The sequence below is a fragment of the Thalassomonas sp. RHCl1 genome (assembly GCF_947387555.1).
Lineage (GTDB): Bacteria > Pseudomonadota > Gammaproteobacteria > Enterobacterales > Alteromonadaceae > Thalassomonas.
The window spans coordinates 1-57671 of sequence record NZ_CANDNZ010000017.1; the positions used below are offsets into that span (position 1 = coordinate 1).

At 49.6% G+C, this 57671-nt stretch carries 46 protein-coding genes (1 of these 46 running past the window's edge); 16 read left to right on the forward strand and 30 right to left on the reverse strand.

Annotation, left to right across the window (positions count from 1 at the left end; genetic code table 11):
* Positions 1-135: 135 nt before the first annotated feature.
* On the reverse strand, positions 136-2154 hold the full coding sequence (locus QL234_RS27835; protein ID WP_281561028.1) for a methyl-accepting chemotaxis protein: 2019 nt from the start codon (positions 2152-2154) through the stop codon (positions 136-138).
* Positions 2155-3124: 970 nt separating this feature from the next.
* Between QL234_RS27835 and QL234_RS27840 the strand changes: the two genes are divergently transcribed.
* The gene (locus QL234_RS27840) at positions 3125-3334 is read left to right on the forward strand and encodes a cold-shock protein (RefSeq protein ID WP_044836178.1); all 210 of its coding nucleotides are present in this window, start codon (positions 3125-3127) and stop codon (positions 3332-3334) included.
* A gap of 307 nt (positions 3335-3641) precedes the next feature.
* On the opposite strand, the gene QL234_RS27845 is transcribed toward QL234_RS27840, so the two are convergent.
* The 13 genes from QL234_RS27845 to QL234_RS27905 form a co-directional block, all read right to left on the reverse strand.
* Positions 3642-5480, reverse strand: coding sequence for a 2Fe-2S iron-sulfur cluster-binding protein (locus QL234_RS27845; protein ID WP_281561029.1), 1839 nt, complete (start codon positions 5478-5480; stop codon positions 3642-3644).
* Positions 5480-6220: a PepSY domain-containing protein gene (locus tag QL234_RS27850; RefSeq protein WP_281561030.1), complete on the reverse strand. Its 741-nt coding sequence runs from the start codon at positions 6218-6220 to the stop codon at positions 5480-5482. Before QL234_RS27850 ends, QL234_RS27845 begins: the two co-directional genes overlap by 1 nt.
* 105 nt (positions 6221-6325) lie before the next feature.
* Positions 6326-9463 carry an efflux RND transporter permease subunit gene (locus QL234_RS27855; RefSeq protein WP_281561031.1) on the reverse strand — a complete coding sequence of 1046 codons (3138 nt, stop codon included), beginning with the start codon at positions 9461-9463 and terminating at the stop codon, positions 6326-6328.
* Between the two features lie 3 nt (positions 9464-9466).
* Positions 9467-11464 (reverse strand): efflux RND transporter periplasmic adaptor subunit, encoded by a 1998-nt coding sequence (locus tag QL234_RS27860; RefSeq protein WP_281561032.1) that lies wholly within the window; start codon positions 11462-11464, stop codon positions 9467-9469.
* A gap of 2 nt (positions 11465-11466) precedes the next feature.
* Positions 11467-12963 (reverse strand): TolC family protein, encoded by a 1497-nt coding sequence (locus QL234_RS27865; protein WP_281561033.1) that lies wholly within the window; start codon positions 12961-12963, stop codon positions 11467-11469.
* A complete protein-coding gene (locus QL234_RS27870) occupies positions 12963-13520 on the reverse strand; it encodes a DUF411 domain-containing protein (RefSeq protein WP_281561034.1) in 558 nt (185 codons plus the stop codon). Before QL234_RS27870 ends, QL234_RS27865 begins: the two co-directional genes overlap by 1 nt.
* 196 nt (positions 13521-13716) lie before the next feature.
* Positions 13717-14070: a hypothetical protein gene (locus QL234_RS27875; RefSeq protein WP_281561035.1), complete on the reverse strand. Its 354-nt coding sequence runs from the start codon at positions 14068-14070 to the stop codon at positions 13717-13719.
* A 122-nt stretch (positions 14071-14192) separates the two neighbouring features.
* A complete protein-coding gene (hemH, locus tag QL234_RS27880; protein ID WP_281561036.1) occupies positions 14193-15212 on the reverse strand; it encodes a ferrochelatase in 1020 nt (339 codons plus the stop codon).
* A gap of 90 nt (positions 15213-15302) precedes the next feature.
* On the reverse strand, positions 15303-15890 hold the full coding sequence (locus QL234_RS27885) for a glutathione peroxidase (protein WP_281561037.1): 588 nt from the start codon (positions 15888-15890) through the stop codon (positions 15303-15305).
* Positions 15891-15973: 83 nt separating this feature from the next.
* Entirely contained in the window at positions 15974-17227 is a 1254-nt protein-coding gene (gene ccmI, locus QL234_RS27890; RefSeq protein WP_281561038.1) for a c-type cytochrome biogenesis protein CcmI, read from the reverse strand.
* A 5-nt stretch (positions 17228-17232) separates the two neighbouring features.
* Positions 17233-17715, reverse strand: coding sequence for a cytochrome c-type biogenesis protein (locus QL234_RS27895; RefSeq protein WP_281561039.1), 483 nt, complete (start codon positions 17713-17715; stop codon positions 17233-17235).
* 5 nt (positions 17716-17720) lie between these two features.
* Positions 17721-18266 carry a DsbE family thiol:disulfide interchange protein gene (locus QL234_RS27900; RefSeq protein WP_281561040.1) on the reverse strand — a complete coding sequence of 182 codons (546 nt, stop codon included), beginning with the start codon at positions 18264-18266 and terminating at the stop codon, positions 17721-17723.
* Between the two features lie 3 nt (positions 18267-18269).
* Entirely contained in the window at positions 18270-20309 is a 2040-nt protein-coding gene (locus QL234_RS27905) for a heme lyase CcmF/NrfE family subunit (RefSeq protein ID WP_281561041.1), read from the reverse strand.
* Between the two features lie 395 nt (positions 20310-20704).
* Between QL234_RS27905 and ccmA the strand changes: the two genes are divergently transcribed.
* From ccmA to ccmE, 5 genes are read left to right on the forward strand one after another with little or no spacing between them, the layout of a single operon-like run.
* On the forward strand, positions 20705-21340 hold the full coding sequence (ccmA, locus tag QL234_RS27910) for a cytochrome c biogenesis heme-transporting ATPase CcmA (protein WP_281561042.1): 636 nt from the start codon (positions 20705-20707) through the stop codon (positions 21338-21340).
* 22 nt (positions 21341-21362) lie between these two features.
* Positions 21363-22055, forward strand: a complete 693-nt coding sequence (gene ccmB, locus QL234_RS27915) for a heme exporter protein CcmB (RefSeq protein WP_044836188.1) — start codon at positions 21363-21365, stop codon at positions 22053-22055.
* Position 22056: 1 nt separating this feature from the next.
* Positions 22057-22803, forward strand: a complete 747-nt coding sequence (locus QL234_RS27920; protein ID WP_044836189.1) for a heme ABC transporter permease — start codon at positions 22057-22059, stop codon at positions 22801-22803.
* Positions 22803-23051, forward strand: coding sequence for a heme exporter protein CcmD (ccmD, locus tag QL234_RS27925; protein ID WP_281561043.1), 249 nt, complete (start codon positions 22803-22805; stop codon positions 23049-23051). The genes QL234_RS27920 and ccmD overlap by 1 nt, the downstream gene beginning before the upstream one ends.
* Positions 23048-23560: a cytochrome c maturation protein CcmE gene (gene ccmE / locus QL234_RS27930; protein WP_281561044.1), complete on the forward strand. Its 513-nt coding sequence runs from the start codon at positions 23048-23050 to the stop codon at positions 23558-23560. Before ccmD ends, ccmE begins: the two co-directional genes overlap by 4 nt.
* A gap of 94 nt (positions 23561-23654) precedes the next feature.
* Here the strand turns inward: ccmE and folD are convergent, their stop codons facing one another.
* Positions 23655-24515, reverse strand: a complete 861-nt coding sequence (folD, locus tag QL234_RS27935; RefSeq protein WP_281561045.1) for a bifunctional methylenetetrahydrofolate dehydrogenase/methenyltetrahydrofolate cyclohydrolase FolD — start codon at positions 24513-24515, stop codon at positions 23655-23657.
* 266 nt (positions 24516-24781) lie between these two features.
* Here folD and QL234_RS27940 point away from each other — a divergent pair, with 266 nt between their 5' ends.
* Together QL234_RS27940 and QL234_RS27945 are read left to right on the forward strand one after the other, a co-directional pair.
* Complete coding sequence (locus QL234_RS27940; protein WP_281561046.1) at positions 24782-25366, forward strand: TetR/AcrR family transcriptional regulator; 585 nt, start codon at positions 24782-24784, stop codon at positions 25364-25366.
* Between the two features lie 126 nt (positions 25367-25492).
* Complete coding sequence (locus tag QL234_RS27945; protein WP_281561047.1) at positions 25493-26089, forward strand: ABC transporter substrate-binding protein; 597 nt, start codon at positions 25493-25495, stop codon at positions 26087-26089.
* Between the two features lie 110 nt (positions 26090-26199).
* Here the strand turns inward: QL234_RS27945 and QL234_RS27950 are convergent, their stop codons facing one another.
* From QL234_RS27950 to QL234_RS27970, 5 genes are all read right to left on the reverse strand, one after another.
* Positions 26200-26457, reverse strand: a complete 258-nt coding sequence (locus QL234_RS27950; RefSeq protein ID WP_281561048.1) for a TIGR02922 family protein — start codon at positions 26455-26457, stop codon at positions 26200-26202.
* A 175-nt stretch (positions 26458-26632) separates the two neighbouring features.
* On the reverse strand, positions 26633-27775 hold the full coding sequence (gene nagA / locus QL234_RS27955; protein WP_281561049.1) for an N-acetylglucosamine-6-phosphate deacetylase: 1143 nt from the start codon (positions 27773-27775) through the stop codon (positions 26633-26635).
* Positions 27776-27824: 49 nt separating this feature from the next.
* Positions 27825-28733, reverse strand: a complete 909-nt coding sequence (locus QL234_RS27960; protein ID WP_281561050.1) for a BadF/BadG/BcrA/BcrD ATPase family protein — start codon at positions 28731-28733, stop codon at positions 27825-27827.
* 253 nt (positions 28734-28986) lie between these two features.
* A complete protein-coding gene (pgi, locus tag QL234_RS27965; protein ID WP_281561051.1) occupies positions 28987-30630 on the reverse strand; it encodes a glucose-6-phosphate isomerase in 1644 nt (547 codons plus the stop codon).
* Positions 30631-30966: 336 nt separating this feature from the next.
* Positions 30967-31578, reverse strand: coding sequence for a TetR/AcrR family transcriptional regulator (locus QL234_RS27970; protein ID WP_281561052.1), 612 nt, complete (start codon positions 31576-31578; stop codon positions 30967-30969).
* Positions 31579-31711: 133 nt separating this feature from the next.
* Between QL234_RS27970 and QL234_RS27975 the strand changes: the two genes are divergently transcribed.
* Positions 31712-32878, forward strand: coding sequence for an efflux RND transporter periplasmic adaptor subunit (locus tag QL234_RS27975; protein ID WP_281561053.1), 1167 nt, complete (start codon positions 31712-31714; stop codon positions 32876-32878).
* On the forward strand, positions 32875-35979 hold the full coding sequence (locus QL234_RS27980; protein WP_281561054.1) for an efflux RND transporter permease subunit: 3105 nt from the start codon (positions 32875-32877) through the stop codon (positions 35977-35979). The genes QL234_RS27975 and QL234_RS27980 overlap by 4 nt, the downstream gene beginning before the upstream one ends.
* Before the next feature lie 62 nt (positions 35980-36041).
* Here QL234_RS27980 and QL234_RS27985 read toward each other — a convergent pair whose 3' ends face one another.
* Both QL234_RS27985 and QL234_RS27990 read right to left on the reverse strand, forming a co-directional pair.
* Complete coding sequence (locus tag QL234_RS27985) at positions 36042-38090, reverse strand: hypothetical protein (protein WP_281561055.1); 2049 nt, start codon at positions 38088-38090, stop codon at positions 36042-36044.
* Between the two features lie 215 nt (positions 38091-38305).
* A complete protein-coding gene (locus QL234_RS27990) occupies positions 38306-40339 on the reverse strand; it encodes an NADPH-dependent 2,4-dienoyl-CoA reductase (RefSeq protein ID WP_281561056.1) in 2034 nt (677 codons plus the stop codon).
* Between the two features lie 253 nt (positions 40340-40592).
* Between QL234_RS27990 and QL234_RS27995 the strand changes: the two genes are divergently transcribed.
* Positions 40593-41075: a hypothetical protein gene (locus tag QL234_RS27995; RefSeq protein ID WP_281561057.1), complete on the forward strand. Its 483-nt coding sequence runs from the start codon at positions 40593-40595 to the stop codon at positions 41073-41075.
* A gap of 82 nt (positions 41076-41157) precedes the next feature.
* On the opposite strand, the gene QL234_RS28000 is transcribed toward QL234_RS27995, so the two are convergent.
* Entirely contained in the window at positions 41158-42537 is a 1380-nt protein-coding gene (locus tag QL234_RS28000; protein WP_281561058.1) for an MFS transporter, read from the reverse strand.
* A 382-nt stretch (positions 42538-42919) separates the two neighbouring features.
* On the opposite strand from QL234_RS28000, the gene uvrA reads away from it, so the two are divergent.
* From uvrA to QL234_RS28020, 4 genes are all read left to right on the forward strand, one after another.
* Entirely contained in the window at positions 42920-45745 is a 2826-nt protein-coding gene (gene uvrA, locus QL234_RS28005; RefSeq protein WP_281561059.1) for an excinuclease ABC subunit UvrA, read from the forward strand.
* Positions 45746-45925: 180 nt separating this feature from the next.
* A complete protein-coding gene (locus QL234_RS28010; protein ID WP_281561060.1) occupies positions 45926-46573 on the forward strand; it encodes a fused MFS/spermidine synthase in 648 nt (215 codons plus the stop codon).
* Positions 46566-47474, forward strand: coding sequence for a fused MFS/spermidine synthase (locus tag QL234_RS28015; RefSeq protein WP_281561061.1), 909 nt, complete (start codon positions 46566-46568; stop codon positions 47472-47474). The genes QL234_RS28010 and QL234_RS28015 overlap by 8 nt, the downstream gene beginning before the upstream one ends.
* A gap of 363 nt (positions 47475-47837) precedes the next feature.
* Positions 47838-50138: a hypothetical protein gene (locus QL234_RS28020; RefSeq protein WP_281561062.1), complete on the forward strand. Its 2301-nt coding sequence runs from the start codon at positions 47838-47840 to the stop codon at positions 50136-50138.
* A gap of 75 nt (positions 50139-50213) precedes the next feature.
* Here QL234_RS28020 and rluF read toward each other — a convergent pair whose 3' ends face one another.
* The 7 genes from rluF to QL234_RS28055 form a co-directional block, all read right to left on the reverse strand.
* A complete protein-coding gene (gene rluF, locus QL234_RS28025) occupies positions 50214-51194 on the reverse strand; it encodes a 23S rRNA pseudouridine(2604) synthase RluF (RefSeq protein WP_281561063.1) in 981 nt (326 codons plus the stop codon).
* A 203-nt stretch (positions 51195-51397) separates the two neighbouring features.
* A complete protein-coding gene (locus QL234_RS28030; protein WP_281561064.1) occupies positions 51398-51736 on the reverse strand; it encodes a plastocyanin/azurin family copper-binding protein in 339 nt (112 codons plus the stop codon).
* Positions 51737-51898: 162 nt separating this feature from the next.
* Complete coding sequence (locus tag QL234_RS28035) at positions 51899-54079, reverse strand: EAL domain-containing protein (RefSeq protein WP_281561065.1); 2181 nt, start codon at positions 54077-54079, stop codon at positions 51899-51901.
* Between the two features lie 10 nt (positions 54080-54089).
* A complete protein-coding gene (locus QL234_RS28040) occupies positions 54090-54710 on the reverse strand; it encodes a chemotaxis protein CheC (protein WP_281561066.1) in 621 nt (206 codons plus the stop codon).
* Positions 54711-54716: 6 nt separating this feature from the next.
* Complete coding sequence (locus tag QL234_RS28045; RefSeq protein ID WP_281561067.1) at positions 54717-55073, reverse strand: response regulator; 357 nt, start codon at positions 55071-55073, stop codon at positions 54717-54719.
* A 263-nt stretch (positions 55074-55336) separates the two neighbouring features.
* Positions 55337-56494, reverse strand: coding sequence for an iron-containing alcohol dehydrogenase (locus tag QL234_RS28050; protein WP_281561068.1), 1158 nt, complete (start codon positions 56492-56494; stop codon positions 55337-55339).
* Positions 56495-56602: 108 nt separating this feature from the next.
* Complete coding sequence (locus QL234_RS28055) at positions 56603-57292, reverse strand: type 1 glutamine amidotransferase domain-containing protein (protein ID WP_281561069.1); 690 nt, start codon at positions 57290-57292, stop codon at positions 56603-56605.
* 210 nt (positions 57293-57502) lie between these two features.
* Here QL234_RS28055 and QL234_RS28060 point away from each other — a divergent pair, with 210 nt between their 5' ends.
* Positions 57503-57671, forward strand: the start of a protein-coding gene (locus QL234_RS28060; protein ID WP_281561070.1) for a LysR family transcriptional regulator. It continues 743 nt past the right edge of the window; 169 of the gene's 912 nt are visible here — the first part of the coding sequence; it begins with the start codon at positions 57503-57505; the stop codon falls past the right edge of the window.

Sequence of the window (57671 nt, forward strand, 5' to 3'; positions counted from 1 at the left end):
AAGGTGGGTAAAAACAAAGCCTTCTAAGTATCCGAAGAATAAAAGAAATGCCAGTCAGCTTAACTGACTGGCATTACGCATAAAGCGGCTTTTTTTTATCTACTTTTCAGATGCCTAAAGCCTGTATATCTAGCTTCAAATCATGGCCAAGAGTTTAGCGGAACGATCGCTGGTATCCCGGGTAACTATCTCCGACAGTTCAACCACATTGCCAACCCCGGTTTGTACCTCTTGGGTGATGCTGGAAACCATGTCTGCATTTTGGGCAATCTCCGCAGTCGTCATGGTTTGCTGCTCGGCAGTCGCGGCAATTGCCTGTATCTTAGCCACCACCTCATCAACACTGACAATGATATCCCCTAAGGAGCCGGCAGCCTTATTAGACATCTCAACGCCATTGGCAATTTCTCCGCCGCTTTCATTGATCAAAACCACGGCATTATCGGTTTCCCTGCGCATGGTATCTATGGCGCTTTCTACTTCGACCGTTGCGCTCGTGGTGCGGCTGGCCAGTTGGCGCACTTCATCCGCCACCACGGCAAAGCCGCGCCCCTGCTCTCCCGCCCGGGCTGCTTCAATCGCGGCATTAAGGGCAAGTAAATTGGTTTGATCCGCAATTCCCTTGATAACACTCAGGATTTCTTCTATTTCCTTACTGTGGTTACTGACGGTGGCAATCGCACTGGCACTGTTATCAAAAGCAACTTTAATGGCTTCCATATGGGTTAAGGTCTGCTTGACAATATCTCCGCCAAATTGCGCTAATCTGGCGGCATCAGAAGCGCTTTGTGATGCATCATTACAGTTACCGGACACTTCCACCGATGAAGTGGAAAGTTCTTCTATGGCTGCGGCAATTTGTGCCATCTGCCCCACCTGGTTTTCAATACTTGACGCCATATCCCGGTTGGCACTGGAGATCTTATCGGTTCCCTTTGAAGCATCCACCATGGAATCCGCCGTTTGCTCCACCAGGGATTTTAACGAATCAGACATTTTATTTACCGCTATCGTTAAATTCGCCAGCTCATCATGCCCTTTAATAGCCAAATCTTTACCTGTCATATCACCATCGGCAATCTTGTCTGCACGGGCTAAGATCACCGCTAACCGCTGCAGTAAATCTTTACTAAACACCATCGCACTAATAATGCCTATGGCCAGCGAAATCAGGGTCAGAACAATTAAATTGATTTTTAATGCCTGTACCAGATCGGCAGCTTCTTCGGCATCCGTTTGTAACAGCCGCTCCTGGGAGGCTTTCATTTCATCCAGCAGGGCCAGGATTTTTTGCGCTGCCGGGGCGGCTTTGGTGCCCAGCCAGTAATTTGCCTGATTCCAGTCAGAGGCGCTGCGCAAGGCAAACATATTTTCAGGTAAAGGGGCAAACTGCTGGCGAGTCTGTAAAAAGGTCTGCCAGTGACCAGCTTGCGTCCCTGTGAACAACTCCAATTGACTGCTATTGATGGTATTCACCCTGGCTTCATTCACTTGCCACCTGGCATTAAAACTATCTTTGAACTTTTCGTCCCCGGATAATAAATAAGCCCGGATATTTGCCAGCCCTATGGCAAAAGATCCCCGGGTGTCCGCCAGGTTTTTCAACAGGTTCTTACGCGCCGTCGTCGCCTTTAAGCCGGACTCTTCATCTATAATTGCCGTAATACTGGTCAGCATAATTTCGGCTTTAGGAGCCGCCTGGCTTAACAGCAAGTCATAAGAAGGGATATTCTTACTGGTATGGGCGATATCTTCAATTTCCTGCTGGGCTTGTTTGAAAACATCCAGCTCTTGCCTGATGCCCTGTAAACGCTTTACATTCGCCGGTACGGTCCAGTTTTTGGATAGTTGTTGAAACTGCTTTATCGATGCTTCAATTGTTTGCCAGGCGTCAGCGCGGGCATTACGCATTAGCCCAGCCTTGGCCGGATCTTTACCCAGGATCATATAACCGCGTAATGCCGCCAGCGAAGTATTAATACCGTTAGTGACATCCTTACCCAATAAAACTGTTTTCATCCTTAAATCAACAACTTGATGCTGAACTTTTTCATTATCAAGTACCAAGGTATAGGTCACGCCACCAGAGATAATCATCAAAAACAATATTACACCAAAAGACAAACCTAACTTTTTACCTATTGTTAATTTCATATATTTCTCAACCTGTTATGTATGCCAACTTAAAAACCGGCAAATTTTATTATCAAATATACAACTCGGATTGATTCGATTATTAACTCGTTCCTTCAGCTTTACTTTCCTGCTCGAACCCATAAATTATAGCAAGCAAATTTTTGCCCACAGGAAAAAGCAAAAGAAAAAAGCTTAAATAACAATAGATTAGAAACGACATACGCTATGTGTTATAAAAAAACACACAGCAGACACCACATAAACACTTGAATAATATAAATAAAAAAAGAAAAGCCCTGGTTGACCAGTAAGCTTAAACAAGATGAAAATGAATAAATAAAAAATGACTTAAGCCTCTCCGACGACTCAAGCCATCAACAAAGATAACGATAAAAAGTAAAGCCCCCAGGAAAAGAAAACAATACCGATAGAAATGAACTCATTTTTCATCAATAAAGTCAGAATATCTGATTTTTTTACCGGCAATCTTACAGCCTAAAAATCAAGCAGAATTTCCAGCAAAATGATCAGCTAAAATCCTGCAAAAATCTTGACCGTTCGGTCAACATCCCCCCGTTTTTTCTGGCCTCCAGAGACTTTATTGTTAAAAAACATGACACTGTAATAGTCCGAAGATTGTCGTCAAAAAGTGATCAGACCAGAAAAAATCATTTAAGTTCCCCTCGCCAGCTAAGATAAATAAACAATTACAAAGCAAAACATTAATTAACTGCAGATAAATTATTGAATTTTTTTCTAAATTAGTAGGGATTATTTGAAACGGATATGCTAAGATTTTTCACGCGTTGAGTTCTTGCGTTGCGGATGAAGGTTTATACCAACTTTTGTTGTAGGTTTACCAAGCACTTCGGTGTGGGTTATCTGGTTCCTTCCTCTTTCTTTACTTTAAAGGTAGAGGGCATTTACTCCGTGGAAATGGCCTTCGGGCTAAAATATTTAATTAATTGACTTACGGGAAAATGTTGGTATGTCAGATACAGTTACTGGTAAAGTAAAATTTTTCAATGAAACTAAAGGTTTCGGTTTCATCGAGCAAGAAAATGGTCCAGACGTTTTTGTTCACTTTAGCGCTATCACAGGTAGTGGCTTCCGCACTTTAAGTGACGGTCAAGCTGTTTCCTTCAGCGTTAAGCAAGGACAAAAAGGTCCAGAAGCGGAAAACGTAACAGTTTTATAATCGCTTTTGCTAGGTGGAACAGCATCTAGCTGTTTCACCGATTATCTTTTCTTCCTCACTTTCTTCTACTTCCATTACTTTTTCCAAACCTCTTATTTCTAATAGAAATATTTATAGCTTGCTATTGCTTATCTGTTTCTTCGGGCAATATCTGTTCCATGACTTCCCTGTCAGCACAGCATCCCCTTCGTCCTGAAGATAAAAAGGGCCAGCACACAAGTACTAACCCTAACTGTTATTTAGCTATGTAACAGAAGCAAAGGCTTAATTTTATAACCTCTTCCCCCGTGCAGATAACATATCCAAGTCATCGGCTAAAGTCATCAAAAGCAATATTCGCCGGTTTCACCCCGGATGCTGTGAGCATGGCAATAGTATCCGACATCATATTGGCCGGACCGCACAGGTAAAACTCTATATTTTCCAGATTATTTAAACTTGCCAGCTTAGCTTTAACTCCCTCCTGCACATACCCCCTGGCTCCCTGCCAGCTGTCACTTGCCCGGGATAAGGTGGGCAGATAGTGAAAATGGTCATAGTGCTGAGCCAAATCGCTAAATTCCCGGTAATAGATCAAATCTTGCTCGCTGCGGGCACCGAAATAAAAATAAAGCGGCTGCTTGTTGTTAAACTTTTCCAGCTGCTCGTAAATCAAGGCTTTTAACGGCGCCATACCGGCACCTGCCCCTATCATCACCCGAGTTTTACCCTGTTGCCCTTCATCGACATTTTCAGCATAAAAATCCTCAAAAGGCCCGGCAGCCTCTATGTTTTGCCCCTCCTCAAGGTTACATAAATAGCTGGAGCCTACCCCGGGTAATACCCGGTTATTCGGTGCCGACTGATACTTGATGGTAAAAACCAGTTCTTGCTGACCACCATAATTGGCCAGCGAGTAACTACGGCTACAGGCCAAATGCTGGTATTCCAGCTGTTCAATATGGTGCCAGTGGGGCTGAAAGGCTTCCGGCAGCCTTAACGGCACCGAGCAGCCCTTGGCCGCGGGAATAAAGAAGCGCATATAGGCTCCCGCCCGGTATTCCAGTGGGCTAGCGTCACAGAGCTTAAAGCGCAACTCTTTTATGCTCGGGCTGATAAACTCGTTGCTGACTAACGTCAGCTGATGCTTACGGGCATTTACTGCATCAAGTAATTTCAAACGACTGACTTCAGTCCCCTTGTGCTGGCATGCCAGGCGGTAGCCAAGCGCCAGCTCCTGATCGGTAAAATAATGCTTATCTGCAGCGCCTGCGACTACGGCCGGGTCTGTCAATATTTTGCAGCGGCCGCAGGTGCCGCCGCCGCCACAACTGGACGGCAGGGCAATGTCGTGCTCGATCAAACCGTCCAGCAAGGTTTGCTGAGGCGAAAAGCTGCGTTCCCCAATACTGAGATCATTGTTATCGATAAGCTCGATAGCTTTCTTGCCGCCAACAAAGGGTAAAGCATAGCGACCATTCGCGATAAGGTTGATGGTCCAGATAAAGCCTGTCAGTGACAGGAAAAGGGTAACCACGGCAAAGAAAATGATTTGGATGTTGTTAAAGCCTTTAACCGAACCATAATCCATAAAGTGCAGCATAAAGAAAAAATCGGCAAAACGCTTATCGTCATTGCTGTGACCGATAACATGTCCCGAACCGGCATCCAGGTAAACACTGGTATTGATATCATCATCAAAATTCACCTGCCAAACGGTGTTTTTCTCCTTCGGTAAGTCCGCTACCGGCGGCTCCAGCTTTACCGCAGAGACAATAGTGCCCGGTCCGTTATAACTGGACAAGGCCACTGCCGATGCCAATTGCTTATTTATCCGGGTGAGCTCACCGGTATAGGCATTGACCAGGCTATAAACATTTTTAAAATGCCGGTATAACCCCTGCTCATGGGTTAACAGGTAATAAGGCACACCCAACAAGCTGATCTGCTGTAAAGCAACACTGCCTTGTTGCTGACTCAATATCAGGGCGGGTTCCACCAGGCGCTGATGATCAATTTCCTGCACCGGCGGCCGCACCCGGTATGCACTGCCCCGGGCACCTTGATGATCCATCACCACGAAATAAAAACCGCTGATCAGCCAAAGCAATAACTGGATACCGACAATCACAGAGCTCCATTTATGGAGTGCTTTCAAGTACTGCATTACACCGACTCCTTGCTAAGGTGAACTTGAGTTGCCATCAGCTTTTGGCTGTCGCCGCCTCTCCCCAGGGCCTTTTTACGAAAGACCTTGAAATACACCAACACCAGGCCAGTAAGCGCCGCCAACAGGCCAAGCAAGCTGCTCACTAACAGGAGTTTATTATCGGGATCTCCGTCCTGGTAATCCATCACATGCAGGATAAACATCACATCAAAGCCACGCCAAAACTCATGGCGCTTGCTCACCACCTTACCGCTTAATTGTGAGATATACAGGGACGGACTGGCAAAATCATCGAAGTTAACCCGGTAAACGGGTAAGTGGCGCTTACTGAGCTCTGACGGCGGATTGTCACTAATAAGCTCCACCTCGGCGATATCACCTGAGCCGCTGTAATAATAGCGGGCAGCGGTCTTTGCCTGGGCCTGAGTTATCGGCGAAAGCAAGTCGCCGTTAACTCCGCTGATCATATACTGCTGCCCGTCATGGCTAAAGCGGTAAACCGGCTGTTTGCCAAAGCTGCCCAGAGACAGCTTTTCAGAGCCAGGGTAGCGGTCAAGTACTTGTTTAAGGGAGAAGTTGATTTGCTTGTCATTGATAACATCCTGATGCTGCTGCACCAGGGAATCACCATGGATATAGTCGATATCAAAGATCACCATATAGGCGCCGCTGACCGACCAAATCACAAACTGGATACCGATAAACAGCATCAGCCATTTATGAAGTTTACGACTCATTTTTAACATCTTCATTTAACGACATCCATTAACATTTCCACTCCAATTAAGTTATTCACTTAAACAACAAGATTTATACCACTGGCTGTTTGCCAAGCCTACCCTTTAATGCGATAAACGCCGGGTTTTCACCGAATTCACCCGCCACAGATAATAAATGGCCGGCAACACCAGCAAGGTTAAGATCACGGCGCTGACCATACCTCCCACCATAGGGGCGGCAATACGGCTCATCACCTCTGAACCTGTGCCCGTGCCATATAAAATCGGCAACAGGCCGACAATAATTGCCGCCGCCGTCATCATCACCGGACGCACCCGTAAACCGGCGCCGTGCAATATCGCCTGTAAAATGCCTTCCCGGGTCACAGCAGTGCCTTTGGCATCACACTCCGCCAGCATTTCTTTGTAGGCCTGGTTCAGGTACACCAGCATGATCACGCCTATTTCCACCGCGACCCCCGCCAAAGCAATAAAGCCAACCCCTACTGCTACCGAGAAATTATATCCCTCTAAATACATCAGCCAGATGCTGCCCACCATCGCCAGCGGCAAGGTGCCCATAATAATCGCCACTTCAATGATATTGCGGAAATTCATATATAACAGCACGATAATAATGGCCAGGGTTAACGGCACGACATAGGTCAGTTTCGCTTTGGCCCTTTGCATATATTCGTATTGTCCCGACCAGGTAATGGAATAACCCGGTGGCAGCTTTAATTGCTCCCGCACCACCTGCTGGGCATCAACCACATAAGTGCCGATATCTATCCCTTCGATATCGATAAAGGCCCAGCCGTTTAACCTGGCATTTTCACTTTTAATGCCCGGCGGTCCGTCTTCGACAAAGACATTGGCGACATCGCTGAGGGAGATCCGCTGGCCGTTGGGTGTCACTATCGGCAATAATGCCAGCTGCTCCGGTGAATCACGATAATCCTGCGGATAACGCAGGCTGACAGGATAACGCTCCAGTCCTTCCACTGTATAAGTAACATTCATGCCGCCAATAGCGGTTGCCACCACCTGCTGGATTTCGGCGATATTCAAACCGTAACGCGCCGCTTTTTCCCGCTGAATATCCACCTTGATATAACGGCCGCCGGCTACCCGCTCAGAATAAACGGAGGCCGTGCCGGGTACATCTTTTAAGATGGTTTCCAGCTGCTGGCCGATAGCCTGGATTTCACTTAATTCCGGTCCGGCGATTTTGATACCCACCGGCGTCTTGATGCCGGTAGCCAGCATATCGATACGGGTTTTGATCGGCATTACCCAGGCATTGGTTACCCCGGGCAACTTCACCAGCGCATCCAGCTCCTGCTTCAGCGATTCGGTGGTAACCCCTTCACGCCACTCTTCCCTGGGTTTTAAGCGGATAAAAGTTTCTATCATGGTTAACGGCGCAGGATCTGTGGCGGTTTCTGCCCGGCCAACTTTGCCGAATACCGTTTCGACCTCAGGCACGGTCGCAATCAACTTATCGGTTTGCTGCAATAACTGCCTGGCTTTACCGATAGAGATACCCGGATAGGTGGTGGGCATATACATTAAATCCCCTTCGTCTAACGGCGGGATAAATTCACTGCCGATTTTCTCCAGCGGCCATACCCCCACAGCCAATACCAACAGGGAAGCCAGCAGAGTCACTTTAGGAAACTTCAATACGGTTTTTAACGCCGGTAAGTACAAAAAGGTCAATAGCCGGTTCACCGGGTTTTTATGCTCAGGCAAGACATGCCCGCGGATAAAATAGCCCATCAAGACCGGCACCAGGGTAACGGCCAGCGCCGCCGCTGCCGCCATGGCGTAGGTTTTGGTGAAAGCCAGCGGCGCAAACATACGCCCCTCCTGCGCTTCCAAGGTAAAAACAGGGACAAAACTGACGGTAATGATCAACAAACTAAAGAACAGCGCCGGACCGACTTCACTGGCAGAGTCCGCGACAATTTGCCAGCGGTTTTCTTTGGTGAGCGGCGTTTTCTCCATGTGCTTGTGCATGTTTTCTATCATCACGATAGCACCGTCTATCATGGCGCCGATGGCTATGGCGATGCCCCCGAGCGACATGATATTGGCATTAAGGCCCTGGAAATACATCACGGCAAAAGCGGTTAAAATTCCCACGGGCAGGCTGAAAATGGCCACCAGGGAAGAACGTACATGGAATAAAAACACGATACAGACCAGGGCCACCACGGCAAACTCTTCAACCAGCTTGTAGGCCAGGTTATTTACCGCCCGCTCGATCAGACCCGATCTGTCATAAACGGTAACCACTTCCACCCCTTCCGGCAGACCTTGCTTTAACTGCTCAAGCTTTTCTTTAACACCGTCGATCACCTGTTGGGCATTTTCACCAAAGCGCATCACAATAATGCCGCCGACGGTTTCACCTTCGCCGTTTAGCTCGGCAATACCCCGGCGCATTTGCGGCCCTATCACGATTTCCGCAACATCCTTAAGCAACAGCGGCGTACCGTTTTGATTGACCCCCAAAGGGATATTGCCAAGGTCCTGCTCATTTTTCAGGTAACCGCTGGCCCTGACCATATACTCGGCTTCCGCCATCTCCACCACGGAAGCGCCGATTTCCTGGTTACCCTGTTTGATCGCCGCTTGAATATGGGATAAGGGAATGCCAAAGGCACGCAATTTATCCGGGTTAACCTTCACCTGGTACTGCTTGACCATGCCCCCCAGGGCGGTGACTTCGGAAACCCCGGCAACCGTTTGCAGCTCATATTTCAGGAACCAGTCCTGCAGGCTGCGCAGCTGGCTGATATCATGTTTGCCGGTTTTATCGACCAGGGAATAGATATAAACCCAGCCGACCCCGGTAGCATCCGGGCCCAACTGCGGCTTTGCCGCCGGCGGCAGATTCGGCGCCACCTGGCTCAGGTACTCCAGTACCCGGGTTCGGGCCCAATAAAGATCGGTATCGTCATCGAAAATGACATAGACATAGGAGTCGCCAAAAAAGGAATAGCCCCTGACAGTAACGGCCCCCGGCACCGACAACATAGCGGTCGTCAGGGGATAAGTCACCTGATCTTCCACCACCTGCGGCGCCTGCCCGGGATAAGAGGTTTTGATGATCACCTGGACATCGGAAAGATCCGGCAGCGCATCTACCGGGGTCTTTTGCAATGAATATAAGCCGATACCTACCAGAATGAAGGTCATCAGCAGTACAAAAAATCGGTTCAGCACCGACCAGCGAATAATAGCCGTGATCATCTTCTACTCCTGGTGACTTGCGTGATTTTCCGCCGCCATCGACGCTTGTTCCGGACGATTAATCTCGGTGATAACAAACTCACCATTGCGGATCTCGAAGGTAAACAAGATCTCCTGTCCCACTTTCAGCTGACCGATATCCAGCGCCTGAGCCAGGGTAAAGTCCAGGGTTGCCGGTCCCCGCTGCCATTTTTCAATGGCGCCGCGGCTGATATTGACCATGTTGCGGCCCGGCATCAGCGAGTTGATAACCCCGGTAACCGTGGCCGAACTCACCTTTTGCTGTGGTTTCATTTGATGCTGACTGTGGTCCATTTCTCCCATCTGGTGCTGACTGTGATCCATTCCTCCCATCTGATGCTGGCTATGGTCCATTTCCCCCATCTGATGCTGGCTATGGTCCATTTCCCCCATCTGATGCTGACTGTGGTCCATTTCCCCCATCTGGTGCTGGCTATGGTCCATTTCCCCCATCTGATGCTGGCTATGGTCCATCGCCGCCATTCCCGCTTTCATGGCCGCCATGCCTTCGGTTTCCCCGGGAATGTGCATATTGCTGATTTGGTACTTGCCCCCGGCCATTTTCTCTATCTCAATATGTAAGGTTAAACCGATACTGAGCTTGGAAAAATCAACAGAGTCCGCCACGGTAAAATCCATGGTCATTACCGGCCAATCCCAGGCGTCAATCGCCTGATGTGTCAGATTTACCATGCGATGTCCCGACATCAATTCCCGAATAGTCGCTTCCACCCACACTTTAGTCGGCACCGCCGCCGCTTCTTGCGAAGACATCAGGCTCATACGTTTAAAATCAGAAGACTTACTTGATTCTGAATCCAGCAGGAAATGGGCCGAACTGACCACCTGCTCTCCTGATGCCAGTCCGGAAAGGATCTCCACATGCTCACTATCAACCCGGCCAACTTTGACTTCGATCGATTTAAAACTGCCTTGCCCTAATGCCAGGACCACACGGTCCTGGCTACCGGTACGGATCAGCGCTTCTTTCGGGATAATTAAGGCTTTTTCATCACCGCCGGTATTGATTGCCACCTGGGCAAACATATTCGGCTTAAACTCCCCTTCTTCATTGCTAAAACGTAACCTGACCTTCACGGTACGGGTCTTGGGGTCTAAGGTCGGATAGACATAATCCACCTTACCCTGCCAGGTCTTACCCGGGATATAATCCAATGACATGGTTACTTCCGCGCCCTCTTTCACCCGGGCCGCCTGACGTTCAAAAACTTCGGCATCAACCCAGACTTCGGATAAATCGCCGATAGATAACATCATGGTACCGGGCTTAACAAAAAAACCTTCCCGGATATACAGGTTTTCAATCACGCCGTTTTGCGGCGCATAAAAAGTCACCGTCTGGCTGACCTTTTTGGTTTTTTTCAAACGGGCAATTGCTGCCGTCGGCAACTGCAGCGCCACTAAACGGTTTTCTGCCGCCTCAACCAGGCGGCGGTTTTTGCGATCCAGCGCCAACAATAACTCTTCCTGGGCGTTGACCAGCTCGGGAGAATAGATTTGATACAGGGGCTGGCCTTTTTTCACCGGCTCGCCCACGGCTTTGACATAAAGCTTTTCTATCCAGCCGTCGACACGGGGATGAATATGCACCAGTTTATCTTCGTCATAACTGATATAACCAACGGTTTCTATCCGTCCCTGCAAGGCCTGATAGGCAACTTCTGCGGTGCGCACCCCCAGGTTATTGATAACATCGGGGGAAATACGTATGGTACCCGCCCCTTCATCCGGCCCGGAGCCGCCATCATCGTAGACGGGCACCAGATCCATGCCCATGGGGGATTTGCCCGGCTTATCCCGTTTATAGTTGGCATCCATGGGGGCCACCCAATAAAGCGGCTTTTTTTCAACGCTGGCGGCGCTTTGCTCTGCCTCGGGCGCAGCGATAAAATGTGTGACCGCCAGGGTAGCTGCCGTGCCTAAAAGTACGCCTAAAGCGATTGGGGTAATATTTTTCATGATCAACTTACTCCACCTGCTGTTACAACAGAAGATCTATTGGCCGGCACATGGCTTTGCCCGACCGCAACAGCATTAATAAACAGATAATTTAATTCAAGAATGGTTTTTTCGATGCCGACCCGAATGGCCAGAGCATCAATTTCGGCGTTAAGTTCGGCAATACGGGCGCGAACCACCTCGGCAAAGTCGCCATCATCGCTGGTGTAGGCGGTCAGACTGGCTTCCGCCTGCAGGTGAATTTGTGGCAGCAATTCATCCCGATATAAATAACTTCTTTGCTCCAGGCGCTTTAATTTTGCTTGACCGGCATAAAAAGCCGACATCAGCTGCCTTAGCAAGAGTAACTTTTCGGTTTTAATGGCTTCGCTTTTAAAAACCTCCGCCTGCACCAACTGATCCTGTCGGTTTTCGGTAAACAGCGGTAAATCAAAGGTCACCCCTACGGAAAAAAGATCCGCACGGTTATTGCCCATGGCATCATCTCCACGCAGGCCATAACTGGCATTCACGCCCCATTGTGGCAAATAGCTCTGTTTAGCCAACTTAATGCCCTGATCGGCCGCCTGGATTTTCTTATCAAAAACCGCCAGTGTCGGATGTGCCATCAATTCCCTGGCCAGCTGCTGCGCTGGGATCTGCTGCTTGGCGCTTAGCAACTCAGCCCTGAGCAACTCAAGTTCGGGCATCTGTTTACCCAAAGAGATAACGCCGGATGAAAAGCTCCCGGGCAAATCCGCCGGTAAAAAAGCCTGATTTAACTCCAGCCCCTCTTGATAGGCCAACAGCCATTGGTTGAGTTTTTGCTGATACACCAGCTGCTTCTGTTTTAGCTGTACCAGACGGTCTTCCAGCCGGGTTAATTCCAGCTGGGCGCGCACGATATCCTGCTGCCGGGTTTTCCCCAAAGCGGAAGAATAACTGGCCTGGGCAACATCAGATAACTGCTCAAACAGGGCGTAGTTTTTTTCGATTAGGGCAATGCTTTCCTGAGCCAGATAGGCATCAAGCCACAAACTGCCGACGGTTACCGTCACCTTGGCTTCGCGGTCGCGCCGTTGCAGCGGATATTGCTGGCTCTGGATAGTCAACTGTTGCTGTTTGATCTGCAAACTGTCACCGCGGGGAAACATCTGGCTGACACCAACTTTTAGCTGGGTCATGGCTTCCTGTTCAAAGTCAAACTTATCTGTGCCCAGGTTCGCCAGTGCCACGGAGACTTTAGGGTCCGGCAAGGTTGCGGAAAAGCGGCTCATGGATTCCAGTGCAGACTGCTGATAACGGCTGGCATTGAGCCAGGGATCATTGGCCAGCGCCCGCTTGATGGTTTGCTCAAAGGACAAAGGCTGTGTTGCCGCCTGGCCAGCTTCTTCGGCAAAACTTAACTGGCTGTTCAGGCTCAGGATAGCACCGGCAATAACTGTCCTGGCAAACACCTTTAGCGGCACCGGTTTTGACACCAAAGGCACAGCTTTAAAGTACCGGGATAGAAAAGCCATCAGAACTGCTCCCGGTAAGTATTTACTTTGGCATAAACTTCCGAGCTACCGTCTCCTTTTAGTAATAAGATCTGGTACGGCATAAATTGCTCCCCCACTTCCATACCCGGACTGCCCACCGGCATAGCAGGTACTGCCAGGCCTAAAACCTGATCGCTTTTTTCACGCCCCGCTCTTTCACTGAGAAATTGTTGGATATATTTCGCCGGAATATGGCCTTCAAAAATATAGCCCTGCTCTGATACTGCGGTATGACAGGAGTGGTACCTGGGGTTAATGCCCTGCTCTACTTTAAAAGCAGACAAGGCATCGTGATTATAAACACGGGAAGAAAAGCCCGTTTCATTGGCATGGTCGATCCATTTCTGGCAACAGCCGCAAGATTCCCGTTTATAAACCTTTAATTCCGGCAGGCTCACCACTTTTTCGGCCTTTACTGCTGCCTCCTGCGTTGGCGGCAATTCGCTCACCTCACTGCAGGCGCCAAGCACTAAAAAAGCTGATACGGCGAAACCATATCGCACAACTGAAGGTAAAAATTTTGCACTAAAAAACATAATATCTCCTGCGCGCCATTTCCCGGTAAACAAAACCAGGTAAGCATTACCCGGGAAAGCAATAATCAGCGCTATTTTCCAGCTGGCAGGCCTGAATTTTTCAGGCTGACAGCAATTAACATAAAGGAGTTAAACTCCACTAAATACATCGAACTGGTATTGATTATCCGCCGAATTAAAGACGGATCTATGCTAATTAGCTGGCAATAGGAGGATAATAAGGAGAGTTGGGGGGTTGGCTTATCGCAGGAAAAGCCCGCTCCCTGAGGGTTTCGGATAGCAGGGCCAGAGATTTAACTTGCGGGGCAGCCGCTAATGAAGCGGACAGGCATCCCCCCATAGGGCACTGGCATTCGGGATCGCAACAATCAGACATCATTTGTTCATGACTGTCAGCTGCGCTGTCCATATGCGCCATCGGCATGTCCATATCCATCGACATGGCATGGTGACTAGTTTCCATCTCAGAGCAAGGCATAGCAATCGCCAGAGTCGCCTGACCGATAAGGGTCAGCAACAACAGGGTCACTATTATTAGCTTGCTTTTCATCAAAGGAACTCATTCATTGGCTTAAATCGGGATCAGCATAAAGGATAGCGCCGGAGAATGCCATAAAATATTGACGAGGACTTATGCTAAATCAAGGTCCGGCCCGGCACTTGGTTTTGAGACTAGCGCTTAATAATAAAAGGGCTCACCAGCTCGCTCAACATGGCGACATGGTCATCCCTATCGTTTAACGCTTTGATGTAATGGTACTTATCTCCACCGGCTTCCATGAAGATCTCGCGGTTTTCACTTTCCAGCTCTTCCAGGGTTTCCAGGCAATCGGCACTAAAAGCCGGGCTCATGATGGCGATATGTTTACTGCCTGCTGCCGGTAGCGACTCCAGGGTAGCATCGGTATAAGGCTGCAGCCATTCGGCTTTACCAAAGCGCGACTGGAAGGTCATGATATAATCTTCCTGTGCCAGGTTCAGGTTTTCCACCAACAATTGCGTGGTTTTAGCGCAAAAATCATAATAGGGATCGCCCCATTGCTGGAAAGCTTTCGGCATACCGTGGTAGGAAAGCACCAGTTTATCCGGCTTACCGTGGGCGGCGATATGCTCGCGTACCGTGTTCGCCAGGGCATCGATATACTCAGGATTATCATGATAGCTGCTGAGAAAATGTAAACTCGGTACCCAGCGCCAGCGTTTTACCTCTTTGGTGACGGCATCAAAAGTTGAACCGGTTGTCGGTCCGGCATATTGCGGATACAGCGGCAGCACGACAATATTATCCACACCGGCCTGCTGGAACTTTTGCAGAGCCGATGCAATAGAGGGTTTGCCATAACGCATGGCAAAATCTACCAGCACATCGTCGCCGTATTGCTCAGCCAGGCGTGCCGCCACTTTGTCTTTTTGTTTTTTGGTGATCACCACCAGGGGGGCTCCCTGCTCGGTCCAGATACTCTTGTATAACTTGGCGGACTTTGCCGGACGCACCCTTAAGATAATACCGTGTAAGATAATCAGCCACACCAGGCGGGGAATTTCCACAACCCTGGGATCAGACAGGAATTCTGCCAGATAACGCCTTAATGCCCCGGCATTGGGCTCATCCGGCGATCCCAGGTTCGTTAACAAGACGCCGGTACGCGGTTTTTGCTGGCTGTAGCTGATTTCTCCGGTAAATCGTGACATTTTACTCTCTGTTAATATTGTTATCTGTTATTCGTTGCGGCGGAAAACTAAAGATATCCGGCTCCCCTGAACACCCGGCTTTGAAGAAAACTAAAGCGCGGCTTCAATTGCCTGGATAAACTCGGCATCGTCCGGGGTCACCCGGCTGTTGAAATGCTTAATACGCTTGCCGTTACTGCTGATCAGATATTTATAGAAATTCCATTTAGGTGAAGTTGTCTTATCCGCCAAATGTTTAAAAATGGGATGGGCATCACTGCCGCGGACATTGATGGTTTGTAACATAGGAAAGGTCACGCCATAGTTAACGAAACATACTTTAGCGGTATCTTTTTCCTCATCCTCTTCCTGGAAAAAATCGTCGGAAGGAAAGCCCAGCACCACCAGCCCTTGTGACTGATATTTTTTATGTATGGCTTCAAGCCCCTTAAATTGCGGGGTAAAGCCGCAATGACTGGCGGTATTGACGATCAGCACAGGCTTGCCTGCGGTCAGTTCACATAAATCCAGCTGCACCTGGGAGTGAAGCCTGCGTATGGTATATTGCAGAAACGGTGCGCAATCGCTGGTATGAGAAATGCCCGATGGCGGCAGCGGTGACTCTTGCGGCCGCGCCGAAAGCGCTGTGCTTAGCAACAGACTTGCTGCCAGCAAAGTGGAAAGAAACAATTTAAACATTAACCCTAATCCTGAGTAAAATCCCGTAAACGCTGCCGGTAAGCAATCAGCAGTATCATCCTTACCGGCTATTATGCCTTTGCTTACGACTCGGGCACAAGGGTATTTATGGTCAGGTCGATGGCATCACTGCTGGCAACGCTGATGTCTTTAAGCTCCCCGGTATAATCGCCGGGTTTAATGCCGACCCCGCCCAGGTTGGACACTACGGCATAAAGGTTGACCGATTCGACGCTGCTTAAGGTCATTTGCGGATTCATCGCCTGGGAATCGTTCAGTACTACCGTGGTCGGCAAGTCACTGGCGCGGATCTTCACCGCCGCCAGCGGCATTCTCGGACCGTTTGCCGGGATGGCATAAACAAAAACGGTTTTATCTTCTCCCTGGCTCAGCTGCTGGCGGATATCATCCGTCAGGTTAACGTTCAATACCAGCTGCGAACCTGATACAGCAGCTTCAGGTACGGTTTCTCCGGCTGCCGCCATACGGCTTTTGGCTTCATCAATTGCTCCCTGCAACGCCTGGACATTGACATTGTTGCCTCCCAGGTTCACCACTTTTTGCCAGTAACCAATGGCATCGCCATAGTTCTCGCCGATAAAATGATTAAGTCCCAACAGAATGTTAGTGGAAGGATCATTGGGATCCAAAGCCAGGGCTTTATCGATCAAGGCCTGGATCGGTTCATTGATTTGCTGGTTATTCTGATAGAACATCGCCTGGGCTTTGGCTCCCAGGATATCCGCATGTTCTCCTTCAATCGCCATCACCTGGTCAAAAGCCGCTAAGGCACCGCTAAAGTCGCCCAGGCCGATGGACGCCTGGCCTAAGTTATACCAGGCCTGGGAGTTTTGCGGCTCCTGCTCGGTCAGCTGTTTCAGCTGCTTCAGGCGCACCATCATCTGCTGTTCGCTGTTTAAGCCCTCATGCCCCTGGCTTTTGGCAGACATGGCCGGCTGCGACAGCTGCTCATACGCACCATTTTTCAGGTATAAGGCAAAACTAAAGCCCAATACGAACACCGTCAGCACCATGGGCCAGACAACCGACAACGGCTTCTCGGCGGTAAGCACAGGCTCACCGGCATTTTCTTCGATATCCTGCAGTAAACTCTTATCCAGTTCTTCCAACAGGTATTGATAGTTTTCCTGGTCTATACCACCTTCGGCATAGTCTTTTTCGATTTCCGCTTTATGCTCATGATAGAGGCGAACATTGGTTTCATCACGGACACTTTTTGCTGTACTCGGTGCGTTGATATTACTGCGCAAATAATGACCCCAGATCACGGCCAGCAACAATAATAACAATACGACTATGGTAATAATAACTTCCATAATATCTAATCTTTTAAAATTTGTTTCAGTTTATCTTGCTGTTCGGCAGACAAGGCTTGTTTTTCTTTCACCTGAGGTTTGCGGCGAAGAATATAAATAATCACCCCGACTCCCAGCAACAATAAAATCGCCGGGCCAAACCACAAAATATATGTGGTGTTGTTGACTTTGGGGCGGTAGAGCACAAACTCGCCGTAACGGTCGACCATGTAGTTCATGATCTCCATATCCGACTTGCCTTCATGTAAAAGGTTGTAAACCTGACGACGCAGGTCGGCGGCTATCGGTGAATTGGAATCTATCAGATTCTGGTTCTGGCATTTGGGACAGCGCAACTCTTTGGTGAGCTCCTGATATCTTTTCTCAGTAACCTCATCGCGAAATTCATAGGTATCGACCGGGCTCGCCTGTGCGCTGCCCAGTAAAAACGCACCTAAAAGCATAAAGACAGAAAATAAAACCTTGCTGTTTTTAAATAAAGTCAACATCTGCACTAGCTCCCTTGCTGTTCCGCTTCGATTTGTTCGATCAGGGGAAGAAATTCACTTTGCCATACCCTGGCATCGATCACCCCGGCAAAACGTTTGCGGATCACCCCTTCACCGTCGATGACAAAGGTTTCCGGCGCACCATAAACCCCGAGATCTAAACCTAAGGTCCCCTGCTGATCAAAAATCGAAAATACATAAGGGTCGCCGAGTTGCTGCAACCACTGGTTCGCCGGACCACGTTCATCCTTATAATTCAGGCCAAAAACCGCCACCCGATCGCTTTTGGCAATTTCCAGCAGATAAGGGTGTTCGTAACGGCAAGACGGACACCAGGTCGCCCAGACATTCAGTAATTTAACCTTACCTTTAAGATCGCCGGCATTAACGGTTTCACCGGCATTTTTTAAGGTCGATAATTCAAAGTCCGGCAGCTTTTTACCCACCAGGGCAGAAGGCAATTCCTGGGGATTTAAAAACAGCCCCTGGTATAACACCCCGCCCAGGGCAAGACAGACGATTAACGGCAATAAACGGATTAATTTATTCATGGCTTATTTTCCCTGCCCTGCTGTTTCAACTCTGACATAAGCAGGTGCCGCAGCTCCTGCCACCAGTTCGGGTGCTACCTCAGTGCCGCCTTGGCGCTGTAATTCTTTCGCACTTTTGCGGCGGCGATAACGTTTATCCAGCATGGCAAAAACACCGCCAAGCCCCATAAAGATGGCACCCAACCAGATCCAGCGCACGAACGGTTTAAAGTGTACCCGAATTGCCCAGGCACCGTTATCGAGCGGATCTCCCAAGGCAACATAGACATCACGGAACAATCCGGGGTCGATACCCGCTTCCGTCATGCCCATGGTCTGTACCAGATAAGTGCGGCGCTCGGGTTTTAGCAGGGCAATAAAGTCCCCGTCTTTATAAACACTTAATTGTCCCTGCTCGGCACTGTAGTTAGGTCCCTGCACCGGTTTTACGCCACCGAATTTGATTTCATAACCGGAAACAGACACGCTGTCGTTAACCGCCATTCTGACGTTCATTTCTTTTTCATAGCTGGACACTAAAGTCACACCGACAATTGTCACAGCAATACCGGTATGGGCCACCGCCATACCTAAATGGCTCAGGCTCAAGCGCGACCAGGCCCAGCCCCCCTGGGGCAAGCGCACCTGTTTGATGAGTTCTTTAATCACCACGGACGCCACCCAGCACGCCAGGGTCATACCGCCGGCGACCAGGAAGTCAAATTCGCCGCCATAAAGGAAAGGGAAAGCGATACCGAAGATCACGCTGCCAATGGAAACCAGGCTCAGCTGTTTACGTAATTCACCTTGCTTGGCTTTTTTCCAGCGGATCATAGGCCCTATGCCCATCACAATAAACAGCAGGCTCATAATAGGCACAAAGACGGCATTAAAGTACGGTGGTCCCACGGAGATTTTGCCCATGCCCATGGCATCGACAAATAACGGGTACAGGGTGCCCAGCATCACGGTCACGGCGGCAACCACTAAAATAATATTACAGATCAGCAGGGCCGTTTCCCGGGAATACAAGGCAAACCGGCTGAAGCTGGCAACATTGCTGGCCCTCAAGGCATATAAGGTCAGAGACCCTATCACGGTAATGGCCAGCAAGAGCAAAATAAACAGGCCACGTTCGGGATCGGCGGCAAAGGAATGCACCGAAGTAATGGCCCCGGAACGTACCAAAAAGGTCCCCAATAAACTCAGGCTAAAGGCAAAAATCGCCAGTAATACCGTCCAGTTCCTGAAGGTGCCGCGTTTTTCCGTGACCGCCAGGGAATGGATCAAAGCCGTGCCCACTAACCAGGGCATAAAGGAGGCGTTTTCTACCGGATCCCAGAACCACCAGCCGCCCCAGCCAAGTTCATAATAAGCCCACCAGCTCCCCAGGGCGATACCTAAGGTTAAGAACACCCAGGCGCCTACCGTCCAGGGACGGGACCAGCGGGCCCAAGCAGCATCCATCTTGCCGGACATTAACGCGGCGATGGCAAAAGCAAAAGCAACCGAGAAACCGACATAACCCATATATAACATAGGCGGGTGAACGATCAGGCCGACATCCTGCAATAAAGGATTCAGGTCACGCCCTTCAAGCGGCACATTTGGCCATAAACGGTCGAACGGATTGGAAGTAAGCAAGGTAAAGGCGATAAAACCAACCGAAACCATGCCCATCACGGACAAGACCCGGGCGATAAAGGCTTCATCTATGCCTTTACTGAACTTGGCTACCGCCATGGTCCAGGCGGTAAGCGAAAAGACCCAGAGCAACAGGGAACCTTCATGTCCACCCCAGACAGCACTGATCTTAAAATAATAAGGCAGTTGGCTGTTGGAATGACCGGCAATGTATTTCACGGAAAAGTCGTCGACGACAAAACTATATCCGAGAATAAAAAGACTGACGGCGGTAAAGGCGAACATGCCGAAGGCCAGGGGCCTGGCATAAGCGACTAATTTCTGTTGTTGACTAAATACGCCGATCATTGGAATGGTGCTTAAACAAATGGCAAAGGCCATAGCAACAATCAGTGCAAAGTGTCCCAGTTCAGGTATCATTTCTCTCTCCGCTCCTTAATTTGTCCGCTTTGCAAGAGCAGCCAAAGTAAAGACCTTGTTAAACAGTTACTGCGGTAAAAATATATTATTAAGGTTTTTTCTTAACTCAATCTTAAGCTTAGAAAGTAAGTGAGTGATCACCTTAACAACAGCAAATTTTTTTACCGATAGAAAGTTTGCCAATTCTAGCATTATCTTGTCTGATTTAGCAGCAAAGATAATTGCAATCAGCCGATCTAAGATGAATTTCCTTCATTTTCAAACAGGCTGGCATTTGGCAGGGGTTATAGTATGATATTCGCCAAACGGATTCTAAGATCTATATCAAATCATCAGTGTTAAAGATCAGTTATGATATGGCTGATGATACGGTCAACAGCCAGAAGTGAATGCCATTGTCAGAAATACTATCCCCATTAATTGAAGCCCGCCAGCTCAGCTGTATCCGGGAAGACAGAATTCTTTTTGAACACTTAAACTTAGCGGTATTCCCCGGTGAAATTGTTCAGGTGGAAGGCCCTAACGGCGCCGGTAAAACCAGCTTGTTGCGTATCCTGGCCGGTCTTTCCAGCCCCTATGACGGCGAAATTTGCTACCAGGGACAAGGGATCCGCTTTTGTAAAGAGCAGTTTCACCAGGATCTGCTGTATTTGGGACACCTGCCCGGGGTCAAGGGGGAAATGTCCGCCCAGGAAAACCTCGCCTTTAATCTCTCCCTGCATGGCCTGGACGGCGAACAGGCGGAAACCACCTTAAGTGAAGTGAATTTATTGGGCTTTGAAGATGCCCTGGCCTCCCACCTGAGCGCCGGACAGCACAGACGTATCGCCCTGGCCAGGCTGTGGCAGTCTAAAGCCAAAATTTGGATCTTAGATGAACCTTTTACCGCCATAGATAAAAACGGCGTGCAGAAACTGGAGCAGCTTTTCTTAGCGCACGTCGCACAGGGAGGTTGTGTGATCTTAACCACCCACCAGGATCTTTCCTTCGACAAAGTAAAAAAAGTTACTTTGAATTACCGGTTTTATTAAGAGTATTATTAAACGGCCAGCCATGAATCATCAGCAACCTCTTTCTTACCGCAGCGCTTTTATGTTGATCCTCAAACGGGATTTAACCATAGCTTTTCGTCACCAGGACGATATCTTCAATCCGCTGCTGTTTTTTATTATTGTCGTCACCCTGTTTCCCCTCGGGATAGGACCCGAGGCCAATACCTTGTCCCGCATTGCTCCCGGTATTATCTGGGTTGCCGCCTTATTGTCCACCCTGCTATCGCTGGACAGGTTATTTAAATCGGATCATGAAGACGGCTCGCTGGAACAGATGTTATTAAGCCCGCACCCGGTATTTATCCTGGTGCTGGCAAAAATTTTCGCCCACTGGCTGGTAACCGGCTTGCCTTTGATCTTAATTGCGCCGGTACTGGCGGTGTTATTACACCTGGACGAAAACTCTTACCTGGCCCTGATGCTGACCCTGCTGCTGGGCACACCTGTGTTAAGTTTGTTAGGCGCCATCGGGGTTGCCTTAACCGTGGGCATTAAAAAAGGTGGTATTTTACTAAGTTTATTAGTATTACCTTTATATATTCCGGTATTAATTTTTGCCACCAGCGCAATAGATACCGCAGCAATGAACTTACCTTATAGTGGCCAGCTTGCTATAATTGCAGCTCTGTTTTTTGGTTCATTGACCTTAGCCCCATTTGCTGCCGGCGCAGCTTTGAAAGTGAGTACTAACTGATATGTGGAAATGGTTACACCCTTATGCAAACCCGGAGAAGTCTTATCACTTTACCGGGAAATTACTCCCCTGGTTTAATTACCTGGCCCTGATCTTTTTAACCGTAGGCCTGACCTGGGCACTCTTGTTTGCGCCGCCGGACTACCAGCAAGGGGAAAGTTTCCGGATTTTTTATCTGCATGTCCCCGCCTCTATACTGTCCATGGGGATTTATCTGGGCATGGCGATAGCCGCCCTGTCGAGCCTGGTGTGGCAGCTTAAGCTGGCGGACGCTTCTGCCGCAGCATTAGCCCCGGTAGGCGCCGTGTTTACCGCCATCGCCCTGTTCACCGGGGCCGCCTGGGGTAAACCTATGTGGGGCACCTGGTGGGTCTGGGATGCCAGGATCACTTCAGAGTTGATCTTATTATTTTTATACCTGGGGGTGATTGCCCTGCACAACGCCTTTGAAGATAAAAACCTGGCAGGTAAGGCCGCCGGCATCCTGGCCCTGGTGGGCGCCATCAATTTGCCCATCATTCACTACTCGGTGGAATGGTGGAACACCTTGCATCAGGGCGCCACAGTCAGTAAATTCGGCAAACCGGCCATGGCCGCCGAGATGTACTGGCCGTTTTTAATTTGCTTTTTCGGTTTCAGCTTTTTAGTCGCCGCCATCGCCAGCGTACGTTTTCGTACCGAGATCCTGGCGCGCAACAGTGTCCGTCCCTGGGTCAAGGCCCTGGTGCTGGCAAAGGAGGATAAATAATGCAATTTGACAGCTTCAGTGACTTTTTGCACATGGGCGGTTATGGCTTCTATGTCTGGCTCTCCTACGGCGTCGGCTTCGTACTGCTGTTATTGCTTGTTCTGATCAGCAAGACACAGCATAATTCGGTCAAGCAGCAAATTGCCAAACGCCAGCAGCGCGAGGCAAAACTGCGCCAGGCGGCCGAGCAACATAAGCAGGAAAACAAGATTTCCACAGATAAGGTTTCTACAGAGGCATCATCATGAACCCAAGACGTAAAAAACGCTTAACCATAGTCAGCTCTATCCTCCTTGGCCTTGCTGTGGTAGCCGGCCTGGTTTTATACGCCCTGAGCCAGAATATCGACTTATTTTATACCCCTAAGGAAATTCTCCAGGGTAAAGAAGATACCGAGCTGAGACCGGTCATTGGCCAGCGTTTACGCATCGGCGGCCTTGTGGTACCCGGCAGTGTCAAACGCAACGAAGACAGCCTGAAAGTCTCCTTTAAACTGGCAGACATGAGAATGCCTATGGTGTTTAATGAAGACGATCCTATGGTGACGGTACATTACGACGGCATCTTGCCGGATCTGTTCCGTGAAGGCCAGGGCATAGTCGCCAACGGCATTTTAACCTCGGAGTCGATCATAGATGCCAGCGAAGTACTGGCCAAACATGATGAAAACTATATGCCGCCTGAGCTGGCAGACGCCATGAAAGAAGGAAGTGCAGACAAAGCCATGCATGGCAAGTCGGCCTACAACAAAGGTTAATGGCTATCCTTTAAGCCGAAATGAAATAACCTAGAGGCAGGGTGATTCATCCCCTGCCTTTTTTATTGCCTTTAACAAATAATCAACTGCAGCATTAACCATAACGCCGCGCCGCCTCCAGGGTATTCTTTAATAAACAGGCTATGGTCATGGGACCGACACCGCCCGGTACAGGTGTTATTGCTGCCGCCACTTCAACAGCCGCCTGATAATCCACATCCCCGACCAGGCGGGTTTTACCTTCAGCATCTTCAATCCGGTTAATGCCGACATCGATCACGGTTGCCCCCGGCTTGATCCAGTCGCCTTTGACAAAGTTTGCCCTGCCGACAGCCGCCACTAAAATATCTGCCTGGCGGCAGATCTCAGCCAGGTTTTCGGTGCGGGAATGGGCTATGGTGACGGTACAATTTTCCTGCAGCAATAATATTGCCACCGGCTTGCCAACAATATTAGAGCGCCCGATCACCACCGCATGCTTACCGCTCAGATCTTCGCCTAAATGACGTTTGGCCAGGATAACACAGCCTTGGGGCGTACATGGCACCAGGGCATCGCCGCTGCCATTAAGTAAACGGCCGGAATTGAGGGCATGGAAACCGTCAACATCCTTCTCCGGATTGATGGCCGCCAACACCTTGGCTTCGTTGATATGAGCCGGCAAGGGCAACTGCACCAGGATGCCGTGTACCTCCTTATCCTGATTTAATTGTGCCAACCGCGCCAATAGCACTTCCTCCCCGGTATCCACCGGCAGACGGATTTCCTGGGAATTCATGCCCAGCTCACGGGTTTGCCTGACCTTATTGCGCACATAGACTTCGCTGGCGGGATCTTCCCCCACTAAAATCACCGTCAGCCCGGGTACGATATTTTTTTCCTGTTGCAATTGCTCCACTTGCATCGACAGCTGCTTCCTTAAATCTGCCGCCGCCTGTTTACCGTCTATTATCATTTTCCTTTCCTGTTAACCGCATCAAAGATGCCAATAAACCAGCTTACCGGCACCGGGCAATATCATAGCACTTTAGCAGCGCTTTTATTTTGCTCCAAAACCTGACTATTGCCGCCAAAACCGAAAACAACGGATCATACGAATTAAAAACGTTAAAACAAAAAGTTACGAAATATATATTAAAAAATACTAAGAAAGATCCAAATAAAATTTTACAAACCGACCGCGCGGTCTGTAGAATACTTCCATAATGATTAGAGGTAACTATGCGAAACCCAGAAACAACCCGGCAGAAAATTCTTGAGATCAGCGCTGAAGAAATCCATCAGCATGGCTACACCGGCGCCAGCTTATCTGTGATATTGGCGCGCAGTGAAATTTCTAAAGGTGCCCTATACCATCATTTTGCCAATAAACAGGCATTAGGTTATGCGGTATTGGAAGAGGTGTTTACCCCTATGTTTATCGAAAGCTGGCAACAGGCACTGCAACATGACGATCCCATAGCCGGTATGTGTCATTTGCTCGCTGAGATGGCGGAAAGTGCCGACAGTGACGGTTTATCCTGCGGCTGCCCGATGAACAATCTGTCTCAGGAAATGGCGGCGATAGATGAAGGTTTCCGGTTAAGGGTTTTTGCCATGTACCAGCAATTGAATCAGTTGATTGTTGCCGCGCTGGCCAGGATCAAAACACAATTGAAGCCGGATCTGGAATTAGAACAGGTCGCTTATTTTATCATTGCCAGCATTCAGGGGGCCGCCAGCCTGGCCAAGAGCTCAAGGTGCTGTCAATTATTCTCTAACCTGTTGAATGAATTACAAAGCTACCTCAGGGGATTACGCGTGTAATCTGCTGTAAGCATAGAAACGGAGCGATTCCGTTTAAGATAGATGAATGATTAGCCGCTGTGAACTGCTAACGTCATTTGGCCCAAACTACATTGAGTATATTTTCATACTAAACAAGGAACATGAATGAAAACTTTAGCCCGACAACTTTTCCTAGCCTTAATGGTGCTCGTCAGCTTTAGCAGTTTTGCCGCCAGCGAAAGTGCTTATCAGGTGGTGAGTCAGGCCGGAGATAAATTATTTTCCAGAATCAAAGCCGAACAGGCACAAATTAAAACCGATGCCCAGCTGCTCGAAACCATAGTCGAACAGGAACTGATGCCCTATATTGACTATCAGTATGCGGCCTATAAAATTCTCGGCAAACACTTGCGTAAAACCAGCAAGGAACAGCGTAAAGAGTTTGTCTCCGCCATGCGTCACTACCTGGTAAGAACCTACGCCAGCGCTTTGAAGCAATATAAACAGCAGAAAGTGACCTTTCACCCGCCGGTGAAAAGCAGCGGTAAAGTGGTCGCGGTCACCGCGGTTATTTCCGATGCCGAGCGCCCGGACATTAACATTGACTTTAAAATGCGCCTGAACAAGAAAAAGCAGCAATGGAAAGCCTTTGATATGGTGGTTGAAGGCATCAGCCTGCTCAGCACTAAACAGGCGGAAATCGCCAAGAAAATCCGTGAGCAGGGCATAGATAAAACCACGGCACAACTTGCTGCGGCATAATTAGTGCCTCAGTATTCTCTTTACCAGATCAAAAAAGGTATTCACCAAGTGAATACCTTTTTTGTGGCTTGGGGTTTAGCCTGGCTAAACGCCGGAACGAGCAGGATAACTTAGTTCTGCCAGGCCCCTTTGGCAGTACTGCCCAGTTCATGATCGGCAATAATACGATCACCGACTTTATTTAACACATCCACTTCACCGTCACAGACAGCAATAATAGACTTTCCTTCCCGAAACGAATCGGAAATAATCACCCTGCCGGAGTCACTTTGCGGAAACTCATGTACCTTATGTAATAACTCCAAAGAAAGGTCGCTATAATAAATCACAGTAACCTTACGTAGTGACGCTTGACTCATACTTTTCATTTACTCTATTGATCTTGTTTAGGAAAACCGGACCAGGTTACAAGACCTTAACTGGCGGGCTTATTTCTGGTTACTTTATAACCAAAAAACGCTGAAAAGTAAAGAAATACCGCTTGCTCGCCAATAAGAGCGCCAATAAAAGTCCCGGCTCATAACAGCAATTTTTTACAAAAATTTAGCGCCTGTACACTTGCTGGCCCCGGATCCAAGTGCCGGAAACCGTCAAATTCTCATCCAGCAATACCAGATTGGCTGCCGCCCCCGCCTTAATCACGCCTAGACTCACTTGCCCGAGATAATCAGCGGGATAACGGCTGGCCATGGCAATGGCTTCTTCCAGCTCAAGCCCAAGCAAATCATGGCTGTTACGCACCGCTGTCGCCATATCTAATACCGAGCCCGCCAGCTCTCCGGTAGTGGATGTTAACTTGCCCTGATTTAAGGTGACTTTACGATCAAAAAAAGCAAATTCCGTTTGCTCTGTACCCACCGGTGACATGGCATCTGTGACCAGGAAAATCTTACCTTTAGGCTTAGTTTTTAACGCCAGTTGGCAACTCACCTTATCGACATGAAAACCGTCAACAATCAAGCCGCAGCTGGCATTATCGTTCATCAATGCGCAGCCGACCATGCCGGGTTCACGCCCCTGTAAGGGGGACATGGCATTAAATAAATGGGTAAAACCATCGGCGCCGACATCAACGGCCTGTTGCGCCTTGAGATAATCGGCATTGCTATGGCCGAGGCAAACCTTAACTCCCAGTGCGACCAGGCGGCGAATATCTTGTGCCGCAACGGTTTCCGGCGCCAGGGTGATCATGATCTGCCCGAGATCTTTACGGGCATATAGCCGCCATTCGCCCTCGGAAATTTTTCGAATAAACTGTTCGCTATGGGCGCCTTTTTTGCCCTCGGATAAATGGGGCCCTTCAAAGTGAATGCCGATAATCCCGGGCACTTTTTCTTTCAGCGCCTGCGCCACGGCATCGGCTGCCCGCTCCATAATGGCTAATTTATCGGTGATCAGGGTAGGTAACATCGCAGTGGTGCCAAAACGGGCATGGGCCGAGGCCATAGTCCTTAGTGCCGCCGCATCAGGCTGGTTATTAAAAAGCACACCACCGCCGCCGTTGACCTGCAAATCAACAAAACCCGGGACAAGCAGGCCATCGGCAAAAGCATCGGCAGCAGCCGTCTCCCTGTCAATGGCAATTATTTTTCCCTGCTCCAGGGTCAGGACACGATTTTCCAGATAGCGAAAACCGTCAAACACCCGCCGGGCATGTAAGCGGAAACCTTTTAACTTGGCATACATGTCAATATCCTTGGTACAACCTTTACCTGTCAGGCAAGCGGATGAAAAACTAAGCCGAAGCAGCCTGTTGCCGGGCACCCTGCTGTTGTGCGTAAAGCACCGCACCTATTTCCGCCGGCCACACCGGCAAGGTCAGCATTTTCTGGACATCTTGTGCCAGCCAGGGTACCAGGCGAACCGCCAGTCCCCCCACCAGGGATAATCTCGGCGCTTTATCCTGCCACAGCTTTCTCGCTAACTGGTTGAGGTAACCGGCGCCTTCATTCACTATCGCCAGGGCCATGGCATCCCCCTGCTCCGCCGCATCAAACACTAAGTTGGCCAGCTGGGCATAAAAAGTGGCCGGTTTTCCAACCACAAGCTCCACCAGGGCGATAGTGTCCTTACAGCCTAAGGTATCCAGCACTTGCTGGTTTAAACAACTCTTTTGGGTTAAACCGTCAAGGGACTGCAAAACTTTCGTCACCAGCTGCAAACCGAACCAGGAGCCGCTGGCGATATCCCCCTGGGGAAAACCATGCCCCCCCAGCATCAGGGACTGACCGTCAACACTGGAAAATCCGCATGAGCCGGTGCCTGTGACTATGACGGCGCCATCCGCGCCGTTATGTGCTCCTAAACAGGCAATCAGCAGATCATTGGTCAGGTACATTTGCTGAAACGGATTTTGCCAATGCAACATTTGCTCAAGTAAACCCGGCAAATTCATGCCCGCCAGCCCGGCCCCCGTGATCAGCCGTTGCAACGGATAATCCGTCATGCCGGCATCCGCCAGCGCCAGCCGGGCAGAATCAACAATGGACGTCGTGGCCTGCTCAAAACCATGAAGCGGATTCGCCGGTCCCGACAGGCCCTGCCCCAATATATCCAGGTTAGCCGACATCAGTACGGCTTTGCACTTGCTGCCTCCGCCGTCGATGCCTAAATACAATTGCTGATCATCTTTGATAGCAGACATCCTCTCTCCACAGTAGAAAATTCATGAGAAAATCAGCGAAAAAATCGATAATAATCGATTAAGAAAAGCGCTTTGATTTTTGTTCTTTATACCATATAGGGTGCAGTAGTGTACTGATTGAAAATAATTAAACGAGAAAAATTTACTAAATCCTGACAATTTTTACGGATATCATGCGGCTTAAGGCAAAAAAAAGCGCGTAATCTGCTGTTACGCGCTTTCTACCGCCGGTTTTTAAACAAAACCTTACAGGTTATTGGCTGGCTTTTTTATAAAAGCGCAGCAGGTTTTCGGTAGAACAGTCGTGGCCGGGATCTATGGTATCACTTTCCAGCTCATGCTGGATCTTCGCCGCCAGTCCCTTGCCTAATTCCACACCCCATTGGTCAAACGAGCAGATCTGCAGGACGATGCCCTGCACGAAAATTTTATGCTCGTACAAAGCGATTAAGCTGCCCAAAGTGGTCGGGTCGATACGTTTTAACAGCAAGGTATTGGTAGGACGATTGCCCTTATGCACCTTATGGGGGGCAACGGTATCGATATAGGCATCGGTTCTGCCTTTGGCTTTAAGATCTGCCCTGACCTGCGCTTCGTCAACGCCGGTCATCAGCGCCTGGGTCTGGGCAAAGAAGTTTGACATCAGGGTTTCATGATGGCCTTTTACCGGGGTAACACTGGCCACAGAACCGATAAAGTCAGCGGGCACTACATTATTGCTTTGATGCAGATACTGGTAAAAAGCATGCTGGCCGTTAATGCCTAGCTCTCCCCAGATAGAAGGCACAGTGGCATAGTCTACTTCATCGCCGTCCCAGGTCACCGACTTACCGTTACTTTCCATTTCCGCCTGCTGCAAATAAGCAGATAACATATGTAAGGTTTGATCATAAGGTAAAATCGCCTGGGATCTCGCTCCCAGGAAAGTGGTGTTCCAGACGCTGAGCAAAGCCATGATCACCGGCATATTCTGAGCCATCGGTGCAGAAAGAAAGTGCTGGTCCATTTCATGGGCGCCATCGAGCAAGGCACGGAACTGATCAAAACCGAGATCCAACGCAATCGGCAAACCTATCGCCGACCACAGGGAAAAACGTCCGCCGACCCAGTCCCACATATCAAAAATATTGTCCGCCTGGATGCCAAAGCTCATGGCATTTTCTTTATTGGCGGTTACGGCAACAAAATGTTTGGCCACCGATTTTTCATCAAAAGAAGAGGATGTCAGCCAGTTAATCGCGGTGCGGGCATTGGTCATAGTTTCCGTGGTGGTAAAAGTTTTTGACGAGACGATAAATAAAACTTTTTCCGGATCCAGCGGACGCAGGATTTCCACGATTTGCGCGCCGTCGACATTAGAGACGTAATGGACATTGACGCTGTTGTCGCTGTAATGCTTTAACGCCTCGGTCACCATTTGCGGGCCAAGATTAGAGCCGCCGACGCCGATATTGACGATATCGGTAATGCGCTTACCGGAGTAACCGAGCCAGTGTCCCTGGCGCACCTTATTGACAAAGGCTTCCATTTTCGCCAGCTGCTGCTGGACATGGTCGGTTACGTTTTCACCGTCCACCACCAAAGGCTCGTCGCTGTGGCGTCTTAAGGCGGTATGTAATACCGCCCTGTGTTCGGTTTTATTGATTTTTTCACCGCTGAACATTTTTTCACGCCAAGCCGTCACTTCGGTTTCTTCGGCGAGTTTCAGCAGGGTTGCCATGGTTTCGTCATCGATCAGGTTTTTCGAATAATCCAGCAGCAATCTAGGCAACTCAATGGAGAATTTATCAAAACGTTTACTGTCTTCAGCAAATAATGTGTTCATGTGCTGAGACTTTTTATCTTGAGCAAGCTGGTTTAATTTTTTCCAGCTGGCTAATGTTTGGCGAGCTAACATATTCAATCCTATAGTGCTTTAAGCTGATATTTGATCATGCTGCTTATCCGGCAACTACAAACGGTCAATAAGCAGGGATGACAAAACGACATTTCCTGACACAAGTGTCAAGATTTTAATGATATCACAAGTTTTCCGGGTTCTTGAATTTTTATCTTGTATTAATTATCCGATAAGATTCGTAAACCCTCCACCCCTTATTGCCCCTTTATCCGGCAGAGGTTTGGCGGCTACTGCAACGGCTGAAAATGCCGTTATCCATCACGGCGTTATCAATAGCGTGAAATGCCCGAGCAGAAATAAAACGAAAAAGTCGCGGATAAAGGCAGGCAGAATTTATTGCGGCGCATAGGCCCGGATAAACATGGCGACGCTTGAGCAGATATAATCGTCAATTTCTTCCGGGGTCAGTTGTTTGCTGGTATTAAATTCAATCCTTAACCAGGCCTCGCCTTTGAGCATAGTTAAAAACTGCACCGCCGCATGATGAGGGTTGGCAATCGACAAGGCCTTTTTTTCATCCAGCAGCGCCATCAGTTTGGCCACTTCCGTGGTTAAACGCTCCGGCCCGGCATGATAAAACAATTCCGACAGCTGGGGATAAGTCTTGGATTCATAGGCACATATTTTATGCACCGCCAGGGTTTCCTTGGCAATGAGCATGGAAAAAAAGCGTTTCGCCACCGCCAGCAAGGTGACATTGACATCCGAGAAGTCTTCCAGGGAAAAGTCCAGCATACGGTAAGAGTCGCATTTTTGCTCAATCGCCGCAGCAAACAAGTCGTCTTTACTGCCAAAATGACTATAAACCGTTTGCTTTGATACATCTGCCTGCCTGGCGATAAGATCCATGCTGGTAGTGGCATAACCTTTTTCGGTAAACAGCTCGGTGGCAGCGTCCAATATCTGTTTGCGCTTGGTTTCATTCTTACTGCGATTTTTTTGCATCTGTAATCCCATCGACATCTTCGCCGGCTATTCTACCAAAAGATACCAGTCTAACAAAATAGACTAGACAGTCTAGCAAGTTAAAACTAGACTATACAGTCTAGTTTGATTTAATGATACAACAAGGTTAGCCATGTTTTCCCTGAAAAGCTCAAGGTACCGCCACGGACTGTTTTTTGCCTTAATAAATCTGATGCTGTTATTGGTCTTATCCGGCTGCAACGATGCCGAACAGGCAGAAGCAGGAGCCACCATCCACAGCGCCCGGATGTTGACCATAACACCACAAGCGGGTTACCCGCTGCAACGGGAATATATCGGCGAACTCACCACTAAACAACACACAGATCTCGGTTTTGAGTTCAGCGGCAAGATCAACAGCATAGCTTTTGACAGCGGCGATGAAGTCCGCCGCGGCGAAATCCTGGCTCGCCAGGATACCGAGCTGTTAACGATCAAACACGCCGAGCTCGAGGCAAAAATCAAACAAAACAAGGCGCAAATCACCTTAAACCAGGCAAACCTAAAGCGTATCAAATCGTTAATCAATAACGGTTATACTTCGGAGCAGAGCCTGGACGAGCTTAATGCCGAATACCAGGTATTGCAGGCGGGCCTGCAGGGATTAAACGCCAGCTTAAAAACCATAGAGTACCAGATAGAAAAGGCCAGCTTGATCGCCCCCTTTGATGCCACTATCGGCGAGCGCTTTTTATCTCAGGGGCAGGTACTTAACGCCGGCCAAGGTGCCTTTCGCCTGATAGCCAAAAACAACAATGAGATCTCCGTCGGCGTGCCTGCCAAACTGGCGGCCAGGCTCGAACTTGGCCATACCTTCAGCGTAGAAATCAATGAAAACTTATCAGACGCCACCTTAATCGCCATCGGCAAACAAGTGGATAAAACCAACCGTACCGTACAATTACGGCTATTGCCTCAGGAAAATACCAAAGGATTCAACGGCCAGCTGGTGCGGGTCAATATCAGGCAAGAGATCCAGAAAAGCGGCTACTGGCTGCCGTTGAGCGCCATCATCGACGGGGTGCGCGGCCAGTGGAACATTTACCTGGCGCAGCAGATCGGCGGCGGCCAATACCAAATCAAGGCGGCCACGGTTTCAGTACTGCATACCACGGAAAATGACGCCTTTGTCAGCGGCCTGGAGGCAAACGAACACCTGGTCATCGCCGAAGGTCTACACAGATATGTCCCGGGACAGATCATCAACAAACACCAGGGGACGCTGGCCCTTAAAACCAATTCCCAGCAAGCCAAGCAAGAAAAGGCCGGTACCCTATGATCCGTTCTTTTGTTAAAAATGGCCGTTTGATGTCACTGGTGATAGTGCTGCTGATCGTTTCCGGCCTGGCCGCCCTGTCCACCTTACCGCGCACCGAAGATCCGAGAATACAAAACCGGGTCGCCAGTGTGATCACATATATGCCGGGCGCCAGCGCCGAGCGCATTGAAGTATTGATCAGCGAAAAAATCGAACAGAAGCTGCGTAAGCTCTCGGAAATCAACCTGATCACTTCCGTCTCCCGCCCGGGCATTTCCGTGGTACAGCTGAAATTACAGGATGAAATCAATCAACCTGAGCCCGTCTGGTCCAGGGTCCGGGATCTGGTCAGCGATCTCGCGCCGCAATTACCCGCCAATATCGTGCCGCCTGTGCTGGAAACCGACCGGGGTTATGCCTATACCCAGTTGATTGCCCTGAACTGGCAGGGAAATACCGAGATAGATATTGCCAGCCTGGGACGTTATGCCAATGAACTGCAAAACCGGCTGCGCACCGTCGGCGGCACCGATCTGGTCTCCATTTTCGGCCAGGGGGAAGAAGAGATCCTGGTGGCAATAGACCAGGCACAAAGCAGCCGCTTAGGTTTGTCCGCGGCGCTGATTTCTGAAAAAATTCGCAGCGCCGATGCCAAGGTTGCCGCCGGCGCCCTGGTTAACCTGAATAACCAGATGCAGGTGGAATTAACCGGCGCCCTGGACACGGTAGAAAGGATCCGCAATATTCCCCTCAGGGACAATGACAACGGCTCGGTATTACGTTTAGGGGATATCGCCTCAGTGAAAAAAAGCCTGGCCTGGCCTGCCAGCGAAATCGCCCTGGTCAACGACCAGGCTTCCGTAGTGGTGGCAACCAGGATGTTGCCGGATCTACGCATAGATAAGTGGACACAAAGAGTCAACCAGCAGGTAGCAAACTTTGCCAAGGAGTTGCCCCAGAGCATTGAACTGGAAGTACTGTTTGATCAAAATACCTATACAGAGAAAAGACTCGGCGACCTCGTCACCAATATCAGCGTCGGTTTTATCCTGATTTCCCTGGTATTACTGGTCACCCTGGGCTGGCGCTCTGCCTTGATCGTCGCCGTTTCCCTGCCGTTAACCGTGTTATTTACCCTGGCAGTGATGAATTTTTACGGCCTGCCGATACACCAGATGTCGGTCACAGGTTTGGTGGTGGCTTTAGGCATCATGGTAGACAATGCCATTGTCATGACGGACACCATACAGCAAAAACGCCAGCAGGGCATGCGCCGCCTGGACTCTGTCGGTTACGCCATCAAACATTTATGGTTGCCGCTGCTCGGCTCCAGCGTGACCACCATTCTCGCCTTTATGCCCATCGTCCTGATGCCGGGTCCGGCAGGCGAGTTTGTCGGCGGTATTGCCTTAAGCGTGATTTTTTCCCTGATCGGCTCTTACCTGATCTCCCATACCATAGTGGCCGGACTGGCGGGACGTTTTATCAGCAAAGGCCAAAGCAACAGCCAAAGTTGGTACCGGGCAGGTATTGCCTTGCCGCGGCTGAGCCATGCCTTTCAAACAAGCCTGACCTGGGCGATAGAGCACAGGAAAACCACCATCATCACGGTTTTTTGCCTGCCGCTGCTGGGTTTTGTGCTTGCCAAACAGTTAAGCGAACAATTCTTCCCGCCCTCTGATCGGGACATGTTCCAGATAGAGCTGTTTTTACCGGCACAAAGCAGTATCAAACACACCCAAGCCGTCAGCCAGGAGGTCAGCCAGTATCTGTACCGACAGCAAGGCATAGAAAAAGTCCGCTGGTTTATCGGTAAAAATGCCCCCTCCTTCTACTACAATATGCTGCCCACCAAAGACGGCCTGCAAAATTACGCCCAGGGCATGATCACCGCCAGCGATTTTAACTATGCCAACGCCCTGATCCCGCAAATTCAAACAGAATTAGACAAATTGTTTCCCCAGGCACAGATCCTGGTGCGCAAACTGGAGCAGGGACCGCCGTTTAATGCCCCGGTGGAGCTGAGGATATTTGGCCCCAACCTGGATACCCTAAAAACCATAGGGGATGATATCCGCCAGCTGATGAGCACCACCAAGGACGTGATCCATAGCCGCTCAACCCTGCAGCCGGGTACCCCTAAGGTCTGGGTCCAGGCGGATGAAGAAGCAGTCGCCCTGGCGGGTTTATCTTTGACCAATATTGCCGGTCAGCTCAATACCACCTTAGCCGGTAATATCAACGGCTCGGTGATCGAGGCAACCGAATCTATCCCGGTCAGGGTCAGGATAGACAATGGCGAACGCCGGGATATCACGGATCTCGCCAATATCCAGCTGCTCAGCAGTAACAGCGAGCAGGCGATCCCGCTGACGGCACTGGCAGAGTTGAAACTTAAACCCAGCCGGGGCGCTATTCCCCACAGGGACGGCGTAAGGGTTAACGTGATTGAGGGTTATATCCGCGCCGGCGTCCTGCCTTCCGTGGTCCTGGCCCGGATACAGGAGAAAATGGCGCAGCAGCAATATCAGGTACCCGCCGGATACTATATCGAAGTAGGAGGCGAGTCGGCGGAGCGTGACGAAGCGGTAGGAAAATTACTGGCCAGCGTCGGAGTGATCTTCACCTTACTGATCACTGTGGTGGTATTATCTTTTAACTCTTTCCGCCTCAGCGGCATCATTTTCCTGTCCGCCTTCCAGTCGGTGGGCCTGGGGCTGTTGAGCATTTATGTTTTTGACTACCCCTTTGGTTTTACCGTGATCATCGGCCTGCTCGGCCTGATGGGACTGGCCATCAATGCCGCCATAGTGATCATCGCCGAATTAAAGTCGGACCCGGATGCCGTGCGCGGCGACACCGGGGCAATCGTACGGGCGGTATTAAGCTGCACCCGGCATATCAGCTCCACCACCATTACTACGGTCGGCGGCTTCTTACCCCTGATATTGGCAGGCGGCGGTTTCTGGCCCCCGTTTGCGGTGGCGGTGGCCGGCGGTACGGTATTAACCACCTTGTTATCGTTTTTATTTGTCCCGGCCTTGTTTTCCCTGTTTAGCCAGAAGAGGGCATTCGAAACCTCGGAGCAAATTTCAAACGAGGCATTGACCGGCAATAGTTAAGAAAAAGGGCAGGCTAGCCAAACGGCTTAGCCTGCCCATAATATTTTCTCCGTAAACAACCCCTAAACCGGCTTGTCCGGCACCCAGGACAAGTCCGTTTTCACTTTCCCCTGCTTGACCGAGCGTACCACCTGGACGATTTTCGGCCAGTTAAGGGTCCATTCGATATATTCCAGGGCATCATCTACCAGGATGGAAAAGTCATTATGCAGCTGATATTGATTGAGATCGGCAATCTCTGTCAGCTTCATTTCCAGCGGCAGGGGTTCTTCGCCTATATGGGCAATACCTTGATATTTCTCCGCCAATGAAGGGAAGTAATCTTTCACTATGCCTTTCGCCCAAATGGAGGCAAAGGTTTCTTTAACCTCCCGGCTGTCGCTTTTGCCTGTATCCGCCGTGAGCTTACCCCATTGACGGCGTACCTCGGTAATACGTTTTAATCCCACCTCAACCAACAAATCCCTGAGGTTGTTTCGGTCCAACTTGGTAAATGCCCCCTTCTCCAGCGCACTTTGTAAAGCCGCGGCTAACACCCCTTTAGAGCTGTCTTCCCGCTTAAGCTGATCCCAGATGGCTTGTTTGGCTTGGGTTAAGTCCCGCCGCCGGTATTTCACCACCGGATCCGGGTTGATCCAGACATCAAGCACTGTGCCCCAGAGCAAGGTGGGTAGATATGTGCCAAAAACATATTTCGGCAAATCCTTAATCGGCGCACGTGCTTTCTTCACCATCACCAGATCCAGCTTGGCATCGCTGAGCATGGGCTCCACCGCCGATTTGAAAGTACTGAGGTGTCGTAATTCACGGTGCAAGCTGTACTTAAGATGATCATCAATCCACATCACATACAGGGTAAAATTACTGAACGGCGGCAGATCCAGGATCGCCCCGTCACTCAGGCACAACATGGCGCCGGAAATTATAGAAGCCGATGGATTGCCGCCGATTTTACCAATACCGCTAACCCCTTTAAGTGCCAATCCGGTTTCGCTTAAACCGTAAAACTTTCTCGCCAAAGCAGGGTCGAAAACCTTTTTCGCATAGCGCTCCCAGGCAAAAGATCCCTGCCCTTCATTGCCGGCACTTTTTTTGGCGATGGCAATCTCACCTTTAACAACAGGCAACGCCGGAAATACCCGGGTTGCAAAAGCTCCCCGCCAGGCATCGAAACTTTTGCCGTTCTCCGGCGGCCTCAGCGCCTGGGTATCGTATGAAGCCGACAATAAAAAAGTGGCAACCCCGGGCTCATCCATACGCAGCCGGTAAGCACGCAGGCAGGAGATAATGGTTTTAAAAAGCCCCAGGTTCGACAGATGTTCATTCTCTTGACCGCGAAAGAGCACATCATAATCCAGGCGGAATACCGGCACCCCGGAGCCCAGCATCCTGAGGCGCAGGAAGGCTTCGACAATCTTGGGAGTATCATAATGAATATCTTTATTTTTGCCGATAAACCACCAATGCAGATTTTCTGCCGTTGCCAGGTTCATACGGCCAAAAATATCCAGCAAATCTATCGGCGTAATAATGCGTACCCGGCCTGATAACGGGGGATAAGTGCCTACTTGCTCCACCAAACTTTTACCCAGCTCCATAGAAAACCTGATATAGGCTTGTTTGAGCAAATCCTCACGGCTTTTTCCCCGGGCAATGCCGTGAAGACAATCAGAAAATCCCGCCGCATAAAAGATGATCAGGTTACCCTCATAGGCAGGCGAGGTCAGCAGGCTATGCAACCCTTTCACATGGCGCTTGAAATAGCGCACACCCCGGAGATGGTCAAAGTGAAAACTAAAGTCAAAATCACGGCTGGCAGCCCAGGCAAGGAAGTCTTTAAAATCGCCCAGACCGGCTAAATCTTCAAAACCTTTGACACTGTTAATATCTTTTAAAGGTTTTAAATTATGAATATTTTCAAAGTCTTTAAAACTTCTTATTTTTTTTAACTCTGCAGCTTTGGCACCCGTCAGCTGCTTTAGGGATTGCAGAAATTTCGACTTTTTGAGGTAATCCAGGTAGTTGGCGTAGCGATAGGTTTTAAAATCATCCCCTTCCCCATAGTTATAATGGGTATATAACACGTACTTAACGGATGCCGGCTGCTCCACGAGCTGCTCTCCCGGTGAAATGAATACCTATGACTCCTTACCGATGAATAAGTATAGTAAATTCACGACAACCCATAGATAAGCGGGCAAAATGATCACTTGTGCCGGAACCGGAAACTAAAAAAGGGATGATACCCGGTATCACCCCTTTTACTTTATCTTGCTCAGTTAGGACCTTAGTCAGGCCCTGGTTAGGCTCTTGGTTAGGCTCTTGATTAGATAGTCGCCGCCAATTCTGCCCCCTGGCGGATGGCGCGTTTGGCATCAAGCTCGGCGGCCACATCGGCGCCGCCAATCAGATGGGTTTTAATACCGGCATCTTCCAGCTGCTGATACAGGCTGCGGTTAGGCTCCTGACCGGCACAAATGATGACATGGTCAACATCCAGGGTTTGCTGCTTGCCGTCAATATCAATCACTAACCCCTGATCCGTGATCGCTTTATAGCTGGCCCCGGGGATCATTTGCACACCTTTTTTCTGCAGGAATGCCCTGTGGATCCAGCCGGTGGTTTTACCTAAACCGGCACCGACCTTAGTGGTTTTACGTTGCAGTAAATAAATTTCACGCTCGGATTCCGCCGGCTCAGTACGGGCTTTTAACAGGGCACCGCCGGATTGATATTGCTTATCAACCCCCCACTCCTGCATCCAGGCTTCCGGATTGGTGGTCAGGGACTCTTTCTCACTCAGGTAGGAAGCAACATCAAAACCGATCCCGCCGGCGCCGATAATGGCCACTTTCCTGCCGATCACTTCTTTATCCCTGAGCACCTGTAAATAGGTTTTCACTTTCGGGTGCCTGATACCTTCGATATCCAGCTCCCTCGGCGTGATACCGGTAGCCACCACCACTTCATCGAAGTTGGCGGCTTTAAGCTGTTCAACCGTTTGCTCACTGTTTAAATGCACCTTCACCTTGAGCTGGCTCAGCTGGTTATTGAAATAACGCAAGGTTTCATAAAACTCTTCTTTACCCGGCACCTGCTTGGCAAAATTAAACTGACCGCCGATTTCACTGGCACGATCAAAAATCTCAACCTTATGACCCCGTTGCGCCGCATAGGCACTAAACGCCAGTCCGGCAGGGCCTGCCCCCACCACGGCAATATGCTTGCCTTTTGCCGCTTTGGCAAAGGTTAATTCGGTTTCATAACAGGCGGTCGGATTTACCAGACAGGAAGCGCGCTTTTGCTGGAAGACATGATCCAGACAAGCCTGGTTACAACCGATACAGGTATTGATGTCACCACTCTTGTTTTCTGCCGCTTTATTCATAAAGCTTTCATCCGCCAGGAAAGGCCTGGCCATAGACACCATATCGGCATGCCCGGCAGCCAGCACTTCTTCCGCCACTTCCGGGGTATTGATGCGGTTGGTGGTTACCAATGGGATCTTGATTTCCGACTTCATGCGCTCGGTGATCCAGGTAAAGGCGGCTCTTGGCACTGAGGTGGCTATGGTCGGTACCCGGGCTTCATGCCAGCCGATACCGGTATTGATGATGGTGGCACCGGCGGCTTCTATCGCCTTACCCATCTGCACCACTTCATCCCAGCTATTGCCGCCTTCGACAAAATCCAGCATAGACAAACGGAAAATAATAATAAATTTCTCACCGACTTTCGCCCGTACCGCCTTGACGATTTCCGTTGCCAGACGCATCCGGTTTTCAATCGGGCCACCCCATTCGTCGGTGCGTTTATTGGTTTGGGCACAGCTGAACTGGTTGATCAGGTAACCTTCCGAGCCCATGATCTCAACCCCGTCATAACCGGCTTTGGCAGCCAGACTGGCGGAGTAGGCGAAATCTTTTATGGTGCCGCGGATCTGACGCGCCGACAGCGCCGACGGAGTAAAAGGATTGATCGGCGCTTTTAATTTACTGGGCGCAACGCTAAAAGGATGATAGGAATAACGGCCGGCATGCAGGATTTGCATACAAATCTTGGTATCGTATTTATGCACCGCATCCGTGATCAGTTTATGTTTTTTCACATGCCAGAACTTACTCATTTCACCGGCAAACGGCGCCAGACGGCCACGAGTATTCGGGCTGATACCGCCGGTGACGATCAGGCCGACACCACCTTTTGCCCGGGCTTCATAAAAAGCCGCCAGTTTTTTAAAGCCTTCCTTTTCTTCTTCAAGGCCGGTATGCATAGAGCCCATTAGGCTGCGATTGGCGATTTTGGTGAACCCCAGATCCAGCGGGGCTAATAAGTTCGGGTAAGGTGATGTGTTATTCATATCAAGCCGTCTAATTTGAATTAAAAATGACCAAAGGTCTAACCAGTTGGCTATAAACTACTTGGTGTTGACACAAAACACAAGCAATTTTGACACCTGTCAGATTAAAAATTGATTGTATATTTTACCGCCACTTCTACCCGGGAGCGGACAGCAACAAAATTAAGGTGAAAATTCAAATGCTTTGAAAACTTGTGGCACAAAGCCCTGTTGATAAATAAAATTCGTTTATCCAAGCCAAAAAATGAAGCTTATGTATAAACAATCCCTGATTGAAAAAATCGTCCACCACCTGCAAACAGAACTGGAAAATGCCGTCCGGGCCGCCGAAAAGGCCCATTTGGCGGCCACCGATGATCAGTCGGTGGCGGAAACCCAATACGATACCCTGGCCATAGAAGCCGGTTACCTGGCAGAAGGCCAGTCCCGCCGCATTGTTGAATTTCAAAATGCCCTGGCCGCCTACCAACAACTGGAGCTGACCCCCTATAGCGAAAAGACCGGCATAGCTTTAGGGCATTTGATACAACTCGACGGTGATACAAAAAGAGAACACTGGTTTTTTCTCGGTCCGGCCGCCGCAGGTTACCGCACCCAGATAGAAGGGCAAAGCATTACCGTGATCACGCCACATTCTCCTATGGGTCAGGCATTATCGGGTAAGTTTATTGATGATGATATCTGTGTTGTGCTCGGCAAAGGCGAGCTAAAAGATTTTATTGCCGCCGTTGACTGATAAAGTGTGACAAAAAACGACCACCGGCAAATAAGACGAACAGGCGGGCCATAGAGCGCCCGCCAGGATTAAGAGTAAATGATTAAGAGACGCTGTCGGCCCTGTTAAGCAAGGCTTTCACATCTTTAAGATCGACCTGCTTTTCATCCACTTTTAAATAAGCCACGGCTTCGGAGTGCACCAGGGTCGCTTCAATCACGCCGGGCATATTGATCAGCAATTCCGCCACTTCATCGGCTTCCTCTTCAGAGGCAATATTGGTGGCAAAACTGTAACTTTTTGATTTTTTCAACGGTTTCATGCCCATAGCCGCAACAACCCACAGCAGGCTGAGCACAGCCATCACCAAAAAGATACTTTGCTCGCCATAAGCGGTTGATACCGCGCCACCGATCAAACCGCCGGCAAACGCCCCTAAAAACTGGCTGCTGGAGTATATGCCCATGGCACTGCCCTTGACCCCGGCGGGCGCCAGGCGGGATAAAATCGACGGCATAGTCGCTTCCAGATAATTAAAAGCGATGAAAAACAAGACGATCAGGGTGGCCAGCACGACAAAACTTGACGGCAGATACCAGAACAAGAGTAAAGACAGGGTCAATAGGGCAACCGCGGCAACAAACATTTGTTTTTCTTTTTGTTTCTTAATGGCAATTATCATAAAGGGCACCATAAAGAAGAAAGACCCCAATAATGCAGGCAGATACAATTGCCAGTGCTGTTCAAGCGCCAGGCCGGAATCGATCAACTGCTTAGGTAAGGTAACAAAGCAGGCGGTGAGCGCCATATGCAGCACAAAGACCCCGATATTAAGGCGGGATAACTGCCCGTGGCGGAACAGGGTATTGAGCTGCCCGGTCACGGCAACATTATCCCCCCGCGGCGCCTTATGCACCGACTGGGGCACCATAAACTGGATCATCAGCATCGCCAATACGGTCAGCGCAGCGGTGAACCAGAACAGGCCGCTTAAGCCAAACAGCTGCGCCACTATCGGGCCAAACACCATAGCAACGGTAAAAGACAAACCGATAAACATGCCTATGGTGGCCATCACCTTAGGCCGCTGCTCTTCGCGGCTTAAGTCGGCGGCCAGCGCCAACACCGCACTGGCAATCGCCCCCATGCCCTGCAGCGCCCGGCCAAAAACAACACCATAGATGGTATCCGACATGGCGGCGACGATACTGCCGAGCAAAAATACCAACAGCCCCGCCAGGATCACAGGTTTTCGGCCAAATTTATCCGATAAAATGCCCATGGGAATTTGCAACATCGCCTGGGTTAAACCGTAAGCCCCTATCGCCAGTCCCAGCCATACCGGGCTGTAACCGGCCAGCTGAGTACCGTATACGGCAAAAACCGGCAAAATCATAAATAAGCCGAGCATGCGTAAGCCAAAAACCGCAGCCAGGGAAAAAGCGGCTTTTTTCTCTATCTTGTTTAAACCTGTAACACTCATATCTCTTTACTTCGAACCTTACACTTACTTGCCTGAAAGCAATAAACGGGCATTTCCCCATAGGATGTTTTCAGCGGTAGTACTCATCATCAGCCCGGGCAACAGTAACCACTTTACTTCAGGCACGGGGCGATAAAAAACGCGTTATCTTATCACGAACCGGCTAACGCCTGACAGCTTATTTTTTACCGCCGCCGCCTGTTATCCCTCCTTCTTGCCGGCCAACTTGCTTAACCGGCAAAAACCTTTTTATTCGATAAATAACAAATAACTGTCCCCCTCCTCAGCCAGGGGCATTAAACAAAGAAACTTTACTTTTAAGGATGAAAGATGCGCAGAATCTATGCGATAATACCCGATTCGGTAGTTAGGCGGAATCGTTATGAGAAAGATAGAAGTTAGGGGCGCCCGTACCCATAACCTGAAAAACATCAATTTGGAAATTCCCCGCGATAAACTCGTGGTGATCACCGGCTTATCCGGCTCGGGTAAATCTTCATTAGCCTTCGATACCCTGTATGCGGAAGGCCAGCGCCGCTATGTAGAATCCCTGTCTACCTATGCCCGCCAGTTCCTGTCCCTGATGGAAAAACCCGATGTCGACCATATTGAAGGCTTGTCGCCGGCCATTTCCATCGAACAAAAATCGACTTCCCATAATCCCAGATCCACCGTAGGTACCATTACCGAAATTTATGATTATCTCAGGCTGTTGTATGCGCGGGTCGGCGAGCCCCGCTGTCCGGATCATCACCAGCCGCTGGCGGCACAAACCGTTTCGCAAATGGTGGATAAAGTCCTGGCGCTGGAAGAAGGCACCAAGGTCATGGTGCTGGCGCCGGTATTGCAAAACCGCAAAGGGGAGCATGTTAAACTGCTGGATAACCTCGCGGCCCAGGGCTATATCCGGGCAAGAATAGACGGTGAAGTGTGCGACCTCTCGGATCCGCCCCCCCTGGAACTGCATAAAAAGCACACCATAGAAGTGGTGGTGGACAGATTAAAGGTGCGCGACGATATCCAGCTGCGCTTATCCGAGTCTTTCGAAACCGCCCTTGCCCTGACCTCAGGCACCGCCACCGTCGCCTTTATGGATGAGCCGGATCGGGAAGAGTTGCTGTTTTCCGCCAATTTCGCCTGTCCGCAATGTGGCTACAGCATGCAGGAGCTCGAACCCAGGTTATTTTCCTTTAACAACCCCGCCGGTGCCTGTCAGACCTGCGACGGCCTGGGTATGAAACAATTTTTCGACCCTTCTAGGGTGATCTCCAATCCCGAGCTCAGCCTGTCCGGCGGCGCCATCCGCGGCTGGGACAAACGCAACTTCTACTATTTCCAGATGCTGCAGGCACTGGCGGATCATTATGACTTTGCCCTGGAAAAACCCTTTAACGAGCTGGATAAAAAAATCCAGAAACTGGTGTTATACGGCAGCGGCAAGCAGGATATCGAATTCAAATATATGAATGACCGCGGCGATGTCGTGGTGCGTAAACATCCGTTTGAAGGCATCTTGGTCAATATGGACCGCCGCTACCGGGAAACCGAGTCCAACGCGGTGCGTGAAGAGCTGGCCAAATACCTCAACAGCCAGCATTGCCCGGAATGTCAGGGCAGCCGCTTACGCCTGGAAGCACGCAATGTCTTTATTGAAGACACGCCTTTGCCGATTGTTGCCGATTTTGCCATCGCCGAAGCGCTGGAGTTCTTCTCCCAGCTGGAGTTCAGCGGCCAGAAAGGCCAGATCGCCGAAAAAATCCTGAAAGAAATCAAAGACAGATTAGGCTTCTTAGTCAATGTCGGCCTCAATTACCTCAACCTGTCCCGCAGCGCCGATACCCTATCCGGCGGTGAAGCCCAGCGTATCCGCCTTGCCAGCCAGATAGGCGCAGGTTTAGTCGGGGTCATGTACGTTTTGGACGAACCTTCCATCGGCCTGCACCAAAGGGATAACGAACGTCTGCTCAGCACTTTGATCCACTTGAGGGATCTCGGTAATACAGTAATCGTGGTCGAGCATGACGAAGATGCCATCCGCGCAGCGGATCATGTCATTGATATCGGCCCGGGGGCCGGGGTTCACGGCGGTGAAATCATCGCCGACGGTACCATGGAAGATATTATCGCCAACAAGGACTCGCTCACCGGAAAATATCTCTCGGGTGTTGAAAAAATCGATATCCCCGCCAGCCGCACGGCCATGGATAAAGAGCAGCAGGTGGTGCTGAAAGGCGCCAGCGGCAACAACCTTAAAAATGTCGATCTCAGCATACCGGTCGGCCTGATGACCTGTATCACCGGCGTCTCCGGTTCAGGCAAGTCGACCCTGATCAACGACACCCTGTACAAGCTGGCCCATATCCAGCTCAACGGCGCCACCACCCAGGAGCCTGCCCCCCATAAAAGCATTACCGGGCTGGAGCTGCTGGATAAGGTCATCGATATCGACCAGAGCCCGATAGGGCGCACCCCGAGATCTAACCCCGCCACCTATACCGGCATCTTTACCGCCATTAGGGAAATTTTTTCCGCCACCCAGGAGTCACGCTCCCGGGGTTATAAACCCGGCCGTTTCAGCTTTAACGTCAAAGGCGGCCGCTGTGAGGCTTGTCAGGGAGACGGATTGATCAAGGTAGAAATGCACTTCCTGCCGGATGTTTACGTGCCCTGCGATGTCTGTAAAAGCAAGCGTTACAACCGGGAAACCCTGGAGATCCGCTATAAGGGCAAAAACATCCACGAAGTGCTGGAGATGACCATAGAAGACGGCCTGGAGTTTTTCAGCGCTATTCCCGCGGTCAAACGTAAGCTGCAAACCCTGATGGATGTCGGCCTCAGTTACATTAAACTGGGACAGTCCGCCACCACCTTGTCCGGCGGTGAAGCCCAGCGGGTCAAGCTGGCCAAGGAGCTGTCCAAAAGGGATACCGGCAAAACCCTGTATATTCTCGATGAACCGACCACAGGTTTGCACTTCCATGATATCAAGCAGTTATTGCAGGTGATCCACCGCCTCAGGGATCACGGCAACACCATAGTGGTGATTGAGCATAACCTGGATGTGATCAAAACCGCCGACTGGATCGTCGACTTAGGCCCGGAAGGCGGCTCAGGCGGCGGCGAAATCCTGGTCACCGGCACCCCGGAGCAGGTCGCCGAACACAAGCAGTCGCATACCGCCCGCTTCCTGAAACCCCTGCTGGCTTAAGCGCACAAGGTAAGCTGAAATAACAGGTTTGCTTCCTTTCAAAGGAAAGCAAGCCTGTTATCATCTCTCTTTATCTTCTTAAAAAGAAACATTTTTATCTTCATTCAGATCCGGTAGGATAATGATCAGTTGTTGAAATAATTATCACCTTAGTGATAGCAAAAGAAACAGGATCTGACTATGTTTACCCGCTGGCAAAACCCCCTGATCTACAGCCTGGCCTTTAGTAGTGGTTTCACTATCATGGGCATAGAACTACTGGGAGGACGGATCCTGGCGCCCTTTTTCGGCAGCAGCATACATATCTGGGGCAGTATCATTACCGTGTTTATGGTGAGCCTGTCCTTCGGTTACCTGCTCGGCGGCAAACTCTCTACCCGCAACGCTTCCCTGAAACGCTTCGGCATCATCTATTTGCTCGGCGGCATCTTTATTCTACCTATCGCCTTGTATGCCAATGAGATCATGCAGGCGATTTTCCTGCAGACAGAAGACAGCCGCTACGGCTCATTAATGGCTGCCAGCGCCTTGTTTTTCCTGCCGACGGTGATCCTCGGCATGTTATCCCCCTATTCGGTGCGGCTGTTAGTCAAAAATAAAAATGAAAGCGGCCAGGTGGCGGGCATATTATATTTTGTCTCTACCCTGGGCAGCGCCCTGGGCACAATAATCACTTCGTTTTACCTGGTACTCTATCTCGAGGTCAACCAGATTATTTTCACCTTCAGCGCCCTGCTGCTGTTGCTGGGACTGATCGCCATTGCCGCCGACAAAATAATCAAAAATACCGCGATGCAAGTTAAAGATCAGGAAGTCCGTCATGTTTAAACCCGCTTTACCGACACTGTTGCTGTTATTGCTGGCAGCCTGCTCTCCCTGGCCCGGCAATGCCGAAGTCGTCCATAGCGAGCGCTCCCTGTACCGCAATATCATGGTGGAAGACAAAGGAGACTTACGCTGCTTAAGGTTTAACGTCAAACAGAATAAATCCAACCAAAGCTGCCTTTACAAAAGCCAGCCGCAACAACTGGTATTTAACTATACCAAGCTGCTGTTTTCCGGGTTATTGCTCAACAGCAGGCCAGATAACATACTTATCATAGGTCTGGGGGGCGGCACTATGTCCAATACCCTGCACCAGCTCTACCCCCAGGCGCGCATTGAAAATGTTGAAATAGATCCCGCGGTTATCAAGGTCGCCCGGGAATACTTTGGCTTTTTCGAAAACGAGCGCGTCACGGCAACCGATCAGGACGGACGCTTGTTTATTAAACGGGCGTTGATGAAAAAACAGCAATACGACTGGATCATCCTAGACGCCTTTAACGGCGAATACATTCCCGAACATCTGCTGACACGGGAGTTTTTATCGGAAGCCAGACAACTGCTCAGTGACAAAGGAGTTTTAAGCGCCAATACTTTTTCCAACAGCGGTTTATACGCCTACGAGTCCGCCACTTATTACGACGTTTTCGGCGATTACTTTAATGTCAGGAATAACAAAAACGAAAACCGCATTATTTTAACCGGCAAGCAGGCACTGCCGGATATCAAAACCCTGAGCCAGCGCCTGCCTGTCCTCGACAAGCAATTAAAACCTTTTGGTGTCGACATCAAAGAAATTTTCGCCAATATGGCCCTGGCCTCACAGGAGCGCGACTGGCCGCAAGATACCCGGGTGTTAACGGATCAATACTCCCCGGCAAACCTGCTCAATATCGACAAATAATTGGCCAAAACTTAGTCATAGACATCAGCAAGATAGCAGGCAACTCCCGGCGCCGCCAGGCGCCAGCCACCGGGATAAAGCCTGGCCTGTCAAAAATAAATACTGCTACAACAAATAGTTAAAAACTATGATCTCCGTCAGCAATTGCCTGTGAATTACAATTTAACCGTAGTTTTTGATTTCTTTTTAGCCTATATTAGGTATAAATAATTTGGCGTAAAAGAATACCAAACTGATTTATTCAATGTACACCCGCCGGCTTTAAGACCCTGGGATAAACGGATTTTCTGTACATCTGGTATATCTACATTCAGCAGATTTTGTGCGGTTATCGGCTTGGTATCATCTACCTGGAGAGATAAAATGCAGTCAAAGAAGTCTCAAACTCGTCCGCTTGGTCCCCAACGCGCAGGCAGGGTAAAACCGACCCCTGAACCTGCGGTTGAGGCCAGTGATGATTTTGACGTAATTGTCAAAGAGCCGCAGAGTGAGCTATTACTTAAGGATAAACACAGCAACACTCCGTATATGTATTTTACCGAAAAGGATCTGTCGAGGATCCTGAAAAATCTCGATGTCCTGCGCAGCGAAGTTTATCCCAGCGAACACAACCAGGAAGAAAATGAGCGTAAATTGCCCAACTTCCCTTCGGTATGTTTGATCGGTTTGGGCCGTTGCGGCTCTAATATCGCCCTGGATGTCGCCTCCCTGGTACATAACGCCCGCAACTTTTACCTGACGGAATTTAACCACGAACAAAAGCAGGCCAAGGAAAAAGAAGCGCGGCCGGTAAAATGGATCCAGCGTAGCCTGAAACTCCAGCAAAAGAAAACCGTCAAGCCGGTGTTTTTAATCGAACCCCTGGTGATGCTCGGCGATCTCGACAAAGATATCGAAGGCCGTATCCGCTTCTCGTCCAAAGGCATAGACAATGACTTTTTGCGGGAATACAACAAGCTGAAAATCATGGACTTATCGGAAGTCCATGCCGGCGGCGCCGGTAACGCCCCGATTTTAGGCCAGTACCTGGCAAAAATTATTCTCAATAAAGACACTGAGCATTTCAGCAACTCCGACTGGAAGTTTATCCACTCCTATCTTATCGACTCCTGCGGCATCAAGGCCAACCAGTCGCGGCTGTATTTTTATATTTTCAGCGCCGGCGGCGGTACCGGCTCGGGTATGGCTTCGGAATTCGGCCTGGCCCAACAATACTCCTATATGAGTAAAACCTTTGATATCCGCCCGGAAAAAGAGCTGGTCAGCCAGAACCAGTCTTTTGTGTTTGAACCGATTTTTACCAGCGGCATCTGTATCTTGCCGAACATCACCGATCAGGGAGTGGAAATGTCGGAAGCCCTGCATATCAATGCCGGGCGTCTGCTGTGTAAATACCTGTCGGAGGAATGGAATTTCTCCTACAACATGGACAACGAAGACAGCACCTCGGAAAATGTCATGCGCCGCATCCGGCCATGGAATTCCATGATGCTTATCTCCAACGACATCATGCGCTACGCCGAGCAAAACGACTCCGACGGCGGCATCCAGCATATCGATGTCAATGCCATGGAGAAACACGCCAACCAGTATATCAGCCAGCAGATTTTTAATATCTTAACCGCCCAGGCGGTGACCACAGATTACGACGAAAATTACTTCCGCCGTGCCGGTATCGATATCGGCGAAACCATACGCCTGGATGCCAACGATCTCTTTATGAGTCTGGCGGGCCCGGTGGCCATCGCCTATGCCGAATCTGTGGTGGCAGACAGCAGCCAGTCCGCAGAAAGCAAGCTTAAGCTCGGCAACGGTGAGCAGTTGATACTCGATATCGACGATCTCTTCTACCGCTCCATCGACCTGCCCCATTACAACAAGCAGACTCAGGCGATTGAAGGGGTAAGTTTACTGCCGGTGGAATCAGAACGTTACCGGGAGGCACTGCGCCAGTACAAGGATTCCAACTATAATGCCAAACACCTCTCGGATCTGCATTTCTTTAAGAACTGCTCTTCCGTGGTGTCGATTATTTCCTTGCCCAAAGACTATAAGCTCTCTTACATGGATCTGAACAAGCTGAAAATGCACCTTAACAGTTTGTTCCCCAATACCACCTTAAAACGTTATGCCCTGGTGATAGGCGCCTCTGCCAACCTGTCCCTGACCACCTTGATTGCCAAAAGCCCGTGTTTAAGCGATGACTTCCTGACCCTGATCGTCGCCTATATCAAACGCTGTTTTGCCAAGGACGACCACAGGTTTGACGACTCGCTGGACAAGGCCATTATCGACTTTATCCGCGCACCGGTCTTTAACGAAAGTAAGCTTGAAGCCATGCTGGTGGAAAATGAAAACCCGGCAAAAATCCTGGATACCAACTGGTATGCCATCAAGCCTATGTATGAGAAAAAATACCGCGAGCTGATCCAGGACGGTAAGAAGTTTACTTCTATCAATGATATCCGCCTGACCCTGGATTGCGTGAAAAAGTCTATCCATTATTTGCGGGAAATCTACCGCCACAAAATCAGTAAAACCAAAATCATCTCCCTTAATGATCATTTTAGTTTTTCCGAGGAACTGTCGGAGAAGAAACCTGCCAAGGCGAAAAGAACTAAAAAAGAAGATCTCAAAGAGCAGGATATCAAAAAAGACGAATAAACTTAAAACAGCAAGCCGGCATTTACTGCCGGCTTGTTGCCTTCAGGATACTCTTGGCTGCAATCCCGGCAAAAATTATGACTTAGACTTTGCCGGACGCTTCAAGGTCAGCGTCCCCGGCGAAGATTTTTTCCGGGTATTGACGACTTTCACCAGGCCTTTGCCTTTACCCGGTTGCCGGCCTTTATCGGCCTTTTTATGGTCCGGGAACTGGTTTTTTTTCTTTTCTCCCCGCCCTTTTTCCGGTGTTTTCGGCCTGCTTTGTGTTTTCACATCAGCCTGGGTTTCGACTTTATCTTTAGGTAAGGCAGTATCGGCTGCGGTTTTGCTGGAACCGGCCACCGCAGCATTAATTTCCGCCATTTCCTGTACCGTCAAATCCCGCCACTGACCGGGTCTGAGTTTTTCCAGGGTGACATTCATGATCCGGGTGCGTTTAAGTTTTTTCACTTCATAACCCAGGTATTCACACATGCGGCGGATCTGGCGGTTTAATCCCTGGGTCAGGATAATACGAAACACAAAACGGCTTTGCATCTTCACCTGGCACGGCTGGGTAATGGTGCCGAGAATGGGCACCCCTTTTGACATACGCTCGATAAAACGCTCACTGATGGGTTTGTCCACCGTAACCACGTATTCCTTGTCGTGGGCATTTTCCGCCCGCAATATCTTGTTGACGATATCGCCGTCGCTGGTCAGGAAAATTAGCCCTTCCGAGGGTTTGTCCAAACGCCCTATCGGGAAGATACGCTCTTTATGGCGGATGGCATCGATAATATTGCCCCTGACATGGCGCTCTGTGGTGCAGGTAATACCTATCGGCTTGTTGTAGGCAATATAGATGCGATCAGATTTGTTTTCCGGGCTGGCACTGATTGGTTTGCCGTCAACTTCCACGGTATCGCCGGGTAATACCTTAGTCCCCAGCTCGGGATGTTTGCCGTTGATGGTGACACGATTTTTTTCGATCAGCTTATCCGCTTCCCGGCGGGAGCAAAAGCCCGATTCACTGATAAATTTATTCAGGCGTTTTTCATTGCTGCTCACTGGCACTCCGGGTCATTGCTTGTTCGGGCTTATGGATGTTAAGCCGGGTCAGATATTAAATAGCGCTAGTATACTAAAGCCCCGGCCAGGATAGCCAGCGCAATAGAAACAGCAACAACAAGTTTCCACGCTGTCACCGTGCTTTTATCAACAAGCTCTGGTCCGTAACCGGCGACAAACAGTGCTCACCCGGCAACTGAAAATAAAAGCTATGGCCGGCTATTTACTTCGGCTTTGACAATAACAGTACCTGTCATTTTCGGGTGCGGGCCGCACACATAAGGATAGCTGCCTTCCTTATCAAAGCGCTGCTCAAAAGTTTCACCGGGGAAAAAAATATCCGGCTCCTCTTCGGTAAACTGCTTAAACCAGACATTATGATATTGCCTTTTTTCCTTATTGCGCCAAATCACCGTATCCCCGGGGGCTATGACCACCTGCTGCGGGGTGAATTTCATCTTGACTATGCTCACTTCCACTTGTTTCGCGTTTGCCAATCCCGAGAGCAACAACAGGCCAAGGGAGGCCAGCGCAGTGATTGTTTTCATCCTATGCCGTCCTTTGTTATTTTGAGTAACTTAACACCATGAATAATAACGCCTTCATAAGTATTAACACCAGCTAAAGCCGGACATTTTTCAGACAGTTATTTCTTAACCCGAAGTAAAGACGAATAACACAGCAGCTTAACGGGGGCGGAAAGGGGGTTTTCAAGTTAGCAACAGACTGCCGTTTACATCTGTCAACGGCTGGGGTTTGGCTATGCCATAACCCTGGCCATAGTCGACACCAATTTCTTTAAGACAGGCAATAATGGCATCATTTTCAACAAACTCGGCTATGGTTTTTAGCTCCATCACATGACCGATTTCATTGATGGATTTCACCATGGCCCTGTCGATGACATCAAGCGCCATGTTTTTTACAAAAAGGCCGTCTATTTTCAGGTAGTCTACCGGCAGGTTTTTTAAATAGGCAAAAGAAGACAGGCCGCTGCCAAAGTCATCCAGTGACAGCTTGCATCCCGACTGCTGTAAATTACGGATAAAGTGGTTGACGGATGACAGGTTGGAAATGGCGGCGGTTTCGGTAATTTCAAAACTGATCATGCCGGGAGGGATGTTAAAATACGCCAGCTGTTCGTTGATAAACGCCAGGGATTGCTCATCACTTAAGGTACAGCCGGAAAGGTTGATGGCAAAACTATACCCCTGCCCGCTCAAGCGGGTATTTTCCTTGGCAATCAGTTTAAAAACATGGGAAATCACCCATTTATCGATTTTTGTCATCAAGCCGAAACGTTCCGCAGCAGGAATAAACTCACCGGGTAAAATCAGCTTTCCGTCTTCGTCGAGCATCCGGACCAGGATTTCAAAATGTATGCTCTTGTTCATGTCGGCTAACGGCACGATTTTTTGCGCATACAGGGTAAAACGATCCTCAGCTAATGCCCGCTGGATACGGGGAAACCATTCCATTTCCCCCTGATGGTAGACGGCGGCACAGTTTTCCGAGCGGTAGAAGTGTACCTGGTCCCGGCCGCTTTTTTTGGCGGCATAACAGGCGGCATCCGCCTTACAAAGAATATCTTCGGCACTTTCGCAGCTCGGGGTAACTTCCACCACGCCGATACTGACACCGATATTAAAGATTTTCTCCCCCCAGCTAAAACGGAATTGCTGAATGGCAATACGGATCATATTGGCAATGTTTGCTGCCGCCTCCGCCGGACAGTCAAGCAACTGAATACCAAACTCATCTCCCCCCAGCCTGGCCAGCAGATCATTGGCGCGGATATTAGCGGCCAGCAAGCGGGAAATTTGTTTAAGCAGTTCATCCCCCGCCGCATGGCCACAGGTATCATTGACAATTTTAAACCTGTCCAGATCTAAATAAAGCAAGGCATGGCTGTTATTCTGGTGGCGGACATTGTTCACCATTTCCGCCAGCTTGTCGTCAAATGCCCTGCGGTTAAGCAAAGCCGTCAGGGTATCATGGGATGCCTGCCAGTTAATCTGCCGTGCCAGCTGGCGTGCATTAGTGACATCCCTGAAAATCGCCACCACACCTAAAGTCTCATGGTTTTGATCGCAAATAGGCGCCATAGAAAGCTCTATCGCCAGGTTAGCGCCGCTTTTCGGTTGTAGCTCCAACTCCAGTTCACCAAGCTCCGGTGCCTGGCTTTTTTGCAAACAGTGGCCTACCGGCTCTGACATTAACGCCTCTTTTTTATCGATAACGCTTAATACCTTATCCCAGGGCAAGCCAAGCGCTTGCTGAAACGACCAACCGGTCAGCTTTTCCGCGACGATATTCATATAATCGACCCGGCCGTCGACATCCAGGGTAATAACGGCATCGGCAATAGAAGACAGGATAGCCCGGGTGTGAAGTTCCTGGTGCTTATACTCATTCGCCTGGTGACGCAGCATTTTATCCCTGGCGCTGGCAGGGCTGACATCTATCACTTGCACCAGGCTATAATTGCCGCCGTTATGAATGGGTTTCACCATGATCATTTGCGACATCAGTTGTTTTTTCTTACGGTCTTCTGGAGATTTATAGAGGGGTAAGCTGTGGGGATTGAATTTTTGCGACAACACAGCAGACATGCCCCGCAACAGAGCGTCGTCTATGGCCTGTTGCAACCTCAGGTTGCTAAAACCGGTAAACAGCTGTTCCAGCGTTTTCCCGGTGGCGTGATCTCCCTTGATGCCGGACATCTGTGCCATCCAGCTATTCCAGCATACGATGCTTTTATCCCGGCCGAGAATAAAGATGCCGATATCACTTTTATCGATCACATCACAGGCCAGCTTTTCCAGATCAAAATCCACAGCGGCGGGGCTTTGTTCCACCAAATCTAATTCAGTTTGCTGTTTGAAGTCCATATCAAAAAACTCAATCTATCATACCAAAAGTTGTGTTAATGAGATCTGTGAGTGCCTGCATCGACTCAACATCCATCATCAAGGTTAGCAGGCCGTTGATATTGTTAGCCTTCAATGAAAAATTCATCCGCACCAGCAGCACCGCATCCGCCGAGCGGGTAGCAGCCAGGTTACGGTTAAAGATAATGTCGCAAGATCCTTGTGCGTAACGGGGCAGGTCACAGTGAAAGCTCTGCTCAAAGATATTTGCCAAACTGCCTAAACAGGCATTAAGAATAATATTGCCGACTTCCGTCAGCGCTTCCTGCTCCATTTCAGAAAGCATATCCAGAGGCAGGGCATCCTCTTGCAGCAAGGCCCTGACCAGCTCCAGGCTTTGAGATTCTGGAAATAACAGAAAAGCATCCCCCCAAAATGTGCCTTTAAAGGTTTCCTTAACGGCGGTAACTTCATTGCCTACCGTATCGCGAATATGCTCTACCGCATGGCGGCGTAGCATAATTTCAACACAGGGAATGGATAAGTCGACTTTTTGTTTAACCATTTCACTCAGGGATGCCGCAGCGGTGCCCATGCCTATATTGAGTAATTCGGCGACAGCATCTTGTTGAAACTCAGTTAATTCGAGCATCAGCTGCTACCTCTCAATATAAGCCCGAATTTTTTCTTCGGTTACCGGTTTCTGGATAAAGTCTACGGCAAGTTCTTCTGCTTGATTTCTAACGTTATTTTGAATGTTGGCTGTGATTAAAGCAATTTCAGCTTGCGGGAAACGTTGCCTGAGTTTTTCAATCAGGGTCAGGCCATTCATACCCGGCATATTATAGTCTATGGTCATCCAGGTAATATTTTCATCCTGGCTTTTTTCCAAGGCTTCTTCACCATTACTGGCTTCGATAACATTCCAGTGAGGGTGTACGGACAGGGTATATCGTTTGATCACCATGCGGGCTAGACGGCTGTCATCCACTATCAGTATTGCGTTATCTGACATTATCTCCTCCTTAGATAAAATCTTATCAGGCTGGATTTCCGGGGTCTGCTGATCCACAACGCTGCTGATTCTTCTTAGTGTAGGCTAAGAATTTAATTTTGACTGTTTTTTCCCGGACTGAATGAGCCGGGCAAGCTTTACTCTTGGCCGCTAGCTGGCGGCACGCATAACATAAGCCTTATGTCCCGCCCTCAAACAAAAAGTAAATGAATCACAACCATTACACCGGCCACAAACCGGCATAATGGCGTAACTTAGACAAGCTACAGGGCTGCGGTCAGGATCTCGCGACTCACCGCTAAGGTGATATCGCCGTTTTCACCTAATGCCGACATACCGTGTTGCTCCAGTTTGGCCAGCAGATGCTCAACGTCCGCCGCTCCCAGGTTAACCTCACCAAGGCGCACCGGCACCGCCATATTGACAAAAAACTGCTCTGTGAGCCGTATCGCTTCATCAATGATCTGCTCTTGATCTTCCCCGGTTAACTGCCATACCCGGGCGGCATATTGCAACAACTTCTCCCGTTTGCTTTGCCGGCATACTTTCATCACCGCAGGTAAGACAATCGACAGGGTTCTCGCATGATCGATGCCATAAGCCCCGGTCAGCTCGTGGCCTATCATATGGGTTGCCCAATCCTGAGGCACCCCGGCGCCAATCAAGCCGTTGAGGGCCTGGGTCGCACTCCACATAATGTTGCCGCGCACCTTAAGATCTGTTTTTCCTGCTTCTGTCAGTGCCTTAGGACCTTCTTCAATTAGGGTTAACAACAGGCCTTCGGCAAATCTGTCCTGCACCTTGGCATCCACGGGATAGGTCAGGTACTGCTCGGTAATGTGGACAAAAGCATCCACCACACCATTGCTGATCTGGCGATCGGATAAACTTAAACTGACCTGGGGATCGAGCACAGCAAATAACGGCCGCACCAGTGCGCTGGAAAACGCCAACTTACTGCCATCCCGGGTCACCACAGAATTACCGTTAGACTCGGAGCCGGTAGCAGGCAAAGTCAATACCGCCGCTAAAGGTAATGCCCGGGTAACTTCCTGCCCTTTGGCCAGGATATCCCAGGGATCGTCTCCTTCATATAGGGCCGCCGCGGCAATAAATTTCGTACCGTCGACAACAGAGCCGCCGCCGACCGCCAGCAAATAATCGATATCATGTGCTTTAATCAGCTGCTGCGCCCGCATCAGGGTATCGTAACTGGGGTTGGGCTCTATACCGGAAAACTCAAACCATTGATGGTTTTTCAGCGCCTCAGTGACCTGCGAATAGACACCGTTGTTTTTGATCGAACCGCCGCCATAAGTCACCAACACTTTAGCATCGGCGGGAATTTCTCCGCTGATTTGGGCTATTTGTCCCTGACCAAAGTGGATACGGGTGGGGTTATACAAACTAAAATTCAACATCTGTTGTTTACCTTATTTATGCTTTACCTTATCGGCTGATATTACCGGCATGGCTAACGCCGAAAACGTGCCTTAACAGGCAATTTTATGCCCTTATCCGGGCACACACTACAAACTTTTTAATAACGCCCGGGCCACCATTTCCGATGACGCCGGATTCTGGCCGGTAATCAACATACCGTCCTGCACCACAAACGGCGCCCAGTCATCAACCTTCTGGTAATCGCCGCCCCTTGCCTTTAACTCATCTTCAAGCAGATAAGGCACAACCTGGGTTAATTGCACCGCATCTTCTTCCGAGTTGGAAAAGCCGGTAACCGACTTACCCCGGATATAAAAATCACCGTTATCATCTTTAACATTGAGCAAGGCCGCCGTGGCATGGCATACGGTCGCCACCGGCTTTTGCCGGCGGTTTAACTCAGTGATCAACGCCAGCGAATCCCGGTTATCCACCAGATCCCACAAAGGGCCGTGGCCTCCGGGATAGAAAACCGCGTCATAATCTTCCTTGCTAACCCCGGATAATTTGACCGTATTTGCCAGCACTTGCTGCGCCTTGACATCCCGATCGAAGCGCCGGGTGGCATCGGTTTGAAAATCAGCCAGCTCACTTTTGCCGTCAATGGGAGGCTGACCGCCTGCGGGGGAAGCCAAAGTGATACTCACGCCGGCATCAAGCAAGACGTAATAGGGCGCAGCAAATTCTTCCAGCCAGAAACCGGTTTTCTCGCCGGTATCACCCAATTGATCGTGAGAGGTTAAAACAATTAATACTTTTTTGTCAGCTAAGGTCATGGTTTTTCTCTTTTATTAACCCGGGAAATCAAAAACGGCACTTTCAGGCTTGGCCCGGTACTGCCATCGAATGAGGCTAGCTTACGCTTCTAAGCCGTTTCTAACAATGCAGATAAAATCAACTTCATTGTTTCAATTATTTTTACAATAGAGCTTTTAAGGCAAACCTGATAATATAAAAGCGATAACTGAACAGGCCCGGAAAAAGCAATGAATGTCTCGTTTGAACAACTAAAAAGCATGGTGGTCTTTGCCCAGGTCATTGAGCAGGGCAGCTTAAGCGCCGCGGCTAAACACCTGGGGTTGTCACGCGCCGTGGTGAGCTACCATATCAAAAAGCTTGAATCATCTTTGGAACTGAAATTGCTCAACCGCTCCA

Coding starts and splice junctions, on each gene's coding strand:
- QL234_RS27960 (WP_281561050.1), bottom strand. CDS start 28,733: ATGTCTGCTATCAAAGATGATCAGCAATTGTATTTAGGCATCGACGGC.
- QL234_RS27970 (WP_281561052.1), bottom strand. CDS start 31,578: ATGCAAAAAAATCGCAGTAAGAATGAAACCAAGCGCAAACAGATATTG.
- ccmI (WP_281561038.1), bottom strand. CDS start 17,227: ATGGAAGTTATTATTACCATAGTCGTATTGTTATTATTGTTGCTGGCC.
- QL234_RS28000 (WP_281561058.1), bottom strand. CDS start 42,537: ATGAGTGTTACAGGTTTAAACAAGATAGAGAAAAAAGCCGCTTTTTCC.
- ccmE (WP_281561044.1), top strand. CDS start 23,048: ATGAACCCAAGACGTAAAAAACGCTTAACCATAGTCAGCTCTATCCTC.
- QL234_RS27940 (WP_281561046.1), top strand. CDS start 24,782: ATGCGAAACCCAGAAACAACCCGGCAGAAAATTCTTGAGATCAGCGCT.
- nagA (WP_281561049.1), bottom strand. CDS start 27,775: ATGTATGCCAAGTTAAAAGGTTTCCGCTTACATGCCCGGCGGGTGTTT.
- QL234_RS28020 (WP_281561062.1), top strand. CDS start 47,838: ATGCAGTCAAAGAAGTCTCAAACTCGTCCGCTTGGTCCCCAACGCGCA.
- QL234_RS27945 (WP_281561047.1), top strand. CDS start 25,493: ATGAAAACTTTAGCCCGACAACTTTTCCTAGCCTTAATGGTGCTCGTC.
- pgi (WP_281561051.1), bottom strand. CDS start 30,630: ATGTTAGCTCGCCAAACATTAGCCAGCTGGAAAAAATTAAACCAGCTT.
- QL234_RS28050 (WP_281561068.1), bottom strand. CDS start 56,494: ATGTTGAATTTTAGTTTGTATAACCCCACCCGTATCCACTTTGGTCAG.
- QL234_RS27865 (WP_281561033.1), bottom strand. CDS start 12,963: ATGGCTTTTCTATCCCGGTACTTTAAAGCTGTGCCTTTGGTGTCAAAA.
- QL234_RS28045 (WP_281561067.1), bottom strand. CDS start 55,073: ATGTCAGATAACGCAATACTGATAGTGGATGACAGCCGTCTAGCCCGC.
- QL234_RS27860 (WP_281561032.1), bottom strand. CDS start 11,464: ATGAAAAATATTACCCCAATCGCTTTAGGCGTACTTTTAGGCACGGCA.
- QL234_RS27835 (WP_281561028.1), bottom strand. CDS start 2,154: ATGAAATTAACAATAGGTAAAAAGTTAGGTTTGTCTTTTGGTGTAATA.
- QL234_RS27850 (WP_281561030.1), bottom strand. CDS start 6,220: ATGAGTCGTAAACTTCATAAATGGCTGATGCTGTTTATCGGTATCCAG.
- QL234_RS27845 (WP_281561029.1), bottom strand. CDS start 5,480: ATGCAGTACTTGAAAGCACTCCATAAATGGAGCTCTGTGATTGTCGGT.
- QL234_RS27870 (WP_281561034.1), bottom strand. CDS start 13,520: ATGTTTTTTAGTGCAAAATTTTTACCTTCAGTTGTGCGATATGGTTTC.
- QL234_RS27950 (WP_281561048.1), bottom strand. CDS start 26,457: ATGAAAAGTATGAGTCAAGCGTCACTACGTAAGGTTACTGTGATTTAT.
- QL234_RS27975 (WP_281561053.1), top strand. CDS start 31,712: ATGTTTTCCCTGAAAAGCTCAAGGTACCGCCACGGACTGTTTTTTGCC.
- QL234_RS27900 (WP_281561040.1), bottom strand. CDS start 18,266: ATGAATAAATTAATCCGTTTATTGCCGTTAATCGTCTGTCTTGCCCTG.
- QL234_RS28055 (WP_281561069.1), bottom strand. CDS start 57,292: ATGACCTTAGCTGACAAAAAAGTATTAATTGTTTTAACCTCTCACGAT.
- QL234_RS27840 (WP_044836178.1), top strand. CDS start 3,125: ATGTCAGATACAGTTACTGGTAAAGTAAAATTTTTCAATGAAACTAAA.
- QL234_RS27990 (WP_281561056.1), bottom strand. CDS start 40,339: ATGAATAACACATCACCTTACCCGAACTTATTAGCCCCGCTGGATCTG.
- QL234_RS27980 (WP_281561054.1), top strand. CDS start 32,875: ATGATCCGTTCTTTTGTTAAAAATGGCCGTTTGATGTCACTGGTGATA.
- QL234_RS28040 (WP_281561066.1), bottom strand. CDS start 54,710: ATGCTCGAATTAACTGAGTTTCAACAAGATGCTGTCGCCGAATTACTC.
- uvrA (WP_281561059.1), top strand. CDS start 42,920: ATGAGAAAGATAGAAGTTAGGGGCGCCCGTACCCATAACCTGAAAAAC.
- QL234_RS28015 (WP_281561061.1), top strand. CDS start 46,566: ATGTTTAAACCCGCTTTACCGACACTGTTGCTGTTATTGCTGGCAGCC.
- QL234_RS28010 (WP_281561060.1), top strand. CDS start 45,926: ATGTTTACCCGCTGGCAAAACCCCCTGATCTACAGCCTGGCCTTTAGT.
- ccmB (WP_044836188.1), top strand. CDS start 21,363: ATGAATCATCAGCAACCTCTTTCTTACCGCAGCGCTTTTATGTTGATC.
- QL234_RS27995 (WP_281561057.1), top strand. CDS start 40,593: ATGTATAAACAATCCCTGATTGAAAAAATCGTCCACCACCTGCAAACA.
- QL234_RS27920 (WP_044836189.1), top strand. CDS start 22,057: ATGTGGAAATGGTTACACCCTTATGCAAACCCGGAGAAGTCTTATCAC.
- QL234_RS28030 (WP_281561064.1), bottom strand. CDS start 51,736: ATGAAAACAATCACTGCGCTGGCCTCCCTTGGCCTGTTGTTGCTCTCG.
- QL234_RS27855 (WP_281561031.1), bottom strand. CDS start 9,463: ATGATCACGGCTATTATTCGCTGGTCGGTGCTGAACCGATTTTTTGTA.
- QL234_RS28035 (WP_281561065.1), bottom strand. CDS start 54,079: ATGGACTTCAAACAGCAAACTGAATTAGATTTGGTGGAACAAAGCCCC.
- hemH (WP_281561036.1), bottom strand. CDS start 15,212: ATGTCACGATTTACCGGAGAAATCAGCTACAGCCAGCAAAAACCGCGT.
- QL234_RS27895 (WP_281561039.1), bottom strand. CDS start 17,715: ATGTTGACTTTATTTAAAAACAGCAAGGTTTTATTTTCTGTCTTTATG.
- ccmD (WP_281561043.1), top strand. CDS start 22,803: ATGCAATTTGACAGCTTCAGTGACTTTTTGCACATGGGCGGTTATGGC.
- QL234_RS27905 (WP_281561041.1), bottom strand. CDS start 20,309: ATGATACCTGAACTGGGACACTTTGCACTGATTGTTGCTATGGCCTTT.
- QL234_RS27885 (WP_281561037.1), bottom strand. CDS start 15,890: ATGTTTAAATTGTTTCTTTCCACTTTGCTGGCAGCAAGTCTGTTGCTA.
- QL234_RS27875 (WP_281561035.1), bottom strand. CDS start 14,070: ATGAAAAGCAAGCTAATAATAGTGACCCTGTTGTTGCTGACCCTTATC.
- folD (WP_281561045.1), bottom strand. CDS start 24,515: ATGATAATAGACGGTAAACAGGCGGCGGCAGATTTAAGGAAGCAGCTG.